Raw genomic sequence first — 54656 nt, 5'->3', positions numbered from 1 at the left:
CTCGCGCACCTGCGCGAGGGCGGGGAGTAAGCCCGATTTCATTCCGGAGTGCCTGGTCTGGCACACTGGAACAGTTGCCGCAGCCGGTGTCACATCGGCGTGCGCACCAAGCCGAACCCCCACCATGTCGTGCACAGCCATGGAACATGCTCTGGGGAGTTCAAGACACGTGAGGAACCACCGATGAACATCCTGGACGCGCTTGACGCCCAGTCGCTGCGCACTGACATCCCGGCCTTCCGCGCCGGTGACACGCTGAAGGTTCACGTCCGCGTCATCGAGGGCTCGCGCGAGCGCGTCCAGGTGTTCCAGGGCGTCGTGATCCGTCGTCAGAACGGCGGCATCCGCGAGACCTTCACCGTCCGCAAGGTCTCGTTCGGCGTCGGCGTCGAGCGCACCTTCCCGGTGCACTCCCCGAACATCGCCGAGATCGAGGTCGCCACCCGCGGTGACGTGCGTCGCGCCAAGCTGTACTACCTGCGCGACCTGCGCGGCAAGGCCGCCAAGATCAAGGAGAAGCGCGAGGCCCGTCCGGTCTCCTGATCGGTGGCTTCGAGCCCAGAAGACTTCGAGGACGCCTCCGCACCGGATGAACCGGAGCGGGGGCGTACTCCTGTCTGGAGAGAAATTCTCTACGTCGTCATGACGGCCGTCGTGCTGACGGTGCTCATCCAGGCGTTCGTGGCGCGGGTCTACGTGATCCCCTCGGCGTCGATGGAGAACACGCTGCACGGCTGCACCGGCTGCGAGAACGACCGCGTGCTGGTCGACAAGATCACCTACCGCTTCGGCGACATCGAGCCGGGCGAGGTGGTCGTGTTCCGCGGCCCCGAGGCGTGGACCTCCAACGACTTCCGTGCTCCCCGGTCGGCGAATCCCGTCGCGGGTTTCGTGCAGAACATCGGTTCGTTGCTGGGCATCTCGCCCGCGAACGAGCGCGACTTCGTCAAGCGCGTGATCGCGTTGCCCGGTCAGACGGTGATGTGTTGCGACGAGCAGCACCGTGTCGTTGTGGACGGAAAATCGCTCGACGAGCCGTATGTGCACTGGCAGCAAGGCACTTCGCCCGCTGACCACGAGCCGTTCGAGCCGATCCGGGTGCCGGATGGACGGTTGTTCGTCATGGGGGACAACCGGATGAACTCCACCGACTCGCGCAAACAGGGCGGCGGGGGCGTAGCGGGCACGGTGCCCGTCGAGAACGTCATCGGGAAAGCCCGGTACGTCGTTTTCCCGAAAGATCGGTGGAGTGTTGTGTCGGATCACAACCCCCAGCCCCTAGGCTGATCTCGTGGTCGACGACGCTCCAGAGCAGAACCCGTCCGGTGACGAGCCCAGTTCGGACGCTTCGGGCAAGCCCGCGAAGAAGAAGAAAAAGGGCAACTTCTGGAAGGAACTGCCGGTCCTCATCCTGGTCGCGTTCGGCCTCGCGATCGGCATCCAGATCTTCCTCGGCCGCGTCTACATGATCCCCTCCGAGTCGATGGAGGCGACGCTGCACGGCTGCACCGAGTGCTACGGCGACCGGGTGCTCGTGGACAAGGTCACCTACCGCTTCACCGATCCGTCGCCGGGTGACGTGATCGTGTTCCGCGGACCGCCGTCGTGGCAGAACGACTTCATCTCCGACGAGCCGGCCAACCCGATCTCGCAGGGGCTGTCGTGGCTCGGGTCGCTGATCGGGCTGCCGTCGGCGAACGAGGAGGACTTCGTCAAACGCGTGATCGCCGTCGGCGGGCAGACCGTGAAGTGCTGCGACGAGCAGAACCGCGTGACGGTCGACGGCAAGGCGCTCGACGAGCCGTACAAGCACTTCGACGAGGGCACGCCGGCCGAACAGGAGTCGTTCGAGGAGCTCAAGATCCCGGACGGCATGCTGTTCGTGCTCGGCGACAACCGCAACCACTCGTGCGACTCGCGTTGCCAGGGCCAGGGCGGCCTCAACGGCCTCGTGCCGGTGGACGACGTGATCGGCAAGGCACGTGTGATCGTGCTGCCTCCGTCGAGGTGGGGCGGGGTGACGGACCACGACCCGCAGGCCGTGTCGATGGGTGCGCCGGGATGGCAGCAGAACGTCCCGCTGGGGCTCGGTATCGTCGCGGCGTGGCCGCTTCTGCTGCTCGGACGTCGAGTGCGAGACCGATTCCGCCGATGACCATGCTGATGCCGCCTCGCGCGGTGGTGCGGGGCTCGTCCGGGAACTGGGCTTTGCAGAGCACGCTGGAGCGCCGGGGCCTGGGGCCCGTCGCCGGCGTCGACGAGGCAGGGCGCGGGCCGTGCGCCGGCCCGTTGGTGATCGCCGCGTGTGTCCTTCGACCGGGTGATGCTTCGCGGTTCGAAGGGCTGAACGACTCGAAGCTGATGACGGCGTCGGCGCGCGATCGGATGTACGACCTGGTGCTCAAGCGTGCGCTGGATCACTCGGTCGTGGTGGTGTCGCCCGCCGACGTCGACTGGCTGGGCATCCACGTCATGAACATCGAGGGCATGAGGCGTGCGGTCGCGCAGATGGCGACGCACCCCGGCTACGTGCTGACGGACGGCTTCAAGGTGCCGGGGATGCCCGCGCCGAACGTGGCGGTGCTCAAGGGCGACCAGGCGGCGGCGTGCGTGGCGGCGGCATCGGTGCTGGCCAAGGTCACGCGGGACCGGATCATGGCCGACCTGCACACCCGTCATCCGCAGTACGGGTTCAACGTGCACAAGGGGTACTGCACGCCGGAACACACGGCGGCGTTGATGGAGCACGGGCCGTGTGCGGAGCATCGCTGGTCGTATGTAAATGTGGCAGCGGCGGCCGCCAAGCACGGCCTCGCCGCGCCGCACAGGGTGGCGCGCGGCACGACCGCGCAGGCCGTGGTCCAGAATGATGCAACCCCGGCTGACGCCGGGGAGCTCGCGACGAGTGAGGGCGCGGAGCAGATGACCCGCGCGGAGGCGTAATGAGTGCAGAGGATCTCGAGAAGTACGAGACCGAGATGGAGCTGTCGCTGTACAAGGAGTACCGCGACATAGTCAGCCAGTTCTCGTTCGTCGTGGAGACCGAACGGCGTTTCTACCTGGCCAACTCGGTGGACGTGCAGGTGCGCAACGCCGATGGCGAGGTGTACTTCGAGGTGCGCATGTCGGACGCGTGGGTGTGGGACATGTACCGCCCCGCGAGGTTCGTCAAGAACGTTCGTGTCATCACGTTCAAGGACGTGAACGTGGAGGAGCTGGACAAGCCGGACCTGCGTTTGCCGGAAAGCGGGCCGTTCCCCACGTAGGCCACTGGTGGCGTGACCCGAAACGTTGGCGGCGAATTCGCGCGGCAACGGTTCAGGCCACGCCACTAGCACACCCCACTGACAAATCCGCCGTTTCAAGATCCACAACGGCCGACTTGTCCACAGGCGCTGAGTTGTCCACAGATTGCTCTCAGCCCCGTCGCTCCTCCCGCCCCGCCCGGCAAGGTCGTACCCAACGACCCGCAGGGAGGCGAGGGCAGTGGTGGCACAGGCATCGGTCGAGACCAGGCAGCAGGAGAAGGGGCGTCAGGGCGAGGACCTGGCGTGCAGGTACCTGGAAGAGCAGGGCCTAGTGGTCCTGTCGCGGAACTGGACGTGCCGCGATGGCGAGCTCGACGTCGTGGCCGTGGAGGGCGACCGGCTGGTCGTCTGCGAGGTCAAGACCAGGTCGGGCCCTGCCTGGGGCCGCCCGGACGAGGCGGTGGACGAGCGCAAGCTCTCGCGCCTGCGCAGGACAGCCCTGCGGTGGCTGGCGGTGCACGGCGTCGGCTGGTGCAACGTCCGCGTCGACCTGATCTCGGTCACCTGGCCTCCCTCCGGCGAAGCGCGCCTGCAGCACCTGCGGGGAGCCTGAGATGGGCTTGGCGCAGGCGTGGTCCGTCGCCCTCTACGGCGTCGACGGCCTGGCTGTCGAGATCGAGGCCGACGTGGGCGTGGGCCAGCCCCGCACCCACCTCCTGGGGCTTCCCGACGCGTCCTTGCACGAGTCGAAGGAGCGGGTGAAGGCCGCCGTCCGCAACAGCGAGGAGGAGTGGCCGAAGCAGCGCATCGTCCTGGGACTGTCCCCGGCGAACCTGCCCAAGGGCGGCAGCAGCTACGACGTCGCCATCGCCTGCGCCACCCTCGCCGCCGCCGGCTCGGTCCCGTGCGAGCGCCTGGCCACCACCGTCCTGCTGGGTGAGCTGGCCCTGGACGGCCGGGTCCGGCCGATCCGCGGCGTCCTGCCCGCCCTGCTGGCCGCACGCCGAGCAGGCCTCAAGGCGGCCATCGTCCCGGTCGACGCCCTGCCGGAGGCCGCCCTGGTGGACGGCATCGAACTCCACGGAGCCCAGACCCTCCGCGAGGTCCTGGCCTGGCTGCGCGGCGAGGACGTGACACTGCAACCCCCACCCGCCTGCGTGGACCCACCACTGCCGGACGTCCCGGACCTGGCCGACGTGGTGGGCCAGCCAGAAGCCCGCTGGGCCCTGGAGGTGGCCGCGGCAGGCGCCCACCACCTCCTCCTGACGGGCCCGCCGGGCACCGGCAAGACGATGCTGGCCGAACGCCTCCCCGGCCTGCTCCCACCGCTGTCGCGCCAGGACTCCCTGGCGGTCACAGCCGTCCACTCGGTGGCAGGCGTCCTGTCCTCGGACTACCCGCTGGTGGCCAGCCCGCCGTTCGTCAACGTCCACCACACGACGTCGATAGCGGCCCTGATCGGCGGCGGCAGCGGAATGGCCAAGCCGGGCGCGGCCTCCCGGGCCCACAAGGGCGTCCTCTTCCTCGACGAGGCCTGCGAGTTCGGCCAGAAGACCATCGACACCCTCCGCACGGCCCTGGAAGAAGGCGAAGTCCGCATCCCCCGCCGGGACGGCATAGCCCGCTACCCGGCCCGCTTCCAGCTGATCCTCGCCACCAACCCCTGCCCGTGCGCCCCGCCGAAGGAAGTCGACTGCATCTGCACGGCCACAGTGCGCCGCCGCTACCAGTCCCGCCTCTCCGGCCCGCTGCTCGACCGCGTGGACCTCAGGGTCCGAATGAGGGCCACCACAGCCATGTCCAACGCGGACGCCGCCCCACCAGAACCGACATCGGTGGTCCGCGAACGAGTGCTCAAAGCCAGATCCCGAGCCGCCACCCGCTGGTCGGCCCACGGCCACACCTGGCAGGCCAACGCCCTGGTCCCAGGCCCAGCTCTACGCCGAGAGTTCGCCCTGCCAAGACCAACCACGGCCCTCCTGGACCGAGCGCTGGCCGTAGGCGCCCTGACGGGCAGGGGCGCAGACCGCTGCCTACGAGTCGCCTGGACCCTCGCCGACCTGGCCGAAGCCGACCGCCCAACCCAGGACCACGTGGCCGCAGCCCTCCAGTTCCGAGAACGCCGAGCCCCCTAACCACACCCCGCACACCACCACCAACCACCCCGACCCAGCCACAGAGCCACCAGCGCTCCACCCCCCAGCTCTGACCGGCTCCGCAACGCCCCCAGCCCTGAGCGGCTCCACACCACAGCCGGAGCCGTGGGCAGCGCAGCTTCACACTCCGCCCAAAACCACCGCCCGCGGAGCTTGGCGCTCCGCCCCAAGCCGCCGGTCGCGGAGCTTCAACGCCCCGACTCCGCGTCCGGCCCCAGCAGAGCGGGCGCTCGTCCCCCTGCGAGCGCCCGCTCACCCTCCAGACACCTCACCCCGCTCACGCCCAGGTCCCGCCGCCTCAGGTCTGCACGGGGCACCCATGTCCGCCAAGTCCCATGCCCGCCTAGGCCCGATGCGCATCTGGGCTACCTGGGTTCCAGATCTGCCGATCAGGCGCGAGCTGCCCGGCGCCGGCGGCCTCCCCAAGCAGCCGGGCGCGGAGCCCCACTCCCACTCCGCGCCCGGCACCGATCCACCGAGACGTTCGGACGCCTGTCCCAACCCAGGCGTCCGAACCACCGGACACGAGCCTCGAGCCTCGGCTCGTGTTCGGCCCCGAGCGGGTCGCCCGCCCTTTCCCAGCGGGCGACCCGCTCACCTACCGATTCACGAACCTCAGCACCTTCGAACAAGGAGCCCGACCATGACCCCTCTCCTGATCCCAGCCGCGACCTCGGCAACTGCCATCACGGCCGCCGTACCCGCTTTCCTGCAACTGCAGTGCACAGTCCGCAAGCGCACATCCGGTGTAAGCCCGCCAAGTCCGTGGCGCCCCGACCCCTGGCGCCGCTGGCTACCCTGGTGGTGGTTCCGGTGACCACAACGCCGACCAACCCACTCACCGCGTCGCCAACTGCTGCGCCCGCCGACCCGGCCACCACCGGAGCCACCGACCCGGCCGCCGTTCCAGCGAGCGCCCCGGCCAGCGAATCCGCCGTCGCGCGCGTCGTGCCACCCAGCGCGCCGCTGGTCCGCGCCCCACTCACCGCATCGCCCACCACCACCACCACCACCACTCGGCCCACCACATCGCGGGCTGTTCCGGCAGCTCGTCAAGCCGCCGTACGAACCGCCGGCCCACTCACCGCATCGCCCACCACCACCACCACATCGCTGGCTGTTCCAGCAGCTCACCAAGCCGCCGCACCAATCGCCCGCTCGGCCCCCACCGGAGCCGTCGACCCGGCCACCACTCGAGCCACCGATCCGGCCGTCGTTCCAGCGAGCATCCCGGCCACCGATGCCGTTCGTCTGGCAAGGGCCTACCTGTCTCGCGTCGCAGAGCCCTACCCGGCGGCACTCGCGGCGCTGGTCGCCGAAGTCGGGCCCGTCGAGGCCGCGGAACGTGTGCGGGCCGGCGAAATTTCGCCGTCCGTGGCCAGTCAGACGGCTGCCCGGCGGGCTGAGGAGCGGGCTCACGCGGACCTTGCCGCCATTGGCAGGGCGGGTGGGCGGTTGGTCATCCCTGAAGACGAGGAGTGGCCGCGGTGGCCGTTGCTCGCGCTGGAGAACGTGGGCGGCCGTCGGTGTGGAGGTGAGCCGCTCGCGTTGTGGGTGCGTGGGCCGCATTTCCTCGCTGACGCGGTGGACAAGGCCGTGGCCGTGGTCGGGTCGCGGGCTTCCAGCGGGTACGGGGAGCAGGTTGCCGGCGAGTTCGCCTACGGGCTGGCGTTGGCGGGCATGACCGTGGTTTCCGGTGCCGCGTATGGGATTGACGGTGCGGCCCACCGTGGTGCGTTCGGCGCCGGTGGGCTGACGATCGCGGTGCTGGCGTGCGGGGCGGACATCGCCTATCCCGCCGGGCATCAGGGACTGCTCGCCAAGATCGCGCGGGAAGGCCTGATCGTCAGCGAGTACCCGCCTGGCGTGATGCCTGCGCGGCATCGGTTTCTCACTCGCAACAGGCTCATCGCGGCGTTGGGCGGCGGCACCGTCGTCGTGGAGGCCGGGCGGCGTAGCGGGGCCAAGAACACGGCCGCGATCACGCTTGCGCTCGGGCTTCCGTTGATGGTGGTGCCGGGGCCTGTGACGTCGGCGAGTTCTGTTGGTTGTCACGAGTTGTTGCGGGACGGGCGGGCGGTGTCGGTCAGTTCGGTCGCCGAGATCGTGGAGTCGGTGGGGCGGTTCGGTGACGACCTCGCCACCCAGCCCGCCGAAAAGGAGAGCGACATCGGTGCGCCGCACGGGGAGGCCATGCGGGTGTACGAGGCCCTCGGGAAGCGGAACGGGGTCAGCGACGAGGTCGTGTCGGTCGAGTCCGGGGTGCCGTTGGAGCGGGTGCGGGCGTTGTTGCCCGAGCTGGAACTCGCCGGGCTGGCACACCAGGTCGACGGAGGCTGGCAGAAGCTGGAGATGAGGTGAGTTTTGTCCACTGTGGATGGACGAGTCAGCGGGTGCGGAGGTAGCGCGGGACGGCGAGGGCTATCACGACGACCGCGGCCGTGAGGATCGACCAGAACGTGATGCCGAAGTCCCTCGCGACCGTCATCGCGACGTCGGACTGCGGCGTCGGGGACTGGCAGATCGGCAGGTTCCTGGCCTCCTCGGCCGGACAGCCGAGGTAGACGCCACGAAGCCTGGCTGACCAGGTCCACAAGACCGCGAACAGCCAGCCACCCGCCACGCAGGCACAAGGCACGGCATACGTGAGGAAGGAGGGCATCCGGGAAGCGCCCGGGTCGGTGCGACGCCATGCCGTGCCGAGTGCGTCGAGCCACCAGCACAGGCCGAAGATTCCCAGAGCGAGCGCGAGGAGCATGGATGGTGCGATCGGGACGCCGATCGGAGCCTGGTCGAAGATCCCGGTGTAGAGCGGCAGGTGGCTGCCGATCACCAGGCCGCCCAGCAGTGCGGCGGCGGTGAACAGGGGGCGCAAGCGGCTGCGGTCTTCCTGCCAGGCGCCGCGCCACAGGGAGAAGCCCGCGAACAGCGTCAGCGGGATGCCGATCGCCACGCCGGTGAAGATCGGGGTGCTCCTGTCCTCCGCGGCGCCGCTGAGGAGCATGTCCTGCAACGTCACGAAGGCCGCGCCCGCCGCGGCGGCACCCAGCGACACCTGGCCCATTGGTGAGGCCAGCAGGCGCAGCGGGTTCGTCAGGGCCTGGGAGCGTTCGTCGGCTCCGGGGTGGTGGCGCAGCCAGGAGCGGACCACCGAGCGGGTCTGGTCGGTCTCGTGCGCCTTGACGGCGGCCAGCAGGCCTTCCACGCCGAACTCGGCCGCGTGCAGGTCGGCGGCGTGTTCGCGGGCGCGCAGGAAGGCGCGGGCGATCAGTTCGGTGACGAGCGTCAGTGCGGCCAGGCGCAGCGTGCTCACGAGGAAGGAGGTGACGTCGCCGCGGTCCAGCAGGACTTCCAGCCACAGCACCAGCAGGGCGAAGAAGCCGGTGGAGAGGTTCGAGAACCGCAGGACGGTGGCCAGTTGGTACCACCAGAGGTCGCCTGCGTGCACGTGGGCGAGTTCGTGGCGCACCACGGCGTCGAACACGGCTTTGCGTTCGCCGGGCATCGAGTGCAGGGCCAGGAGTTCTGGTCCCAGCACGACGATCGGCTTGCGCGGCGCCCCGGTGACGTAGGCGCGGCTGCCCAGGCGTTTGCCGAGGCGCACATCCACGTGGCGCGGCGGGTTCACCTGCCGCACGAGCTCCGCCACCGCCTTGCCGGCCTCGTGGAGGCCGGTGTCGGCGATCGGTGTGGAGCGGCGGACGCGGACCGCGGTGTAGAAGCCGTAGGCCGCGAGGCCCGGCGTCAGGAGCATCTGCAGTTTCTGCAGGTAGGAGGCTGCGCCGCCCTGTTCGAGGCCGGACAGCCAGTTCGCGACGAAGAAGACGTTGAGCAGCACCGTCACGGCGAGGAGGAGAAGCAGGAGGATCATCTCGGACGGTAATGCCCTGGGGTTGACCTGCGGCTTCTCGTCCGTCATCCGGAGGTGTCACCGGCCTCGCGTCTGGCGTCGCCGCCGCTGTCCTGGGCGTTGTCGCGCAGCACGAGGGCGGCGATGACAGCGTCCGCGAGCGCGTCGGCCTTCTGCTGGTCCATGCCGAGCGAGAGAGCGCGCTCGAGGGCGATCTGGCGCACCTCGGCGAGCTGGGTCGTGGTCAGCGGCGTGGAGGGCAGTTCGAGTGGTGTGGTGGGCTTGCCGCGGAACTTTCGCCAGGCTTTGCGCACGGCGTTGGTGGTGCCGTCGCTGACGGCCTTGCCGACGCTGTCGGAGACGGCGGTGATCACGCTGCCGGACACGAGGGCGATCACCGGGGTCGCCATCGCGACGATGTCGCCCAGGCCGAAGCCCAGCGGGTCGTCGTGGGCCTGGCGCAGGCGGCGTTCGGCCTGCTTGGGGCTCTCCAGGTACGGAGCGGCGACGATGTCGAACGAGGACAGCTCCTCGGGAGCGATCTTGCGCACGACTCGGCGAGCGAGCTCATCGGCTGTTCGGACGGTGGTGCTGGCTGCCATCACTACTCCGAAAGGTGATCTGTGCGTGCCGCCAAACCCCTGCTCGTCACAGGGAGTTGAAACGTTATCGTGTTCCCGATCATGAGAGCGCTCTCAAATAGCGCGGGGGTGTGGCGATACTTGACCAAACGCCCCGACTGGCGCAGCGTCTTGGCCTATGTCCCCGCCGCCGCATGGTCGGACACGTCGTGTCGATCTCGTTCGCCTGCGCGAAAAACTGCCGGCGACCGTGGCAGACGTGGTGCGGCAGTACGAACGGCACCTGATGTTGGAGCGTGATCTGTCGCCGCACACGGTGCGCGCCTACATAGGTGACGTCGTGGCATTGCTTGGACACGCCGCGGGGAATATCCCGGAAAACGCTGATGTCGAGCGCATCGACCTGACGAATTTGCGGTCATGGCTTGCCGCGCAACGCACCGCGGGTGCGAGCCGCACGACACTCGCGCGCCGTGCGGCTGCCGCGCGCACGTTCACCGCGTGGGCGCACAGAGCTGGGCGTTTGGCCTCGGATCCGGGGCCTCGGCTCGCCGCTCCGCGACCGCATCGGACGTTGCCGTCGGTGTTGCGCGAGGACCAGGCGAAGGACGCCATGAGGGCCGTATCCTCTGGCGCGTCCCAAGGCGATCCGGTTGCGCTGCGTGATCAGGCCGTGGTGGAGTTGCTGTACGCCACAGGTATCCGCGTGGCCGAACTCTGTGGTCTTGATCTCGACGACGTGGACTACTCCCTAAGGGTGATTCGAGTTCTTGGCAAAGGTGGACGCGAGCGCAGCACGCCGTTCGGCGTGCCGGCCGAGCGAGCGCTGCGGCGGTGGGTGGACGAGGGCAGAAACGCCCTGGTAGCACCGGATTCGCCACCGGCAGTGTTCCTCGGCGCCCGCGGCGGCCGGCTGAACCAGCGAGCCGTTCGCACTCTTGTGCACGAGGTCGTCGCCGTCGTACCGGACGCACCGGACATCGGGCCGCACGGGTTGCGCCACTCCGCTGCGACCCATTTGCTGGAAGGAGGAGCGGACCTGCGCACCGTCCAAGAACTGCTTGGTCACGCTACGCTCGCAACGACTCAGCTTTACACACACGTCACTGTCGAACGGCTGAAGGCGATCCATGACCGAACCCACCCCCGTTCCTGACGCCGCAGGGGGAGGATCGCGTACGGCGACCGTGCCCCCTGAACCCGTCCTGCCCGCACCAGTGTCGAAGCAGGCGAGCAACGGGCACCGTCAGAACGGCGCGCCACGCACCGAGGCGACCCCCGAGCCCGGTGCCAACACGCATGTCAACGGCACGCCCGCTGCCGTTCCGACTGCGGTGACGCGCGCGGACGTGCGGTCCGGTGACGACGTCGAGGCCGGCATCGTCGCGCTGTGGCGCAGCTACGGCGAGTCCCGCGAGCAGAGCCAGCGCGACCGCCTGGTGCTGCACTACGCGCCGCTGGTCAAGTACGTCGCCGGCCGCGTCGGCACTGGCCTGCCCGCCCACGTGGACGTGGCCGACCTGATCCAGTCCGGCATCTTCGGCCTGGTCGACGCGATCGAGAAGTTCGAGCCGGAGCGCGGCCTCAAGTTCGAGACCTACGCCATGCAGCGCATTCGCGGCGCGATCCTCGACGACCTGCGCTCCCAGGACTGGGTGCCGCGCTCGGTCCGCAGCCGCGCCCGCGACGTGGAACGAGCCCTCGAACGCCTCGGCGCCAAGCTGCAGCGCACGCCCACCGACCGCGAGCTCGCCGCAGAGCTCAAGATCGGCCTGGCCGAACTGCGCGAGCTCTACGGCCAGCTCCAGCTCACCAGCGTCGTCGCCCTGGACGAGCTGATCGCCCCGAACAAGGGCGGCTCCTCGCTGGCCGAGTCGCTCCCCGACGACGCCGCGGAAGACCCGGTGGCGAGCCTCGTCGACCAGGACAGCCGCCGTCAGCTGGCCGACGCGATCGCCCAGCTGGCAGAACGCGACCGCGTGGTCGTGACCCTCTACTACTTCGAGAACCTGACCCTCGCCGAGATCGGCAAGGTCCTCGGTGTGACCGAGTCCAGGGTCTGCCAGCTGCACACCCGCGCCGTCCTGCGCCTGCGCACGAAGCTCAACGAGCAGTCCGAGGCCTGACCACACCTCGGCCCACCCCGGCAGCCTGGCGAGTGCCGGGCTGCCGGACACCCGTACCGAGAAGTCGTACGGGCCTCCTCAAGGGGGCTTGAACCTCCTTTCCGTCCGTTGCCAGGGCTAATTCACTCGAACGGGTGGTGCTCAGGTCTGCTCCCAGCACGCCCCGTGCCGACTCGGGCATCCCGGCGAACGCCTGACCCTGGAGTCGGGCAGCGAACTGCCAGGTGCGCCGAGCGTCGCGCGGACACCGGAACAGGAGTGGCCGCGGTCCTGCGAACCGCGACAGCAACAGGTGGGCAGCACGAAGACGGCCGGACCGCAGCCGCGCGGCAGGCGTTCGGGCGCCGTGCGAACCGGGCAATGGGCGAACAGGCAGACCGGGAGACGGGCGAGGTGAGGGGACGGCCGTCTCCCGGCCACCTGACGGGCGCTTGCGGCGTGTGTCGGGGTTGCGCCGCTGCTCAACCGCCGTGGGAACGGCGGGAAGCGCCCGATCGGAGCGCCGCGCGGGGACAGTGCCGCGCGACGGAGGCCGCTAGCCGCCCCGGGAGGGCGTGGTCAGGGGCAGCAGCCGCACCCGGCCCAGGCTGACCAGGCGGAGCGGGTCCAGGTACGCGTGGCCTCGGCGGGCGCCCCAGTGCAGGCAGGGAGACGGGCAGTGGCCCGCTTCCAGGTGACCGATCACCTCGCCCCTGCGCACCGGGCGGCCGGCACTCACAGTGGGGGCGACCGGCTCGTAGGTGGTGCGCAGGCCGTTGCGGTGCTCCAGGGACACCAGGGTCCTGGCGGCCACCGCGCCCGCGAACACCACGGTGGCATCGCCCGCGGCCAGGACCGCTGTGCCGGCGGGCGCGGAGAGATCGACGCCCCGGTGACCGGGACCGAACGGGGAGGCCGGCGCCTCGAACGCGCGCACCACGGAGTGGGGCGGTGGCAGCGGCCAGGCGAACCGGACTGGGGCGGGGGCCAGGAGCGTCGAGACGAGCAGAGCGGCGGGGAGGAGGGGCATGGGTCAACGGTCGCGGGAGGGGGTGCCGGGGACCAGCGGGTATTGGGAATCTGTGGATTACTCGCCGGTTGTGGACAACTACCCCCGGCGAGGTGGGGGCGATTCGAAGTTTGTCGGGGGTGAGGAGTAGACTTTTGGGCGCGTCCCGTCTGTGCGCGGGACGACTTCGCGTGCCAACGCAGATCCGACCGGCTGATCCCAGCAGGGTCGAGTCACGACGTTCGACGGTCCCGACGGCGCAGAGATGCTCCGAGGGTACGAACGGCGGCTTCGGCACCAGGGCTGAAGGCCGAACCGGGCCGGAAGCGAAAACCGAACTGACGCGCAAAGGTGAGACCTCGCGCGTCCCGACAGATGAGGTGCGAACCGGCCATGGCCGTCGTAACCATGAAGCAGCTGCTTGACAGCGGCGTGCACTTCGGGCACCAGACCCGGCGCTGGAACCCGAAGATGAAGCGCTACATCCTCACTGAGCGCAACGGCATCTACATCATCGACCTGCAGCAGACGCTGACCTACATCGACCGGGCTTACGAGTTCGTGAAGGAAACGGTCGCGCACGGCGGGTCGATCCTGTTCATCGGCACGAAGAAGCAGGCGCAGGAGGCCATCGCCAACGAGGCTCTCCGCGTCGGCATGCCCTACGTGAACCAGCGCTGGCTGGGCGGCATGCTCACCAACTTCTCGACGGTCCACAAGAGGCTTCAGCGCCTCAAGGAGCTCGAGTCGATGGAGCAGACCGGCGGTTTCCAGGGTTTCACCAAGAAGGAAATCCTGATGATGAACCGCGAGAAGGACAAGCTGGAGCGCACGCTCGGCGGTATCCGCGACATGTCCAAGGTGCCCAGCGCCGTGTGGATCGTGGACACCAAGAAGGAGCACATCGCGGTCGGTGAGGCTCGCAAGCTGAACATCCCGATCGTCGCGATCCTCGACACCAACTGCGACCCGGACGAGGTCGAGTTCCCGATCCCGGGCAACGACGACGCGATCCGTTCCGCCGCTCTGCTGACCAAGGTCGTGGCCGAGGCCGCCGCCGCCGGTCTCATGCAGCGCTCCGGTGCCCGCCGCGACGCCGCCGAGGGCCAGGACAAGCCCGACGTCGCCGCCGACGAGCCGCTGGCGGAGTGGGAGCAGGAGCTCCTGACCACCAACGCCGCCGTCGCGACCGAGGCCCCGGCCGAAGCCCCGGCTTCGACCGAGCAGCCCGTCCAGTCCTGATTTCCCCCACGAGGTGCCCGCCCACAAGCGGGCACCTCGTGACCTAAGCGCGTACATCGCAGAAGGAAAACGATGGCGAACTACACCACCGCGGACGTCAAGAAGCTCCGCGAGCTGACCGCCGCCGGCATGATGGACTGCAAGAAGGCGCTGGACGAGGCGGACGGCGACTTCGACAAGGCCGTCGAGATCCTGCGCATCAAGGGCGCCAAGGACGTCGGCAAGCGCGCCGAGCGCACCACGTCCAACGGCCTCGTGGCCGTCAAGGACGGCGCGATGGTCGAGCTGCGCTGCGAGACCGACTTCGTGGCCAAGAACGCCGACTTCATCGCCCTGGCCGACGACATCGTCGCGCTCGCCAAGGCCAACAAGGTCGCCGACGTCGAGGCCCTCAAGGCCGTCGAGGTCGACGGCAAGACCGTGGACGCGCTGGTCCAGGAGTTCTCCGCCAAGATCGGCGAGAAGCTCGAGCTGGCCAAGGCCGTCGACTACGACGGCACCGTCTCGGTCTACCTGCACAAGCGCGCTGCCGACCTGCCGCCCGCCGTCGGCGTGCTCGTCGAGTACACCGGTGACAACGCCGAGGTCGCCAAGGGTGCCGCGATGCAGATCGCCGCGATGCGCCCGAAGTACGTGACCCGTGACGAGGTCCCCGAGGAGCTCGTCGCCAACGAGCGTCGCATCGCCGAGGAGACCGCTCGCGAGGAGGGCAAGCCCGAGGGCGCGCTCCCCAAGATCGTCGAGGGTCGCGTCAACGGCTTCTTCAAGGACGTCGTGCTCACCGAGCAGGCTTCCGTGACGGACAGCAAGAAGACGGTCAAGGCTCTTCTGGACGAGGCCGGCGTGACGGTTACCCGTTTCGCTCGGTTCGAGGTCGGCCAGAGCTGATTCGCATGAGGGCGGGGTTGCAGGTACCAGCGACCCCGCCCTTGGCGTGTCCACAGAAGTTTCCAGGCCAAAAGCGCGAGGAGAGGACCTGTGAGCGAAGAAGGTAGCCACGGCTACAACCGGGTGATGCTCAAGCTCGGTGGCGAGATGTTCGGCGGTGGTGGCGTCGGTGTCGATCCCGATGTCGTCCAGACAGTGGCCAAGCAGATCGCGGCCGTCCACAAGTCCGGCGTGCAGGTCGCCGTCGTGATCGGTGGTGGCAACTTCTTCCGCGGGTCCGAGCTCCAGCAGCGCGGGATGGACCGTTCGCGCGCCGACTACATGGGCATGCTCGGCACGGTCATGAACTGCCTGGCACTGCAGGACTTCCTCGAGCGCGAGCACGGCATCGACACCCGCGTGCAGACCTCCATCCAGATGACGCAGGTCGCGGAGTCGTACATTCCCCGCCGCGCGATGCGTCACCTCGAGAAGGAACGCGTCGTGATCTTCGGCGGCGGCGCCGGCCTGCCGTACTTCTCCACGGACACCACGGCCGCCCAGCGCGCGCTGGAGATCGGCTGCGAGATCGTCCTGATGGCCAAGGCCGTCGACGGCGTCTACACGGCCGACCCCAAGATCGACCCGGATGCGCTGATGTTCGACAACATCACCCACCGCGAGGTGCTGGAGCGCGGCCTCAACGTCGCCGACGCGACGGCGTTCAGCCTCTGCATGGACAACAACATGCCGATCCTCGTCTTCAACCTCCTCACCGAGGGGAACATCGCGCGCGCGGTGCGTGGTGAGAAGATCGGCACTCTGGTCAGCACCCCCGGTGGCCGTCCGGCCTTCTAGACCTGGTGGGATCTCTCCAGGACCGGGAATTGGGCACGAACACGCAGAGCAAGGAGCAGTCGTGATCGACGAGACCCTCCTCGACGCCGAGGAGAAGATGGAAAAGGCGGTTTCGGTGGCGAAGGAGAACCTCTCCTCCGTCCGAACCGGTCGTGCGACTCCCTCGATGTTCAACCGAATCCACATTGACTACTACGGCTCGATGACGCCGCTCAACCAGATGGCGAGCATCACCGTTCCCGAGGCGCGCATGGCGGTCGTGAAGCCGTACGACGCGGGCCAGCTGAACGCCATCGAGAAGGCGATCCGGGACTCCGACCTGGGCGTCAACCCGAGCAACGACGGCGCGATCATCCGCATCGTCATCCCGCAGCTCTCCGAGGAGCGCCGCCGGGACATGGTGAAGGTCGCGAAGTCGAAGGGCGAGGACGCGAAGGTCTCCCTGCGCGGCGTGCGTCGCAAGGCGAAGGAAGAGATCGACAAGCTCGTCAAGGACGGCGAGGTCGGCGAGGACGACGGCGCGCGTGGTGAGAAGGAACTCGAGGCTCTGACCCACCGCTACGTGGCGCAGGTCGAAGAGCTCGTGAAGCACAAGGAAGCCGAACTCCTCGAAGTCTGATGTTCCACTGATGGTTCGCCCGGCCGAGTCGCCGCAGGCGTGAATGCCCAGGCCGGGCGGAGGTCTTGATGGGAGCACAGGTGGCAGGCGGTCCCGCGGACGTCCCCACGTCGAAGCCGTCGCGCGCTGGACGTGATCTGCGCGCGGCGATCCTGGTCGGTGTCGGGCTCGGCGCCCTGATCATCGTGTCGCTGCTGACGGTCAAGGAGACCTTCATCGGCATCGTCGCGGCCGCCGCGGCGGTGTCGACGTGGGAGATCGCGAACGCCTTCAAGAAGGCCGGCATCAACGTCGCCCTGTGGCCCGCGCTGATCGGCGGCCAGGCGATCATCTGGCTGTCGTGGCCGCTGGAGCGCTCCGGCATGATGACCGCGTTCGTGGTCACCGTGCTGGTGTGCATGATCTGGCGGTTCCGCGGCGGCTCGGACGGCTACCTGCGCGATCTGAGCGCGTCGGTGTTCACCGTCGCGTACATCCCGTTGTTCGCGGCGTTCGCGGCCATGCTCGTCGTTCCCGAAGACGGTGCGGGCCGCGCGTTCGCGTTCATCATCGGTGTCGTGCTCTCCGACGTCGGCGGCTACGCGGCCGGTGTCTTCCTCGGCAAGCACCCGATGGCGCCGACGATCAGCCCGAAGAAGTCGTGGGAGGGCTTCGCCGGCTCGTTGACCGCCGGTGCGGTCGGCGGTGCGATCACGGTGACGACGCTGCTCGACGGCCAGTGGTGGCAGGGCGCGCTGTTCGGTGCCGTGCTCGTCGTCACGGCCACCGCGGGCGACCTGGTCGAGTCGCTGATCAAGCGCGACCTCGGCATCAAGGACATGGGCACGCTGCTGCCCGGCCACGGCGGCCTGATGGACCGGATGGACTCGCTGCTCCCGTCCGCCGTCGCCTCCTGGCTGCTGCTGCACCTCTTCGTGCAGTAGCAGCCGCTCAGTCGTCGTACGGGTCGTCCACCTCGGTGCGCGGCTCGGCCTCGATTACGCGGGACTGGTCGATCACGGAGAACGCCATTCCCGCGTGGTCCTCGACCACGGTGATGCGTCCGAACGGGGTGTCGTAGGGCTCCACGGTCACCCGGCCGCCCAGTTCCAGCACCCGGTACGCCACCGAGTCGGTCCCGATCTCGGGCGCGGCGTTGAAGTAGACCATCCAGTGGGAGCGCTCTCCATACGGGAACTCGCGCCCCATCTTCTGCCGGCCGATGACCTCGGTGCCCTCGACGGACCACGACGCGTAGTCCAATCGGTGGCCGTCGCCGATCTGCGTGATGTCGTAGTGGCACAACTCGCCGAAGAACTCGTCGGCCGCCGCGCCGTCACGGGTGTTCAGCTCGGCCCACGCGTAGGCGCCGTGCCCGCCCGTGCCGAACCGCCAGTCCGGTGGCACGTGCCGGAACCCGACGACGGCGCCGGTCGGGTCGGCGATCACCGTGCTCTGCGTGTGGTCGGCGGCGTCCTCGGGGTTGCGCAGCACCGATCCGCCGAGGTGGAAAGCCTTCTCCGCGGTAGCACGCGCATGGGGCGTGACCAGGTACAACCGCCACTCGTCCGGTTCGCCCTGCGGCAGTCCGGCGACGGGGACACCGTCGACCATCGCCACGGTGTAGCCGTCGTCGTCGGCGTAGTGCCAGCCGAACAGGCCGGTGTAGAACTCGATCGCGCCCTTGAGGTCGTCGACGGATCTTTCGACCCAGCACGGACTTCCGGACAGCAACGGCGCGAGCTGGGGCGTGTTGGGCGCGATCGACACTGCCGCCTCCTGCAGGGAAAGAAGTGCCATAACGCTACGCCGTAGGTGGACGAATTCGAACGGTCATCGGCAAATGGAGGCCCTACAGTGTCTTCGTGAGGGGATTCGTGCGAGCGGCGCTGAACGCGGTGCGTCCGGCAGAGGTCGTGCCCAGTCCGAACATCTGGCACTGGCCCGACGTCTACGAGGTCGAGAACCGCGCGCAGGACGTCCACGGCGCGATTTGGACGGCGTTGAGCGAAGAATGTCCGTTTGACGGTCAGGACGTGGTGGACGTCGGCTGCGGCGACGGTTTCCACCTGCCGTTGATCGCGCGCACCGCGAAGTCCGTCACGGGCGTCGAACCGCACCCGCCTCTGGTCGTCCGGGCCAGGCACCGGACGGCCGAACTGGCGAACGCGCGGGTCGTTTCCGGTCCCGCGCAACGACTTCCGCTCGACGACGCCTCCGCCGACGTGGTGCACGCCCGCACCGCCTACTTCTTCGGACCGGGCTGCGAACCGGGACTGCGCGAGGCGGACCGCGTGCTGCGGCCGGGCGGCGCGTTCGCGATCGTGGACCTGGACGGCTCGGCCGATCCGTACGGTCCCTGGCTGCGCGCCGACGAACCGCGCTACGACCCGGCCGCGGTCGAGAAGTTCTTCGCGGACAACGGGTTCTCGCTGCGGCGCGTCACGGCGGAGTGGCGGTTCGAGAAGCGGGAGGACCTGGAGGCCGTGCTGCGCATCGAGTTCTCCGCGAAGGTCGCCGAACGGGCGATCGCCTCCGTGAACGGACTGAGTTTTCCGGTCGGCTATCGCCTGCACGTCCGGCGCAAGCCGAAAGGGCTGATCGTGTGATCCGCGACTAGGCTTCGGTTCGTGGAGAAGCGAAACGCAGGCAGGTTGGATCGCCAGGTCGGCGTCGTGGGACTGGGCTGCTGGCAGCTCGGCGCGGACTGGGGCGAGGTGGACGAGAGCGACGCGCTCGCGTTGCTGCACGCCGCGGCCGACACGGGGGTCGACTTCTTCGACACCGCCGACGTGTACGGCGATGGTCGTAGTGAGACGCTCGTCGGGCGGTTCCTCAAGGAGCGCAAGGACGACGGGGTGTTCGTCGCCACGAAGATGGGGCGGCGGCTGCCGGCGCAGGTCGCGGAGGGGTACAGCCGGGAGAACTTCCTCGCGTGGAACGACCGGAGCCGCCGCAATCTGGGTGTCGACACGCTGGATCTCGTGCAGCTGCACTGCCCGCCCACTGCGGTCTACAGCCGTGACGAGGTGTACGACACCTTGGACGAGATGGTTGAGCAGCAGCGGATCGCCGCTTATGGCGTGTCAGTGGAGAAGGTCGAGGAGGCGCTGGAGGCGATCAGGCGTCCGCACGTGGCCAGCGTGCAGATCATCCTGAACGCGTTCCGGCTCAAGCCTCTCGAAGAGGTGCTGCCCCAGGCGGCCGAGGCGGGGGTCGCGATCATCGCGCGGGTGCCGCTCGCGTCCGGGTTGCTGACCGGGAAGTACGACAGGGCAACGACTTTCGGTGCGGACGATCACCGCAGCTACAACCGCAACGGCGAGGCCTTCGACGTCGGCGAGACCTTCTCCGGGGTTCCCTACGAGGTGGGCCTGGAGGCGGTGGAACGCCTGCGGCCGCTGGTGCCGGAAGGTGTCACGATGGCGCAGTTCGCGCTCAGGTGGATCGTGGACCAGCCCGGCGTGACGGTGGTGATTCCCGGTGCTCGCAACGTCGAGCAGGCTCGGGCCAATGCGCAGGCCGCTGAGCTGCAGCCGGTGGACGACAAGGCCGTCACGGCGGTGTACGACGAGCTGATTCGCCCGCACGTGCACGAGCGGTGGTAGGTCACTCCTCGGCGAGGATCGCGTACAGCTTGCGGCGCAGCTCGTTGTAGAGCTCGGCGGCGCGGGTCTTCTGCTCGGGCGTGCCCGCGTGGGAGATCTGCTCCATCGCGGCGCCGAGCAGCCGGACCGCTGTGCGCAGTTCGCCGTCGACCGGGTCGAGCTGGATGTCGATGTCGTGCCAGGGCGGAGCCGTGTGCTCCGTCCTGCCGTGCTCGGTGAGGTTGAACAGCTTCTTGCCGCCGTCCTCCGCCGCGGAGACCAGGCCTTCGTCGGCGAGCATCTGCAGCGTCGGGTAGACCGAGCCGGGGCTCGGGCTCCACACGCCGCCGGTGCGCTTGGCGATCTCCTGAATGATCTCGTAGCCGTGCATCGGCCGTTCTGCCAGCAAGGACAGAACCGCCGCCCGGACGTTGCCGCGCCTCTGACGGCCGCCCCTGCCGCCGCCCCCGAAGGGACCGCGGCGATGCCTGTGGTGGTGCTCTCTGTGGTGTGGTCTCATCATCATGTCGCTAACGATATATCGGAACCTATCGCGATGCAACGGTCTTGTGTTGGTGAAGTTCGTGGGACACTAGATGTGCTATGACCTCGCTTCCCCTTGTCTTCGACGCGCCCAAGCGCGGCCTGCCGCCGCGCCACCTGGTCGACCTCTCACCCGCCCAACGCGCGGAAGCCGTTGCGGCCCTGGGGGAGAAGCCGTTCCGGGCGAAGCAGCTGTCGAACCACTACTTCAGCCGCCTGACCGTCGACCCGGCCGAGATGACCGACATCCCGGCTGACACGCGCGACAAGCTCGTCGCCGACCTGATGCCGCCGTTGTTCACGGTCGTGCGCAAGGTCACGGCAGACGAGGGCACGACGTCGAAGACGCTGCTGCGCGCGCACGACGGCACGCTCATCGAGTCGGTGCTCATGCGCTACCCGGACCGCGCGACGCTGTGCATCTCGTCGCAGGCCGGCTGCGGCATGGCGTGCCCGTTCTGCGCGACCGGCCAGGGCGGCCTGCAGCGCAACCTGTCGACCGCGGAGATCGTGGACCAGGTGCGCCTCGGCGCCGCCGCCATGCGTGACGGCGACCTGCCCGGCGGCCCCGGCCGGCTCTCGAACATCGTCTTCATGGGCATGGGCGAGCCGCTCGCGAACTACAAGCGCATCCTCGAGGCCGTTCACCGCATCTGCGACCCGGCGCCGGACGGCCTGGGCATCTCGCAGCGCCACGTGACGGTGTCGACGGTCGGCCTCGTGCCCGCGATCAAGAAGCTGACCGAGGAGAACCTCCAGGTCCGCCTCGCCGTGTCGCTGCACACGCCGGACGACGAGCTGCGCGACACGCTGGTGCCGGTCAACACGAAGTGGAACGTCGCCGAGGTGCTGGAGGCGGCGCGCGGCTACGCGGACAAGACCGGTCGTCGTGTCTCGATCGAGTACGCGCTGATCCGCGACATCAACGACCAGGGCTGGCGGGCGGATCTGCTCGGCAAGAAGCTGCGCAAGCACCTCGGGCAGCTCGTGCACGTGAACCTGATCCCGCTGAACCCGACGCCGGGCAGCAAGTGGGACGCGTCGCCGAAGCCGGTGGAGCGGGAGTTCGTGCGGCGGGTGCGTGAGCAGGGTGTCGAGTGCACCGTGCGGGACACGCGTGGGCAGGAGATCGCGGCAGCCTGCGGTCAGCTCGCCGCCGAGGGCTGAAATCGGTCGCGGTAGTCGGTGACCTGCCTCTAGCGTTCCCGCGATGAAACTCGAGGGGGAACGCTGGCGCACGCTCGTCAGCACGGTGAGGCTGGGCAAGGACGAGTACCGCGTGGTGCGGCCTGCTCAGCCCGTGAAGCACGCACCGCTGTACGAATCGTGGGTAGGCGCTGAGTCGTGTGTGGACAAAGCCGCGGCACGGACTATCGCCATGGCTTGGGCGTTTGCGATGCGGTCGCCGCGCACGTTGGTGTACTTGCCGTTGAAGCGAACTGACGCCGAAGAGTGCGTCTGGAGCGACGGCCCGTTCCTGGATCTGGTGCTGTTGCACCACAGTCTGGGTTTCCGGCTGTCGAAGTGGAAGGAAGTGCGGGCCAAGCTCGGTCCCGGGCGGCCGCACACCGTCACCTGCCAGGGCTTTGGGGCGGAACCCGACTACGAACGGTTGCACCACAAAGACAACCGGGACGTGCTGCGCGGGGAGATCTCTGGCGACACCGTGTTCATGGTGGGGAGCGCACCTGCGTTCCACTCACAGGGACAGGAGTTCCGGAGGCTGGCCGAGGACGGCCCTCAGTTCATGCACGAGAATCCGGGCGAGCACTGCTGTGCGGAGATCACCGAAGACCAGCGGCACTGGAAGTGGCTGCACGTGATCTACTGCGAAGAGCATCGCGTACATGCCTGAAGGGACCTCGAAATGGGCGTCTTGTACGACTACTTCGCCGCGCCGTCGGACGAGCTCGCGGCCGCCACGATCGACGACGGGCCCGTGAGCAGTCCGTTCAGGACGGTCGAGACCAAGTCTCTCGATCCTGTTGTGGTTATGGGGCAACTGGAAGAGCTGCTCACCGGCCGGCCCTACGACGACGTGTTCGAGGACCCGCGGTGCGGTGACGACCTGGCCATCGAAGATGACGGTGAGAGGCTGGTCCTCACCGTCACCGACGGGCTGAGGGACGCGCTTGCCGGAGCGGACGAGCTGACCGATGTCGCCGTCGCCTGGGCGAAGATCGAGGAGCTGAACGGGTTCGATCCCGTCGTGCTGGCCGAGATCCTGCGTGAGCTCCAGGCGCTGGCCGCGGAGGCGGTCAAGAATGAGGAGCGGCTCTACTGCTGGGTGTGCGTCTAGGGCTTCACCTCGGTCAGCACGCCGGTCGCCACGTCGAACACGAAGCCGCGCACGGAGTCCTTCACCGGCACGAACGGGTTGCCGACGATGCGCGCGAGTGACTGGCGCACGTCCTCCTCCAGGTCGCCGAACGCCTCGGCGGCCCAGGAGGGCTTCACGCCGACCTCGTCCTGGATCGAGCGCTTGAACTCGTCGTCGGTGAACGTCAGCATGCCGCAGTCGGTGTGGTGGATGAGGATGATCTCGCGGGTGCCGAGCAGGCGCTGGCTGATGGCGAGCGAACGGATCTCGTCCTCGGTCACGACGCCTCCGGCGTTGCGGATGACGTGCGCCTCGCCCTCCTGCAGACCCAGCACGCGGTACACGTCGATGCGGGCGTCCATGCATGCCAGCACGGCCACGTGCTTGGCCGGTGGCAGGGGGAGCGGGCCGGAGAACTGGGCTGCGTACGTGGCGTTGTTGGCGAGCAGTTCGTCGGTCACCGACATGATTCATGTCCTCTCACCTGGATGTACAGGTGAGCAAACTGTTGTATGCGCATACCTGCAACCGCGCCCGAAGGATGAGAAAGGCCCCCACTCAGACACAAGCGGGGGCCGACACATCTACAGCTGCCAGTTCTGGTTCGCGCCGCCCGTGCACGTCCAGATGTTCAGCCTCGTGCCGTCAGCGGAGGAGTTGCCGGCGGCGTCGAGGCACTTGCCGGACTGCGGGTTGCGCAACGTGGTGCCGACGCGCGACCACACCTGCGCGCCGGTTCCGTTGCACGTCCACAGTTGCACGACCGTTCCGTCCGCGACGCCGGATCCGTTGACGTCCATGCACTTTCCCAAGGCGCGCAACGTGTCTCCGACGCGTGACCACTGCTGGGCGCCGCTGCCGTTGCATCCCCAGAGCTGGATCGCGGTGCCGTCGGCGGTGCCGGAGTTGCTGATGTCGACGCACTTCCCGCCTATGCCCACGATCGCGCCGGACCCCGACGAGGTCAGGAACTGGCTGCGCGCCACGTTCCAGTGCGTCGCCAGGTAGGAACCAGAAGCAGGGTTGGTGTGGAAGTAGTCGTCGCCGCCGCAGTCGAGCTGGTTCTCCGGGGCGCCGGGGCAGACGTTCACCAGGCCGCCTGGCGGGTTCGGGATGCCGCCGTCGTTGTAACACATGATGTCCTGGTCGTCCCAGCAGTGACCGAACGCCGTGGAGTGCGGCGCCGAACGCTGCACGGCGCCCAGCGTGTGCAGAAGTTCGTGGCCGCTGGCCTGCCACGTCCAGCAGCCCGTTCCCACTGCGGCGTAAGAAGGTCCCGAGTTGTAGCCGTTGTCGGCGCCGGGACGGTCGTCGCCCGGCGCGCCCCACGCCACGCCGCAGCCGCCGGAGTCGTGCCAGAACAGGTACTTGCGATCGGTGCGGTTGTAGCCACGGGCAGCCAGTTGATCCGCAACGGCCGAAGGGGAAGACATCGCCGACTGGGGAACGACAACGTTGTCGACCTTCGCGCGACAGTCGGCCTGCGTCACGAAACGCACGTGCCGGACGCCACCGCCCAGGCGTGAGGCCGCTTCGACGAACGAGTCGTCGATCTGGTCGGCGAACGTCTGGAACTGGGCCACGAGCTGTGGATACCGGTCCGCGGACTGGTCGCCGCGCACGTACACGGCCTGAACGCGCTTGCCGCTCACCCCGTCGCCGTCACAAACGACGGACTGCACGGAGAAGGGGGGTGAAGGCTGCCGGAACTCGTCCGGCAGGTCGTCCACGATGGGACTGAGCAGGGACAACGCCGCGAGCAACACGCCAAAAGACATGAGAAAGACCGCCTTCAACGCGATGACAGGGAAGCGGTCTAGACCATCTCGAACGGTAGCGAACCCCGCACGCACTGTCAGCGGACAGAACCGGACAGGAAACCGGCCGACGCGGCCGTGCGGCTACCATGCGGCGTCGTGGGGGAAGACACGAGGCTGGTCGCGGGCAGATACGCGACGATCCGAGAGCTCGGCCGGGGCGGCATGGGGGTCGTCTGGCTCGCCGAGGACCGGGTCATCGGACGGCAGGTCGCGCTCAAGGAGCTGCGGACCACCGAGACCGAGCGGGTGCTGCGGGAGGCCCGCACGGCAGGCCGCCTGAACAGCCCGAACGTCGTCGGCATCTACGACGTCATCGTCGAGCACGGCGTGACGTACCTGGTCATGGAGCTCGTCGAGGCGCCCACGCTCTCCGAGGTCATGACGCGCAGGGCACTGACCGAGGACGAGGTCGCGGACATCGGTCTGCAGACCCTCAACGCGCTCGAAGCAGCGCACGCGGCGGGCATCGTGCACCGGGACGTCAAACCCAGCAACATCATGGTGCTGCCCGACGGACGCGTGAAGCTCGCCGACTTCGGCATCGCCCGTGCGATGGACGATCCGGGACTGACCGCGACCGGCGGCATCATGGGCTCGCCCGGCTACATGGCTCCGGAACTGTTCGCGGGCAAGCAACCTTCGCCGGCGAGCGACCTGTGGGCGTTGGGCGCCACCATGTTCCACGCGATCGAGGGCCGCTCGCCGTTCCAGCGCGACACGACCGCGGCCACCATGCACGCGATCATGTACGAGGAGCCGGTCCTGCAACGGACCAGGGGCCCGCTCGCCGACACGATCATGGCGCTGTTGACCCAGGACGACACTCATCGGCTCACGGCGGCCCAGCTGCGGGAACGACTCAGCGGCGCCACCAGGACGGTCAAGCCGCTGACGCCGTCCGAGCAGACGGTGGTGATCGAACCGGTCACCGCCTACGTCGCGCCGAACACCCCGACGCACGCCGACTGGGACGAGAAGCCCAAGTCGCGCAAGAAGATCGGGGTGTTCGCCGGTGCCGCGGCCGCGGTCGTGGTGATCGCGCTCACCGCGGTGTTCCTCCTCAAGCCCGAGACCCAGCGGGGCACGGCCGCCGCACAGCAGGGGCCGAGCTCGGAACAGCCGTCGTCGAACGCGAGCAGCACCGCGTCGAGCGCGCCGGCGAGCAGCAGCAGTGCCGCGCCGAGCAGCAGCGCGGCGCCGTCCAGCCAGCCGGTGAAGTCCTCTCAGGCGACGCAGCCGGCCCAGCCGCCGACGACGCAGCCGAAGCCGCCGCGCGAGACGCTGGTGCTGACCCGTCACCTGAAGGCGGGCGGCTTCCACTTCAGCGGCACGTCACGCGTGGCGACGCCGGCCGGGTTCGCGGCGGAGGCGAACACCCTCGGCAAGCTCCTCGCGAAGGAGGAGGCGGGTACGAAGCCGCTCTACGCCTGCCGCATCAACGGGTCCGAGGACCACATGACCTCGGTCTCGCCCACCTGCGAAGGTCAGACGGTCGTCAGCGCCACCCCGCTCGGCCACGTCTTCACCGGCAAGCCCGCCGACGTGCCCGCGCTGCCGCTGTACCGCTGCCTGTTCAAGGGCACGCACTTCGACTCGCTCGACGCGAAGTGCGAGGGCTACCAGCCGGAGTTCCAGTTCGGCTGGGTCGTCGGCTAGCGAGTCGTGGCGGGCTCCAGGCCCAGGGGTTCGGAACCGTCGAACGTCTCGCGCGCCTCGGCCACGGACTCGTAGTTCTTCTGCGCCCACAACCGCAGCGCGGCCAGCGGCTCCGTGACGCTACGCCCGAGTTCGGTCAGCTCGTACTCGACGCGCAACGGCACCGAGGGGTACACCGTGCGCGTGACGAGCCCATCGCGCTCCAACGTGCGCAACGTCTGCGTGAGCATCTTCTGGCTGACGCCCTCCAGTCGGCGCTTGAGTTCGCCGAACCGCTTGGGCCCGTCCTCCAGGTCGCCGATCACCAGCGCCGTCCACTTCGACGCGACCATGTCCAGCAGGTCGCGGCACGGGCACATCTTCAGATAAACGTCCCTGATCACGGATAGTTTCTACCAGGTACCTAGTGCACAAGATAGTGCCTAATTGCGAAGAGTGACCAACTCTCCCATGCTTGACAGCATGCGAGCGATCATCCAGAACGAGTTCGGCGGCCCTCTCACCCTCAGCGACGTGCCCAAGCCCGCGCCGCTCCCGACGGAGGTCCTGGTCAGGGTGCACGCGGCCGGCGTCAACCCGGTCGACTGGAAGACCCGCGCCGGCAGCGGCATGGCCGGGATGCAGACCTTCCCGTTCATCAACGGCTGGGACGTCTCCGGCGTGGTCGAGGAGGTCGGCTTCGGCGTCACGACCCTCAAGCCCGGCGACGAGGTCTACGGCATGCCGTGGTTCCCGCGCGCCGCGAGCGCCTACGCCGAGTACGTCACCGCGCCGTCCCGCCACTTCGCGAAGAAGCCGAAGAGCCTCACCCACGTCGAGGCGGCCGCGTTGCCGCTCGCCGCGCTCACCGCGTGGCAGGTCCTCGTCGACACGGCGGACGTGCAGCCGGGGCAGAAGGTGCTGATCACGGCTGCGGCAGGCGGTGTCGGGCATCTCGCCGTCCAGATCGCGAAGGCGCACGGCGCGTACGTCATCGGCACCGCGCGTGAGCCCAAGCACGCGTTCCTGAAGGAGATCGGCGCCGACGAGGTGATCGACTACACACAGGGCGACTACGCGGGCAACGACGTCGACCTGTTCGTCGACCTGGTCGGCGGCGCGTCACCGGACTCGGTGCGTCCCGGCGGGGTGTTCGTCGGCGTGCCGTCCGGAGTGGACAGGCCGATCCGCGGCGACATCAGGACAAGCCCGATCCTGGTCGAACCCGACCGCGCGGGACTGCGGGCGATCGCGGCGCTGATCGAGTCGGGCGAGCTCAAGGTGCACGTCGACGCGACGTTCCCCCTGGAGGACGCTGGAAAAGCACATGCCCTGGGCGAGACGGGCCGCACCCAGGGCAAGATCGTGCTGGAGGTCTAGCGGCGCCAGGACGTGCGGCGGCGAGCCGTGTCCCACACCAGGAACGCGATGATCGTGACGCCGGTGGCGATGAGGAAGATGTTCTCGGTCTTGCCGTGGTGGTTGCCGATCAGCATCAGGAAGCAGAAGCCGGCCGAGAGCCAGCCCGCGATGCGGGTGCCCTTGGGGAACGTGCCGTGCCAGCCCCACTCGTGCGACGGTTCCTCGTGAGGGTCGACGGCAGGACGCTTGTCCAGTTCCGAGGACGTAGCCACGGTTTCCTCCACTGCTCATCCGGATTACGAGGTCATCGTCGCACATGATGGCGAGCACGGAGGTGTGAGGTCGCGCGCGCACGACTGACGGGCGAGGTCGCACGGGTTTAGGCTCTTCGCGGCCTACCCGTTCGATCTTGCGAAGGCGCCTCGACTTGACCGGCTTCTCTCCCGCCGAGGCCTCCGCCCCGGACACGTTCGCCCCCGTCGAGATCGGTCTCCACGGCGTGCGCAAGCGCTTCTCCGACCAGGTGGCGGTCGACGGCGTCTCGCTGAACGTCCACGAGGGCGAGTTCTTCTCGGTGCTCGGCCCGTCCGGCTGCGGCAAGACCACGGTCCTGCGCATGATCGCCGGTTTCGTCGACCCCGACGAGGGCCGCATCGAGCTCGACGGCAACGACATGGTGGGCGTCCCTCCGTACCGGCGGGACGTCAACACCGTCTTCCAGTCGTACGCCCTGTTCCCGCACATGTCGGTGTGGGACAACGTCGCCTACGGCCTCAAGCGCAAGAAGATCCGCGGCGACGAGCTGAAGAAACGCGTCGGCGAGCACCTCGAACTGGTGCGGTTGTCACAGTTCGCCCAGCGCAGGCCCACGCAGCTCTCCGGTGGTCAGCAGCAGCGCGTCGCCATCGCCCGTGCGCTCGCGGCCGGTCCGCGGCTGCTTCTGCTGGACGAACCGCTCGGCGCGCTCGACGCCAAGCTCCGCAAGGAGTTGCAGATCGAGCTGATGCGCATCCAGCGCGAGGTCGGCACGACGTTCCTCTACGTCACGCATGACCAGGAAGAGGCGCTGGTCCTCTCGCACCGCATCGCCGTCATGAATGCGGGCAGGATCGAGCAGGTCGGCTACCCGGAGGACGTCTACGAACGTCCCGCGACCCGGTTCGTCGCCGGGTTCATCGGCACGTCCAACATCCTGGACGGCGAGGTGTCCGGTGTGGACGGTGAGTTCGCCGCGCTGACGGCTCCCGGCGCCACTAACCTGCGCGCCAAGTTCTCCGGCAGCATCAGCCACGGCCAGAAGGTCGCCGCGACCGTGCGCCCGGAGAAGGTGCGCCTGTTCAACGAGACCGCCGAGCCGCCGACGGGCTGGTGCGTGCTCCAGGGCGTCGTTCAGGACGTCGTCTACACCGGCGTTTCCACGCAGTTCGTGGTCGACACCCCCGGTGGCGTGCTCACGGCGTTCGTGCAGAACGCTCAGCGCATCGACGACGCCGGCGCGCCCGGCCAGACGGTGCGGATGGCCTGGGACCCCGAGTTCACCGTGCTGCTGGAGCAGAAGGATGGCTGAGCACGTCCGGATCGCCCGGCTGTGGGACGTCGACAGCCCTCGGGTGACCCGCCGCACGATGCTGGGCTCGATGGCCTTCTTCGCGCTCGCCGCCTGCGCGGTCGGGCCCGCGCCCACGAACACCGGCGGTCCGAGCGCGGGCAAGGCCGTGAACCTGACCGACGAGCCCAAGCTCAACTTCTACAACTGGACCGACTACATCGGGCCGGAGACGTTGCCGGGCTTCACGGCCGTGAGCGGCATCGAGGTCACGTACGACAACTTCTCCACCAACGACGAGATGGAAGCCAAGATCGCGTCCGGCCAGGCGGGCTACGACCTGGTGGTGCCGAGCGACAACTTCCTGCGGCGCTTCCTGCGGTCCGGCCTGCTGCAGCCGCTGGATCACGACGCGATCGGCAACCTGCGCAACCTGGAACAGCGGTTCGTCGAGGCCGAGTACGACCCCGGGAACAGGTACTCCGTGCCGTGGGCCTGGGGCACAACGGGTCTGGCGTACTCGAAGTCGCAGATCGGCGGCGACGTCACCGGGTTCGACGCCTTCGACCTGCCGAACGCGCAGGGCCGCAGCTCGATCCTCGACGAGGCCCGCGACGGCATGGCGATCGGGCTCTTGAAACTCGGCCACGACCCGAACACCACGGACGCGAGGCAGATCGACGACGCGGCGAACTTCCTGCTGTCGTTGAAGAAGAAGCTCGGCCAGATCACCTCCGACGTGATCGAACCGCTGACCTCGGGCCAGGTGCGGCTCGCGCAGTCGTACTCCGGTGACGCGTTCCAGGCGCGTGCCGCCAACGACGACATCGGGTACGCCATCCCGACGGAGGGCGGACTGTCCTACGTGGACCTGCTCGTCATCCCGAAGGACGCGCCGCACGCCGCGAACGCGCACCGGTTCATCGACTACGTCCTCGGCGCGGAAGCGGGTGCGGCGCTGTCCAACGCAGTCCGGTACGGCAGCCCCAACGCCGCCGCGAAGCCGTTGATCGACAAGGAACTGCTGAACGACCCGGTGGTCTACCCGCCGGAGGACCAGCTGAGGAAGCTCCCGTTCACCAAGGACCTCGGCGGCGACGTCGAAGCGCTCTACGCCGACGCCTGGACGAAGGTCAAGACCGGCTGACCGGCATGCTCTTCATCCCGCGGATCACCACCGAGTCGCGGAACACCACCGGACCCGTCTGCCGCAGGTCCGGCATCCGGCGGGCCAGCGCGCGGAACGCCACCTCGCCCTCCATGCGCGCGAGCGTCGCGCCCAGGCAGTAGTGGATGCCGCTGGAGAACGCCAGGTGCTCGGGCTTGTGCACGCGCATCACGTCGAACTTGTGCGGCTCCGGGTAGACCTCCGGGTCGCGGTTGGCGGCGGCGATCAGCAGCGTCACGACCTCGTCCTTGCCGATCCGGTGGACCCGCTCGTGCGCGATCCGGCTGGTCATGTGCACCGGCGGCGCCCACCGCAACGTCTCCTCGACCACCGCGGACGCGAGTTCCGGGTTGGCCTTGAAGAGCTTCCACTGCGACGGGTGGTCGAGCAGCGCGCGCGTGCCGTTGCCGATCAGGTTCACCGTGGTCTCGAAGCCCGCGACCAGCAACAGCACCAGCGTGCCGAGCATCTCCTGCGCGGTGAGTCTCTGCTCGGCCTCGGCGGCGATCAGGGAGCTGATCACGTCGTCGCCGGGTGTCCTGCGGCGTTGCGCGATGAGCCGGTCGAACAGTTCGAGCACCTTGTCGTTGGCGTCGGTCATCTCCGCGGTGACGCCGGTGTCGATCGACGCGGCGACGAGCGCGCCGTAGTCGGCGAACTCGGCCGTGTCGGCGTCCGGGATGCCCAGCAGGTCGCTGATCACCGAGATCGGCAGCGGCGCCGCGAAGTCCCCGATCAGGTCGAACTCGTCGCGGTCGAGCAGCGCGTCGGCGACCTTCTCGACGCGCGCCCGGTACTCGGCGATCCTCTTCGGGCTGAACGCCGGCGTCGCGATCCTGCGCAACCGGGTGTGGTCCGGCGGGTCGAGCTCCAGGAACGACTCGGCCAGCAGGCCGCCGTTGGCAGGGGAACTCCCGTCGGCGAACCGGACGCCGAACCGCCGGTCGCGCAGGATCGTGCTGGCCACCGGGTGGCTCGTCGTGAACCAGAGGCCACCTTCACCGGTCAGCGGCCCGAGTGCGCGTATGCGTTCGTAGATCGGATGTGGGTCTTCATGTCCGGTCAGTCGCTCCAGCACTGCCTACCCCCTCGAACACCGTGGTCAGCACGAACCGGGGAGCGTCCAGCGGCGCGAGACGGCCGTCGCTGATCGCCTCCCAGGCGTTGAAGAGCCCGGCGTAGAGGGTGTGCAGGATCCACCACGCGGGCAGGTCGCGGCGCAGCCTGGTGCCCTGCAGCCGGGTGATCAGGTCGAGCACGGGCCGGTCCATCTCGCGGATGCGGGCCGCCAGTTCCTCGTCGCGGTCGAGGCCGGGGAAGCGGAGCAGGAACTCCACCCGCGGGCCGAGCGCGATCAGGCGCGTCATGAGGTCTTCCAGCGCGTCATCGCTGTCGAAGTCGACGTGGCACGCCACCGACTCGATCAGGTCCAGCGCGTCGCTCGCGACCGCGCGGACGAGTGCCGTCCGGGTGGGAAAGCGCTTGTGGAGTGTGGTCCTGCCGACACCGGCGGCCCGCGCGACCTCGCCCAGCGCCGCGGTCGGGTCCTTGAGCAGCACGGACGTCGCCGTCTGCAGCAGGTGAACACTCATGTTCACAACGGTACACGGATGTTCACTCGGCTTGGTGGTCGAAATCGGCGAAGCCCATTTCGACCACCAAACGAACTTCGGCTTCTAGGAGTGTCACTGGCAGGATGTGTGCTCGTGCTTCGACGCTGGCTGAAGGCCAACGCCCTCCTCGCCCCGACCGGGCTCTGGCTGGGGTTCTTCCTGATCGCGCCCCTCGTCGTGGTCGTCGAGTTCAGCTTCGCGACGCGCAACACGGGGATCGCCCGCGCGGTGCTGCCGTGGACGACACAGGCGTACCTGACGGCGCTGGACCCGGCGTTCCTGCCGATCTTCGGGCGGACCCTGCTGTACGCCGGCGCCACGACCGTCGCGTGTCTGCTGCTCGGCTTTCCGCTGGCGTGGTTCATCGCGCGGCACGGCGGCAGGTACCGCACGGCGTTGCTCGCGGCGGTGCTGATCCCGTTCTGGTCGAGCTACCTCGCGCGGATCTACGCGTGGAAGGCGCTGCTGGACGGCGAAGGGCTCGTGAACACCGTGCTCGGGTGGGTCGGGCTGGACCGTGACGGCGGTTTCCTGCTCACGCACGGAGCGGTGGTTCTCGGTCTGACGTACGGCTTTCTGCCGTTCATGGTGCTGCCCCTGTACGTGGCGTGCGAGCGGTTCGACGTCCGGTTGATGGAGGCGTCGTACGACCTCGGGCACGGGCGCGTGTCGACGTTCTTCCGCGTGGTGCTGCCGGGGGTGCTGAGCGGTGTGCTGGCCGGGTCGTTGCTGGTGCTGGTGCCCGCGGCCGGTGACTTCGTGACCCCGAAGCTGCTCGGCGGGGTTGAGCAGTCGACGTTCGGGTCGGTGATCGACGACCAGTTCCGCGGCGGCAACAACTGGCCGCTGGGCTCGGCGATGGCCGTGCTGCTGCTCGTGCTGGTGGTGTTCGTGCTCGTGTTGCGCGGACGGCGTGGGGAGGACGTGCTGTGAACCGTCGTCCGTGGGCGCTCGGCGCTGTCGTGGCCCTGGTCTTCCTGTTCTTGTACGCACCGATCGCGTGGCTCGCCATCGCGTCGTTCAACTCATCGCGCTCGTTGTCGCGGATCAGCGGGTTCTCGTTGCAGTGGTACGCGGAACTGCTCGACGACACGCGCGTCTTCGCGTCGTTGCAGCTGACCCTGCAACTGGCGCTGGCGTCGGCGGCGATCTCGACGGTGATCGGGACGCTGGCGGCGTTCGGACTGCGGCGCGCGTTTCCCGGCCGCGGACTCTGGACGGTGTTGCTGTCACTGCCTTTGGTGGTGCCCGAGGTCGTCATGGGCGTGGCGATGCTGGGGTTCTTCGTGCGGCTCGCCGGGATTCCACTCGGGTTCGGCGCGCTGTTGTTCGCGCACGTGGCGTTCTCGCTGAGCTTCGTGGTCGTGGTGGTGCGGTCGCGGGTGTCCGGAATGGACGTTCGGATGGAGGAGGCCGCGGCCGACCTCGGGGCGTCGCCGTTGGAGGCCTTCCGGACCGTGACGCTGCCGCTGGTGGCGCCCGCGGTGGTGGCGGGTGCGGCGTTCGCGTTCCTGCTGTCGTTCGACGACGTGGTGATCTCGTCGTACCTGACCGGGGTCGGGTCGACGACGTTGCCGGTGTTCGTCTACGCGCAGGCGTCCAAGCGGGGGATCTCGCCGGAGATCGTGGCGCTGTCGACGTTGATGGTGACCGCGACGGCGCTCCTTCTGGTCATCGGCGTGGTGATCGCGTCGTGGCGGGCGCGCAAGGCGGGGGCAGCCGCTCGGCTGGTGTGAGCGTCAACTTTCGTCGTGTGAATTCGATACTCCAGCGTGCCGCGCGGACGTGGGACGTCTCGTAGCTTGAGAGCGTGATTACTGCTGTGCGGACCAGGGCCGAGGCGTTCCGCGCCGACACCCTGGCCCGGTTCCGGGCGCTGACGCCGGTGCGGCTCATCGGCGACCTGCTCGTCGTGGTCGGCGCGATCCTGCTGGACGTGTGGCCGGGACCGTGGGCCGAGGCGAAGGCGACGGGCTGGACGATCGTCGCGTACGCCGCCGTCTACGTCGTGCTGCTGCCGTTGCGGCATCTGTTCCCGGCGACGGCCATGATCGCGGGTGCGGCGATCCCGTTCCTCGGACCGGCGATCATGGTGGTGCTGAGTTACACGGCCGGCCGCCGGCTCGAGTCGTGGATCAAGGCGGTCGTGTCGACCGCGCTCACGTTCATCGTCGTCGTGCTGCTGTGGGACTGGGACTCACGGCCGCTCGACATCGAACCCGTCTACGGGATGCTGATCCTGATCACGATCTTCGGCGTGGGAGTGGCGCTGCCGTTCCTCGTCGGGCGGTACCTGGCGCAACGCGAGGCGCTGGTGCAGGCCATGCAGGAGCGCGAGGCGCGCATGCGCGGCGAGCACAAGATGCTGTCGCGGCAGGTCCGCCTGCGGGAACGCAGCCGCATCGCCCAGGACATGCACGACAGCCTCGGTCACCGGCTGTCGCTGATCTCCGTGCACGCCGGCGCGCTGGCGCTCGACCCGTCGCTGGGGGACAAACAGCGCGAGGCGATCGGGGTGCTGCGCTCGGCCGCGTTGACCGGCATGGGGGAGCTGCGGTCGATCATCGGCGTGCTGCGGGCCGAGGACGGTCCCGACGACGACCCCGCCACACGGACCGCGGAGTCCATCGACTCGTTGGTGAGCGACGCGCGCAAGGCCGGTGTTCTGGTCAGTCTGGTGCGTGGTGGACAGGCACACCCGTTGCCGTCACGTGTCTCTCACGCCGCCTATCGCGTGGCGCAGGAAGGCCTGACCAACGCCGCCAAGCACGCGCCGGGCGCCGCGGTGCAGGTGACGGTGAAGTACGAGCCGGACGCCCTGGTCGTGGAGGTGCGGAACAACCCGTCGCGCAACGGGTCGCCGGTCCAGGAGCCGGGCGTCGGCCTGATCGGCCTCACCGAACGCGTCCGTGTGGCAGGCGGAATCCTGCACGTCGGCGCGCTGCCGTCCGGTGGCTTCCGGATCGCCGCCGTGCTGCCGTACGAGGAGACGCCGCTTCCCGACGAGCCGGAGGACGAGCAGGACGAGACCGAATCGCCGCGCGGCATCCGCAAGTGGGCGGGCGTCGGCTCGATCGCGGGCGCGTCCCTGGTGCTGACGACCATCATCGGCGGCTTCTCCTACCTCGGCGCCCAGCCGGTGACCGAGGTCGTGTCGCAGGAGAACCTCGACCGGATCCAGGAGGGCCAGTCCGAGGCGGACGTGCTCGCGCTGCTCCCGGCCGGGGACGAACCACTGGTGGCGGACGGCGAACGCAAGTCCCAGGCCAGCCCGGAACCGCCAGGCGCGCGCTGCGTCTACCACATCACCGACGAGCAGTCGTACCTCGCGAAGGGCACCCGAGTGGTGCGTTTCTGCTTCCGAGACGGCAAGCTGGTCGAGAAGAAGATCCACGTGCAGAGGACAGGTCAATGATCCGGGTGCTCATCGCCGACGACGAGCCGCTGATGCGCGCCGGCATCAAGGCCATCCTCGGCACCGCCGACGACATCGAGCTCGTGGCGGAGGCCGGCGACGGCCGGGAGGCGCTGCAGATCGTCCGCGAGCGCCGAGTCGACGTGGCCGTGCTCGACATTCGCATGCCGCGCATGGACGGCCTCGCGTGCGCCAAGGAACTGCGCGTCGTCGCACCGTCTGTGCGCGTCGTCATGCTGACGACCTTCGGCGAGGACGACAACATCGTGCGCGCGCTGTCCGACGGTGCCGCCGGCTTCCTGCTGAAGGACTCCGCACCCGAGGAACTGCTTCGAGCCGTGCGCGCCGTCAACAACGGCGAGGCGTACCTCTCGCCGATGGTCACCTCACGCGTCGTCGGCATGGTGGCGACGTCCGGCCAGCCGAAGCGGCAGGAGGCGCAGAAGGCCGTCGAGGGACTGACCGACCGCGAGGTCGAGGTGCTGGCGCTGCTCGGGCAGGGCATGTCGAACGCCGACGTCGGCGCGAAGCTGCACATGTCCGAGGCGACGGTGAAGACGTACGTGTCGCGGCTGCTCGCCAAGCTGGGGCTCACGAACCGGGTGCAGGCGGCGTTGCTGGCGCGGGACGCGGGCATCGCCACCTGACCTACCACAAAACGAAAAGGCCGTTCGGGTGTCACCCGAACGGCCTCAAACGTCTGCGCGGCTAAGCGTGACTGCGCCTACCCGTCACCAGGCGGTAGATGCCCAGCAGGATCAACGATCCGACGATGGCCAGCAGCCAGGTCTTGATCTCGAAGAACGAGCCGAGGTCGGTCCCGAAGAGCGCGGATCCGATGAATCCGCCGAGAATCGCACCCACGATGCCGATCAGCATCGTGATGATGAAACCACCGGGGTCGTTACCAGGCATGATTGCCTTGGCAATGGCGCCTGCCAGCAGACCGAGCACGATCCATCCGAGGATGCCCACGGAGAGTCTCCTTCCAACGACTTGACGCCGATGGAATGCCCTCGAACTGGCGACTTCACACCTCCCAGACCACTTCGTTATCAAAGTAACGGGCTGTGCCGGGCTCTCAGGCACTCTCCGGAACAATGAGGAGCGATGAGTACTCCACGCACTGTCCTGATCCTGGGCTCGACCGGCTCTGTCGGCACCCAGGCGCTCGACGTCATCCGGCGCAACCGCGACCGCTTCAAGGTCGTCGGGCTCGGCGCGGGTGGACGTCAGCTCGACCTGCTCAAGGAGCAGGCAGCAGAGTTCGACGTGAAGACAGTCGCCGTGGCCAACGGCACTGAGGTGCCCGGTGTCAGGACGCTGACCAGCATGGTCGACCTGATCGAGGCTTGTCCCGCGGACGTGGTCCTCAACGGCATGGACGGGTCCAGGGGGCTCGAGCCGTCGCTCAAGGCGCTCGAGACCGGGGCCGTGCTCGCGCTCGCGAACAAGGAGTCGCTCATCGCGGGCGGAGCGCTCGTGCTGAAGGCGGCCAAGCCCGACCAGATCGTGCCGGTCGACTCCGAGCACTCGGCGCTCGCGCAGTGCCTTCGCGGTGGCACCCACGACGAGGTGCACAAGCTGGTGCTCACGGCGTCCGGCGGGCCGTTTCGCGGGAAGACGCGCCAGGAACTCGAGGCCATCACCGTGCAGCAGGCGATGGCGCACCCCACCTGGTCGATGGGCCAGGTCGTCACGATCAACTCGGCGAACCTGGTCAACAAGGGCCTGGAGCTGATCGAGGCGCATCTGCTGTTCGGGGTCCCCTACGACCGCGTCGACGTCGTGGTGCACCCTCAGTCCATCATCCACTCCATGGTCACCTTCACGGACGGCTCGACGCTCGCGCAGGCGTCGCCTCCGGACATGCGGCTGCCGATCTCGCTGGGGCTGGGGTGGCCGGAGCGCGTCGCGGGTGCCGCGGCCGCCTGTACCTTTGACACCGCCACCTCGTGGACGTTCGAACCCCTGGACAGCGTGACGTTCCCGGCGGTCGAGCTCGCGCGGCAGGCAGGCACCACCGGTGGTTGCCTGCCTGCGATCTACAACGCCGCGAACGAGGAGGCACTCGCCTCCTTCGTCGCCGGCGACACGTCGTTCCTGTCGATCGTGGACACCATCGGCCAGGTTCTCGGCGAGGCGAATGACTGGCAGAAGGACCCCGCGGACGTCGCGGAGGTCCTGGCCGCCGAGGACTGGGCACGCGCACGTGCCCGCGAGCTGGTTGGAAGGAACTGAACTTTCCGTGAACACATTCATCAACATCCTCGGGGTGCTGCTGTTCGCGACCGGCATCGCGGTGTCCATCGCGCTGCACGAGTTCGGGCACCTGCTGACCGCGAAGGCCTTCGGCATGAAGGTCACCCGCTACTTCATCGGCTTCGGCCCGAAGCTCTTCTCGTTCCGCAAGGGTGAGACCGAGTACGGCCTGAAGGCGATCCCGGCCGGCGGCTTCTGCGAGATCACCGGCATGACGGCGCTCGACGAGGTGCACCCGGACGACCGCAAGCGCGCCTTCTACAACCAGAAGGTGTGGAAGCGCGTCGTCGTGCTGTCCGCCGGCTCGATCACGCACTTCATCCTCGGCTTCGTCATCCTGCTGATCCTCGCGATGTCGCTGGGCCTGCCGAACAACAAGGACCTGCCGGTCCTCGCCGAGATCACGCCGTGCGTGCAGAACCACACCGTGGGCCTCACCGCGCCGTGCCAGGCCGGCGCCCCGGCCCCGGCCAAGGACGCGGGCCTGCAGCCCGGCGACGAGGTCACGTCCATCGCGGGCAAGCCGATCTCGACGTGGTCCGAGATGCTCACGATCACCCGCGAACTGAGCGGGCCGACCGAGTTCAAGGTCCTGCGCGACGGCAAGGAACTGGCGCTCACGGTGAACGTGCCGAAGGTCACCCGCGAGGTGACGGACGGCAAGGGCGGCCGTGAGGTCAAGGAGGTCGGCGCCATCGGCGTCACCTGGCAGCAGAACTTCGAGTACAGCCCGCTCGCGGCGGTCCCGGCGTCCCTGGCGTTCACCGGCGACATGTTCGTGAACACCTGGAAGGGCCTCATGCGCTTCCCGGAGCGCATCCCGGCCGTGGTCAAGGCCATCGGCGGCGGCGAGCGCGACCTCGACACCCCGATCTCCGTCGTGGGCGCGTCGCGCCTCGGCGGTGACGCCGCGGAGCGAGGCCTGTGGGCGTTCTTCATCCTCATGCTGGCGGGCCTGAACTTCTTCGTCGGTGTGTTCAACCTCCTGCCGTTGCTCCCCCTTGACGGTGGTCACATCGCCGTCAACCTCTACGAACGGGTGCGAGACTGGTTGAGGAAGCTGCGCGGGAAGCCCGCCGGCGCCCCGGTCAACTACATGCGCCTGTTGCCGCTCACCTACGTGGTCATCTTCCTCGGCGGCGCCATCACGCTGCTGACCGTGACCGCCGACATCGTCAACCCGATCAGGTTGCAATAAGTGATCCACGGAAAGGTGCACAACCCATGAGTGACGGCGTGATGCTCGGAATGCCGGCACTGCCGCCGCCGGTGCTGTCGGAACGTCGCAAGACCAGGCAGCTGATGGTCGGCAACGTCGGTGTCGGCAGCGAGTTCCCCGTCTCAGTCCAGTCCATGACGACCACGTTGACGTCCGACGTCAACGCGACTCTGCAGCAGATCGCGGAGCTGACGGCGTCTGGCTGCGACATCGTGCGCGTCGCCTGCCCGTCGCAGGACGACGCCGACGCTCTGCCCGCGATCGCCAGGAAGTCCCAGATCCCGGTGATCGCCGACATCCACTTCCAGCCGAAGTACGTCTTCGCCGCCATCGAGGCTGGTTGTGCCGCTGTCCGGGTCAACCCGGGCAACATCCGCAAGTTCGACGACCAGGTGAAGGAGATCGCGGCCGCCGCCAAGGACCACGGCACCCCGATCCGGATCGGCGTCAACGCCGGTTCGCTCGACCCCCGCCTGCTCAAGAAGTACGGCAAGGCCACGCCGGAGGCGCTGGCCGAGTCGGCGATGTGGGAGGCGTCCCTCTTCGCCGAGCACGACTTCCACGACATCAAGATCTCCGTCAAGCACAACGACCCCGTCGTCATGGTGCGCGCGTACGAACTGCTGGCCGAGCAGTGCGACTACCCGCTGCACCTGGGCGTCACGGAGGCCGGTCCGGCCTTCCAGGGGACCATCAAGTCGGCCGTCGCGTTCGGCGCGCTGCTGCGCCAGGGCATCGGCGACACCATCCGGGTGTCGCTGTCCGCCCCGCCGGTCGAGGAGATCAAGGTCGGTCACCAGATCCTGCAGTCGCTCAACCTGCGGCCGCGCAAGCTGGAGATCGTCTCCTGCCCGTCCTGCGGTCGCGCGCAGGTGGACGTGTACACGCTCGCAGAGCAGGTCACGGCCGGTCTGGAGGGCATGGAGGTGCCGCTGCGCGTCGCGGTCATGGGCTGCGTCGTGAACGGCCCCGGTGAGGCCCGCGAGGCCGACCTGGGCGTCGCTTCCGGCAACGGCAAGGGCCAGATCTTCGTCAAGGGCAAGGTCATCAAGACCGTGCCCGAGCACGCGATCGTGGAGACCCTCATCGAGGAGGCCATGCGCCTCGCCGAGGAGATGGAACCGGTCGAGGGCGGGACTCCAGCCGTCACCGTCGGCTGAAAACCGGCACGCGGGGACCTTTCGTTCGGTACGACCGAACGAAAGGTCCCCGCGTGCGTTCAGCGGCGAGGCGGGCCTTCACCGTGTGTGGGGTACTGGCGCACTGTTGGCTGATGCCACACACGCCGTTCATCTGGCACGCTAGATGACGTGCTGAGGCTGGCCGGAGCGCGCGTGCTCGACGAACGCGACCTGATCGATGTGCGCGGGGTCTTCGACAACGACCCCGTAGCCGCCTGCATGGTCGCGGCCAGGGTGGAAGTGGCCGGCCTCGACCCGTGGCGTCTGGGCGGCGAGATGTGGGGCTCGGACTCGCGGCCACTGCGCGGCCGGGTCGACGGCCTGTGCTTCTCCGGGCCGAACCTGATCCCGCTCAAGGGCAGCGCGTCGGCGATGCGCATGTTCGCGGACCGCGCCCGCCGCCGGGGCCGCATGTGCTCCAGCCTGGTGGGTCCGGCCGAGCAGGTCCTGACGCTCTGGGACGAGCTGCAGCCCGACTGGGGCCCCGCCCGCGAGGTGCGCGGCGACCAGCCGTTGATGGCCATCTCGTCGAGCCCGAAGATCACCCCGGACCCGCTGGTGCGCCAGGTCCGTCCCAGCGAGATCGGCCGCTACCTGCCGGCCGCGATCTCCATGTTCATCGAAGAGGTCGGCATCGACCCGTGCGCAGAGGACGGCGGAGCCGGCTATCGGGCCCGTGTGTCGGAACTCATCGCCGCGGGCCGGGCGTTCGCGCGGTTCGAGCACGGCGAGGTCGTGTTCAAGGCCGAGATCGGCGCCATGTCGTCCCGCGTCGGCCAGATCCAGGGAGTCTGGGTGCGTCCGGACCGCCGGGGCGAGGGCATCGGCACGGCCGGAACGGCGGCGGTGGCCGACCGGCTCACCAGGGTCCTCAACCGCACGGCCAGCCTCTACGTCAACGGCTACAACCACGTGGCCCAGGCCGCCTACCGCCGAATCGGTTTCGAACAAGTCGGGCAATACGCCACTGTCCTCTTCTGAACGGGCATACTCGCGCGAGTGCGACTTCTCGCGACGATCACGGTGGTGCTGGTGACGGTGAGCGGCTGTGGGCTGTTCAAGTCGGAACCGGGGGCCCCGGAGATCACCAACGACTTCCTGGCGAAGCTCGCGTCCGGTGACGTGCAGGGTGCCGCAGGGATGACCGACAACCCGAACGACGCCAAGGAGACCCTGGACAAGTTCCGGGGAGCGCTCAAACCGGAAGGCCTGAGCAGCAAGGTCGACCAGATCCGCAAGAACGGCGAGCTGGCGTCGGAGGCGTCCGTCACGCTCGACTGGAACCTCGGCAAGAACCGCCACTGGACGTACTCGACCAAGTTCGACGTGCGCCAGGAAGGCGACACGTGGAAGGTGCACTGGGCGTCATCGGTGGCGCACCCGAAGCTCGCCCCGCAGCAGTCCGTCAAGCTCGCCGAGCTCACTCCGGACCCGGCGCCGGTGCTCGACCGCGACGGCACGCCGTTGCTCGCACCGGAACGCGTCGTCTCGGTGATGCTCGTCGCGAAGGAGGCCGGTGACGTCGCCGCCGTCTCCAAGTCCCTCGCCGACGCGCTGAACCCGCTCGACAAGGCCATCACCCAGCAGACGATCACCGACGGCGTGGCGAAGACCCCCGAGGGCCAGGCCTACCAGGTGGCGGCGCTGCGCGACCCGGACTACCAGTCCGTGAAGCCGCTGATCTACGAACTGCCCGGCGTGCGGTTCAGCTCGCAGACGTCGTTGCTGGCACCGAGCCGCAACTTCGGCACCCAGGTGCTGCCCGCCGTGCGCAAGCTCGTCGAGAACGACATCGCCGGCAACGCGGGCTTCCGGATCAGCACTGTCGACGCGCAGGGCACCGAGGTCGAGGAACTGCACTCCAAGGCCCCCGAGCCCGCCAAGGCCGTGACCATCGCGCTGTCACGGGCGATCCAGGCCGCCGCCGAGGACGCCGTCGAGCCGGTCACGCAGCCCGCGATCCTGGTGGCCATCCAGCCGTCGACCGGCGACATCCTGGCCGTCGCGCAGAACGACCCGGCCGACGCCCAGGGCGCCCTCGCGCTGACGGGCCGCTTCCCGCCGGGCTCCACGATGAAGGCGGTCTCCGCGCTGGCAGTGCTCCAGTCCGGCAAGGTCAACGCCGACACCCCGGTGCCGTGCCCCGGCAAGACGACCATCGACGGCCGGCGGATCGTGCCGAACTCCAGCGAGTTCGACAAGGGCACGATCCCGCTGCACTCGGCGTTCGCGTTCTCCTGCAACACCACGTTCGCGACGCTCGCCGTCGACATGACGCCGGAGCTGCTGCCGAACGCCGCCCTGTCGCTCGGCCTCGGCGTCGACTTCGACATCGCGGGCCTCACCACGATCACCGGTTCCGTCCCGCCCGCGACCGACGTCGTGGAGCGGGCCGAGGACGCGTTCGGCCAGGGCAAGGTGCTCTCGTCGCCGTTCGGCATGGCGCTGGTCGGGGCGTCCATCGCGAAGGGCTCGATGCCGGTGCCGCAACTGGTGCGCGGCAAGGAGACCAAAGCGGACAAACAGCCCGCCGCGCCGCCCATCGCCGCGCTCGACCCGGTGCGCGCGATGATGCGGGAGGTCATCGAGTCGGGCACTGCGCCGCAACTCAAGCCGTACGGGGACGTGCGCGGCAAGACTGGTACCGCGCAGTTCGGTGACGGCGTGCACTCACACGGGTGGTTCATGGGCTACCGAGGAGATCTCGCGTTCGCGACCTTGGTGCTCAGCGGAGAGACTTCGACTCCAGCCGTGGACGTGGCGGCGAGGTTCCTCAAGGCGGTGCCGTGATGAGCAAGACCAGAGATCTGACCATGCGTGAACGCCTGCTCCGGGCGGGCATCCTGCTGCCAGCGCCGCGGGTGCCGGAGCCGCGGGCGGAGGACCAGGTTCGGGGCAGTACGCGACTGGGCGGCTAATCTGGAACGCATGCCTGTTCGTGCCCCTCTGCAGCCTGGTGTGCAATCTCCGCGGCGTCAGGTGCCTTCGCGCATCGTGCGTCCCGAGTACGTCGACAAGCCCGCGCCGCAGCGCGGCACCGACCCGTGGGTCCAGACGCCGGAGATCATCGAGGCCATGCGGATCGCCGGGCGCCTCGCCGCCCAGGCGCTGCAGGAGGCCGGCAAGGTCGTGGTGCCGGGCGTGACGACGGACGAGATCGACGCCGTGGCGCACGAGTTCCTGTGCGACAACGGCGCGTATCCGTCGACGCTGGGCTACCGCGGCTTCCCGAAGTCGTGCTGCACCTCGCTCAACGAGGTCATTTGCCACGGCATCCCGGACACGACGGTCGTCGAGGACGGCGACATCGTGAACATCGACGTCACCGCGTTCATCGGTGGCGTGCACGGCGACACGAACGCCACGTTCCTCGCGGGCAACGTCTCCGAGGAGGCCAAGCTCCTCGTCGAACGCACGCACGAGGCGACGATGCGCGCCATCAAGGCCGTGAAGCCCGGCCGTGAGCTCAACGTCGTCGGCCGCGTCATCGAGGCGTACGCGAACCGGTTCAACTACGGCGTCGTGCGCGACTTCACCGGACACGGCATCGGCCGCACGTTCCACAGCGGGCTCGTGGTCCTGCACTACGACGAGCCGTCGGTGAAGACCGTGCTGGAGCCCGGCATGACGTTCACGATCGAGCCGATGATCACCCTCGGCGACTACGAGGGCGAGATGTGGGACGACGGCTGGACCGTCACCACGAAGGACAAGAGCTGGACCGCTCAGTTCGAGCACACGATCGTCGTGACCGAGACCGGCTCGGAGATCCTCACAGTGTGCTGATCACTGCCTTCAGCGCGGCCGCGACAGCCGACGGCGACGTCGCGGCCGCCAGGTGGTGCGACTCCAGACGCTCCACGGGCCAGCCGAGTTCGGTGGCCTCGGCCGCCGCGGCGTCGTAGGCCGAAGACAGCTGCACGTACCCGCACGCCCCGGACCACTCGACGCTCGGGCGCGTCTCCTTCAGGAACTCCCACGGCACCTCGGGCGCCTCGTCGCGCATCTCCTCGCGCAGGCCGGCGGGCACGAGCTTCAGCGGGTCCGAGTCGAACCAGCGGTCCCAGCGCGGCAGCTTGCCGTCCCGCACGGACGCCTTGACCTTGTTCACGAGGGCGGGATCGACGGTCTCGCGCCACGACCTGCCCGGCGTCGGCAGGTCGGAGTCGAGGAACACGAGGCCCGCCACCTCCACTTCGAGGGCGTCGGCGAAGCACGGCAGCAACGGGCCCGCGCCGCTGTGGCCCACGAGCACCAGCGGGCCGCCGACGCCGGAGTCCTCCAGGGCGTCGGAGAAGGCGCCGATCAGCCGCTGGTGCACCGGTGCCTCGTTGATCGTCATCTGCAGGTCGGTCAGCAGGACGGCCACCCCGTCGGAGGCCAGTTCGTCGGCGAGCGGGCGCATGCTCGACGGGCCGAGGAACGGGCTGTGCATGAGCACGACGGTGAGCATGGGGGTGATGATGGCAGCATTGGCGTCCATGCGGGGCGCGATGTTGATCTGTGGGACGACCTCGGACGCGGGCAAGAGCGTCCTGGTGGCCGGTCTGTGCCGCTTTCTGGCACGCCAGGGCGTTGACGTCGTGCCGTTCAAGGCCCAGAACATGTCGAACAACTCGTTCGTCACACTCGACGGTGGCGAGATCGGGCGGGCTCAGGCGGTGCAGGCGCGGGCGGCGTTCAAGGAGCCGAGCGTCAGGTTCAACCCGGTGCTGCTGAAGCCGGGCAGCGACCGCACGTCCCAGGTCGTCGTGCTCGGTCAGGCGGTCGGTGAGGTCTCCGCGCTGAGCTACCGCGAACGCAAACAGCAGCTGCTCGGCACCGTCCTGTCCACATTGGACGGGCTGCGGCGGGACCACGAGGTCGTCATCTGCGAGGGTGCGGGCTCGCCGGCCGAGATCAACCTGCGCCCCAACGACATCGCGAACATGGGACTGGCCGTCAACGCGAACCTGCCGGTGCTCGTCGTCGGCGACATCGACCGCGGCGGTGTGTTCGCGCACCTCTTCGGCACGGTCGCGGTGCTGGACGCGGCGGACCAGGCGTTGATCTCCGGCTTCGTCGTCAACAAGTTCCGGGGCGACGCGCGACTGCTCGAACCGGGTCTGCACCAGCTCAAAGCGCTGACCGGACGGCCGGTGCTCGGCGTGCTGCCGTGGCGCGAGGAACTGTGGCTCGACGCCGAGGATTCGTTGTCCTACAACGCGGACGGCGTGATCGGCAGGCCGCAGCCTCCGGTGAAGGACTGGCTGCGGGTCGCCGTGATCCGGTTGCCGCGCATCTCGAACGCCACCGACGTCGAGGCACTGGCCTGCGAGCCCGGCGTGTCCGTGCGGTTCGTGACGGAGCCGTCGAGGCTGGCCGACGCGGACCTGGTCGTGCTGCCGGGTTCCAAGGCCACGGTCTCCGACCTCGCGTGGCTGCGGGAAACCGGCCTGGCGCAAGCGATCCAGCGGTTCGACGGTCCGGTTCTCGGCATCTGCGGCGGCTTCCAGATGCTGTCGAAGCACATCGAGGACGACGTGGAGTCCAAGAACGGCACGGTCGACGGACTCGGCCTGCTCGACGTCGACATCCGCTTCCAGCCGCGCAAGACCCTCGCCACGCCGTCGGGCACCGCGTGGGACGAACCCGTCACCGGCTACGAGATCCACCACGGGCAGGTCGTCCGCAGCACCGAGGAGCCGTTGATCGGAACGGAAGGCGCCCAGACCGAAAGGATCATCGGCACCCACTGGCACGGCCTGCTGGAGAACGACGCGTTCCGCCGGAGGTTCCTGCGCTGGGCGGCCGAGCGCGCGGGCCGCGACTTCGAACCGGGTGACGTGAGCTTCCAGGCCGCCCGCGAGGCCCAGCTGGACCTGCTGGGCGACCTGGTCGCCGATCACCTCGACACGTTGGCCGTCATCGACCTGCTGGAACGAGGGGCCCCGGCAGGACTTCCGTTCGTGCCGCCCGGCGCCCCAGCAGCAGCGGAATAGCCAGTCCGGCCAGCACCAGGCCACCGGCCGCCGCCTGCAGTCCGCTCAGGTCCTCGCCGAGGAACGCCCACGCCGAGAGCATCCCGAACACCGGCACCAGCAACGAGAACGGCGCCACGACGGACGACTCGTACTGGCGCAGCAGGAATCCCCAGATGCCGAAGCCGAGCAACGTCGAGATCCACGCGACGTACCCGACGGCGGCCGCCCCGCTCCAGTCCAGGCGGCCGAGCGCGCTCATGTCCTCGGTCAGTGCCGACAGCGCGAACAACGGCAGCACCGCCACCGCGCTCACCCACACCATGAACCGCAACGTGTCCGCGGGCCGCGCGTATCGCATCAGCACGTTCGACACGCCCCAGCAGGCTGCCGCCGCGATGATCAGCGCGAACCCGAGCAGCGGTGACGAGAGGCCGTAGTCCCAGGCGATCACCCCGATGCCCGCGACGGCCAGGGCGATGCCGGTGATCTGCACGGGCTTCGGCCGTTCGCGCAGCACGATCGCCGCGAACACGGTCGTGAAGATCACCTGGCTCTGCAGCACCAGGCTCGACAACCCGGACGGCATGCCGGCTTTGAGACCGATGAACAGGAAGCTGAACTTCGCGACGCCCAGCACCAGCCCGACCGCGATGATCCAGCGCCACGGCACCGACGGCCTGCCGACGAAGAAGAGCGCGGGCACCGCCGCCGCGAGGAACCTCAGCGCGGAGAACAGGATCGGCGGGAACTCGTCCAGGCCGACCTTGAGCACGACGAAGTTGAAGCCCCAGATGGCGGCGACCAGCACGGCGAGCAGGAGGTGACGGGGACTCATGGATCCAAGCTTGCGCCCGCTAACTATTTAGCACCAGTTCCGCTTTCTAAGCTGATGGGTTTAGCATTGCTACATGCTCGATCTGGGAAGGTTGAAGGCGCTGCACGCCATCGCCGTGCACGGCACGGTCGGCGCCGCCGCGGACGTGCTCGGCTACACGCCGTCCGCCGTCTCGCAGCAGATCGCGAAACTCGAACGCGAAACCCGCACCACGCTGCTGGAACGCAACGGCCGTGGCGTCCGCCTGACCGACGCCGCCCGCCTGCTCGCCGACACCGCCGCCCAGGTCCTCAAGCTGGTCGAGGAGGCGGAGGTGGCGCTGGAGGAACAGCGCGGCGCCGCGATCGGCCGCCTGTGCATCGGCGCCTTCGCCACGGCCTCGCGCGGCCTGCTGCCCGACGTGCTGGTGAGCCTGGCCGAGCAGCACCCCGCCCTGGACGTGCGGCTCACGGAGATCGACCCGCCCTACGCCACCGAGGCCGTCGCCCGCGGCGAGCTCGACCTGGCGATCGTGCACGACTGGGCGAACACGCCACTTCCGGTGCCGGAGTCGCTGTCCCGCGTCTTCATCGGGGACGACGTCGCCGAGGTGCTGATCCCGGACGCGAACCCGTTGTCGCGCAAGGAGTTCCTCGAACCCGTCGACCTCGCCGGCGAGCGGTGGATCTGCCAGACCGAGGGGTCGATCTGCTTCGACTGGCTGGAGCGGACGTTCCACGGCGCGGGCATCGAACCCGTGGTGGCGTACCGGATCAGCGAGTACCGGACGCAGATGGCCCTGCTGGCCAAGGGGATCGGTGTCGCGCTGATCCCGCGGCTCGGCAGGGAGGAGGTGCCGGACGGCGTCACGGCCGTGCCGTTGCGGCCCACGCCCACGAGGCGGCTGCACGCGGTGTGGCGGACCCAGGCCTCGCGCAGGCCCGCCATCACCGCGACTCTCGACGTGATCAGGCAGGTGGTCTAGGGAGTCAGGATCACGTGCGGTTTCTTGGGGGACATCACCTTCAACACCGCCTTGGCCTCGCGGATGACGCCGGCCATGTCCTTCTTCGTGGTCTTGAAGTACGGCTCGATCGTCAACGTCGCCGCGTCCTTGTTCTCCACCACGTTCCAGGTGCCGCGCAGGAACCCGTCCACGAGGAACGTCGGCGGGAACACGCCGTTGCGCACCGCGCCCCACCGCGACCGCGCGTCCTCGCTCATGATCCGTTTCCGGTCGGCGTGACCCAGCAACACGTTGTCGAACGCGGGCAGCAGCCGTGCGGGTGCCGGCACGTCCTCGGACACGATCACGCCGTCCGGCACGTCGAGCAGCACCTTGCCGTCCTCGTTCTTGTACTCCACCAGGTCGAGGTCCGCCGCGTGCGCCTTGAGCCCGATCAACCGCGACCAGGCCTGCATGTCCGCGAGCGTCGCCGGTCCGAACGCCCGCAGGTACCGTTTGATCAGCTCCGGCACGGCGGCCTCGGACGGCAGCTCCCGCCCGAGCCATGAGGCCATCGCGACGTTCTGCGGAACGCCGCCCACGCCCCAGATCCCGCGTGGCGGTACCTGGATCATCGGCACCAGCATCTGCGCCTGCGTGGACATCTCGCGCGCCTTGGCCCCGGGGAAGTGCTCCTCCAGGTGCGCGCCGATCTCCGCGACCGTGCGCGGTTCGGCGTCGATGTACTCGCGCGTGATGCGGGCCAGCTTGTCGAGGTCGATCTCGACGCGGGTGGCGGGCGGCATCACGATCTTCGCCCACTTGTTGAGCTCCGGCTGCAACGCCGTGCGCATCAGGTACACGTCGTTGGCCGAGATCAGGTGCAACGTGCCGCGCCACAACGTCATCCGCACCAGCGAGCGGTCGATGATGAGCTTGCTCAGTGCGTCGACCTTGTACGGCTTGAGCCGCGTCCAGAGCGCGAGGTACGGCGGAATCGGCGCCTGGGCCTGGAGTCCGCCGAGATGTTCGACGGCCTCGACGATCGGCATGGACGTCCGCTCCAGCAGCATCTGCCGCGCGAGCAGCGTGCGGTTGAGGGTGCGGTTCGAGAGTGTTGTGCTCACAGCGAATCGAAGAACTTCCTGATGTCTTGGACCAGCAGGTCCGGCTCCTCCATCGCGGCGAAGTGGCCGCCGCGGTCGAACTCCGTCCAGTGCACGATCGACGGGATCATCTTCTCCGCCAGCGACCGCACCGGCAGGCTCAGGTCGTGCGGGAAGACCGCGACACCGGTAGGCACGGTCGAAGGCTGCTGCTGACCCCAGGTCGCCGACTGCTCCTTGTACAGCGCCGCCGACGAGCCCGCCGTGCCGGTGAACCAGTAGATCGACACGTTGGTCAGCATCTGGTCGCGGTCCACCGCGTCCTCGGGTGCGCCGTCGTTGTCCGTCCAGTCGTGGAACTTCTCCGCGATCCACGCGAGCTGCCCGACAGCCGAGTCCGTCAGCGCGTAGGAGAGCGTGCGCGGCCGGCTGCGTTGCAGGTGCATGTAGCCGGAGAGCTCCTTCTGGTAGTGGTCGAGCGACTCCAGTGACCGCAGCTCCTCGTCCGACAGGTCGTTCACGCCCTGCGGCCGGAACGTCTGCAGCATGTTCACGTGCACGCCGATGACCTGCTCGGGGAACACCCGGCCGATCTCCTGCGCGATGCCGGAACCCCAGTCGCCTCCCTGAGTGCCGTAGCGGTCGTACCCCAGGCCCTCCATCAGCTTCGCGAACGCCCACGCGACGCGCAGGACGTTCCAGCCGGGCTTGCGGACCGTGCCCGAGAAGCCGAAGCCGGGGATCGACGGGATGACGAGGTGGAAGTCCTCGGACAGCGGCCCGATCACGTTCAGGAACTCGACGAACGAGCCAGGCCAGCCGTGGATCAGCAGCAACGGCGTCGCGTCCGGGTTCTTCGAGCGGACGTGCAGGAAGTGGATGCGCTGCCCGCTGATCTCGGTCGTGAACTGCGGGAAGGAGTTGAGCCGCTCTTCCTGCGCGCGCCAGTCGAACCCGTCACGCCAGTACTCGGCCAGCGGGCGCAGGTAGCTCAGCGGGATGCCGTAGGACCAGCCGACACCGGGCAGGTCCTCCTCGGGCCACCGCACGGTGTTCAGGCGCGAGCGGAGGTCGTCGACGTCGGTCTGCGGGATCTCGATGCGGAACGGCGTGATCTCCATGGCCCCCACGCTATGAGCTCATGCGGACAGCCTTTGTCCGCGTTTCAGCAGAACTTCTCGATCAGCTCCTCGAAGAAACCGCCTGCCTCGATCGCCGCCTTCTCCTGGTCACCGTCCCGGACCGCGTGCAGCAGCCCGGTGTGCGACACCTGGTCGGTACCAGGCTGGCTGGTGTCGACAGAGGCCGCCACCGAAGCTTTGACGGCCTCGGTCAAGCCCTGGTAGAGCTCGGCTAGAAGCGCGTTGTGCGAGCACTGCACGAGCAGCACGTGGAACGCGGTGTCGTGCTCGATCACCTCGGCCCACTGCTCGGCCTCCATCGCCGTGTCGCGCTTCTGCAGCAACTCGGTGAGGCGCGCCAGCTCGGCGTCCGTGCGGTGCTTCGCGGCCAAGCGCGCGCCCTCCATCTCGAGGGTGCGGCGGACCTGGAGCACCTCCTTCAGCTCCGTCCCGCACATGCGGCGGACCGCACCGGAGAGCTCGCTGGTCGCGCGGACGAACGTGCCGTCGCCCTGCCGCACCTCCAGCAGTCCGGCGTGGGAAAGCGCGCGCACGGCCTCTCTGACCGTGTTCCGGCCCACCCCGAGCGCGGTGACCAGCTCGGGTTCGGGCGGGATGCGCTGCCCGACGGGCCATTCACCAGTCGTGATCGCGCTGCGCATCTGCTCGATCACCTGGTCGACGAGGCCCGCCCGTCGGGTAGTGGCCAACGGCACAGCGTCATCCTTTCATCCGAACATCCTACGTCTGCGATAGTGGTGCCCGTGACGATGAAGCAGACGACTCTTGCCGCACAGACTGCCACCGATCCAGGTCGCAGGGTGACGGTCGTCATGAATCGTCACGTTCCGCTGGTCGGGTCCGCGTTGCTCGCGATCGGGGTCGCCCTCGCTGCCGCGAATCTCCGCCCTGCGGTGACCAGTCTGGCCTCGGTGCTCGGTGATGTCCGCGCCGCCCTTGGGGTTTCGGCCGCTTGGACCAGTGCGCTGACGGCCGTTCCGGCGCTTTGTTTCGGCTTCGCGGCCTTCGCGGCCCCCTGGCTGGGTCGCCGCCTCGGCATGGCTCGTGCGATCGGACTGTCATTGGGGGTGCTCACGCTCGGCCTGGTGCTGCGCGTGATCGACGGTCCGTGGGTCGTGCTGGGCGGCACCTTCATCGCGTGCGCGGGCATCGCGGTGTCCAACGTGCTGATCCCGGTGGTGGTGAAGGCGTCCTTCCCGGACAAGGTCGGCCTGATCACCGGCGTGTACACGGGAGCGCTCGCCGCTGGTGCGGCTGTGGCCGCGGCGCTGACTCCCCGGCTGGAGGACTGGCTCGGCTCCTGGCGGCCGGCCGTCGGCGCGTGGGCGTTGTTGTCGGCCGGTGCGGTGGTCGTGTGGTTCGCCGCGGCACGGCACGGTGAGGCGGCTTCGGTGGTGCGGTCGGTTGCCCCGGTCGAGAAGCGGTCGTTGCTGCGCAGCCCGCTGGCGTGGGTGATCACGGTGTTCTTCGGCCTGCAGTCGTTGTTCGCCTACACCGTCATGGGCTGGCTGCCCGCGATGCTGGTCGACTCCGGCGTCGACCGGAACACCGCCGGCATGCTGCTCGCCGGCTCGATGCTGCTGAGCGTTCCTGTGAGCCTGTTCGTGCCGCCGATCGCCGCCCGGTTCTCCAGCCAGGCGCCGGTGGTGCTGGCGCTGGGAGTGCTGTCGTCCGCCGGGATTCTGGGCATGCTGGTGGCGCCCGCCGCCGCGCCCGGACTCTGGGTGGTGCTGATCGGGTTCGGCATGGGCATGTTCCCGCTGGCGCTGCTGATCATGTCGCTGCGCACGAAGTCCACTTCGGACACAGCCAGGCTGTCGGCCATGGCGCAGAGCATCGGCTACCTGATCGCGGCCTCCGGGCCGTTCGCGTTCGGTGTGCTGCGTGAGGCCACCGGCACCTGGACCGTGTCGTTGACGCTGCAGCTGGTGCTGCTGGCCGCACTGACCGTGCTGGGCATGATCGCCGGGCGTCCCAGGTACGTCTAGCCAGCCAGTCGGTCAGGAATCGAGAAGCGGCGCGTTCTCGCTGGTCCTAGCGTTACGGCCATGGACATCAGCATTCACACCACGTTCCTCCCGCACACCGATCCCGACGCCTCGCTCGCGTTCTACCGCGACCTGCTCGGCTGGGAGGTCCGCGCCGACGTCGGCCAGGGCACGATGCGGTGGATCACGGTCGCGCCCGTCGGCTCCGGCTCTGCCGTGGTGCTGGAACCGCCGGCCATGGCCGACGGGTTGACGGACGTTCAGCGCACCGCGATCAACGAGATGATCGAGAACGGCTCGTACGGGTTCATCAACCTGTCCACGCCCGATCTCGAAGGCGCGTTCGACAAGCTTCAGGCCGGTGGCGCGGACGTCGTGCAGGAGCCCGCCGACCAGCCGTGGGGCGTGCGCAACTGCGTCTTCCGCGACCCGGCGGGCAACACCGTCCGGATCCAGCAGGCCTAGTTGGAGACGAACCCGCGGTGCAGCACCGTGAGCTGGTCGGCGAGGTAACGAGCCCATGCCTTCGCCCGGTCCCAGTCCGGTGCGTCGCCGCCGAAGCTGATCGGCCCGTGGGCGTTGAGCTTCCGGGCCATGCGCATGACGTCGTTCGGTGCCGGGGCAGTGCCGCGGTGGAACAGCCACACGGGCGTGTGTTTGAGGGAAACCTTGTGCCGCCGCACGAACCGATGCGCATCGCGGGTGGCGGCGTCACCCAGAATCACGGCACCGAACCCGTACAGCGTTTCGGCCGCGGTGACCGGGAGCACGATGACTCTCAGCCCGCAGCCCGCGAGTTCGGTGCCGATGATCTGGGCGATCTCGTCGGTGGCGGCGACTTCAGAGGTGTAGGCGACGAGGACTTTGTCTGTCATCGCTGCATCCTGGTCGGAGATCGCCGTTCGCGGCAGCGGCAGAAGTCCTGTCGTTCAAGGACTTCAGTCCAGCGGCAGGTTCAGCAACGCGTTCTCGACCAGTTCCGGCATCGCCGGATGGATCCAGTACTGGCCCTGTGCCATGGACTTGGCGTCCAGACCGAAGCTCATCGCCTGGATCAGCGGCTGGATCACCGTCGACGCCTGCGGGCCGATGATGTGTGCGCCGAGGAGTTGCCCGGTGGCCGGGTCCGCGATCAGCTTCGCGAATCCGGTCGTGTCCTCCATCGCCCAGCCGTACGCGATGGACGCGTAGGCCTGGCTCGCGGTGACGTACCGGATGCCCTTTTCCTTGGCCTGTTCCTCGGTGAGGCCGACGCTCGCGATCTGCGGGCTGGAGAACACGGCGGCCGGCACGAAGCGGTGGTCGCTCCTGATCTGGTCGTCCGGGTGCTGCAGGTTGTGCCGGACCACCTTGGCCTCGTGGTTCGCGACGTGCTTGAGCTGGTAGTCCGAGCTGATGTCGCCCAGGGCGTAGATGTGCGGCTGGGACGTCTTCTGGTACTCGTCCACCTTCACGCGTCCGTCCGCGTGCGTGTCGAGGCCGGCGTTCTGGACCTGGAGCAGGTCGCTGTTGGGCTGCCTGCCCGTGGCGATGAGGAGCTGTTGTGCCTCAACGGTTTCCTCGCCGTTGGGGCCTTCCAGGTGGAGCTTCACACCGGTGGGCGTCTTCTCGGCGCGGGTGGTCTTGCGGTTGAGCAGGACGTTCCACTTCTGCTTCGCGATGTCCGTGAAGCGGGTGGCGATCTCCAGGTCCTCGTGGCGGAGGAGCAGGTTCGAGCGGGCGATCAGCGTGACCTCGACGCCGAAGCTGCTGAACACGTGCGCGAACTCCGACGCGATGAAGCCGCTGCCCACGATGACCAGGCTCTCGGGGAGCTCGTCGAGGCGCATGATCGTGTCGCTGGTGTGGAAGCCCGTGGTGTCCAGGTCCGCGATGTCCGGGATCGTGGGGCGGCTGCCCGCTGCCACGACGACCCGGTCGGCGGTGATGGTCTCGCCGGTACCCGTGTCGATCGTGTTCGCGTCGATGAAGTGTGCGGTGCCTTCGTAGACCGTGACGTTCGCGTTCTCGTTGGCGCGCCAGTTCCGGCCGCCTTCGGCGATCGGGTCGATCCTGTTGAAGATGCGGTCGCGGATTTCTGGCCAGTGGACCGCGTCCAGCGTGGCGTCGACGCCCAGCTTTTTGGCGTTGGCCGGGGCTGCGGCCTGGTCTGCGGTGTGGACGAACATTTTTGTGGGGATGCAGCCCACGTTCAGGCAGGTGCCACCGAAGGTCCCCTTTTCCAGGATGGCGATCTGCCAGCCTGCCATGGCTTCCGTCGGGATGCTGTTGCCGGAGCCGGTGCCGATGATGACCAGGTCGAAGTGCCTCACGTGTGGATCCAACCATTTCCGGGTGAGGGGTGTTCCCCGGTCGGGGGTTACGTGGGGCTTACGGGTCGGGGGGGGGGGGGGGGGGGGGGCCCCCCCCCCCCCCCCCCCCGGGGGGGGGGGGGGGGGGGGGGGGTGGTGTGGGCCCGCCCCCGGGGGGGGGGGGGGGGGGGGGGCGTGCCCCCCCCCCCCGCGGGGGCCGG

General features: G+C 68.7%; 59 protein-coding genes (1 of these 59 only partly in view). 40 read left to right on the top strand and 19 right to left on the bottom strand.

Annotated features, from left to right (window positions below; genetic code table 11):
- The 9 genes from trmD to dprA form a co-directional block, all read left to right on the top strand.
- A protein-coding gene (gene trmD, locus ACIRG5_RS18000) for a tRNA (guanosine(37)-N1)-methyltransferase TrmD (RefSeq protein WP_402905861.1) crosses the window boundary here: on the top strand, positions 1 to 30 show its 3' portion. 717 nt of this gene lie to the left of the window's left edge; the window shows 30 of its 747 coding nt (coding positions 718–747); its start codon lies off the left edge, out of view; it ends in the stop codon at positions 28 to 30.
- Between the two features lie 153 nt (positions 31 to 183).
- Positions 184 to 543, top strand: a complete 360-nt coding sequence (gene rplS, locus ACIRG5_RS17995; RefSeq protein ID WP_319977558.1) for a 50S ribosomal protein L19 — start codon at positions 184 to 186, stop codon at positions 541 to 543.
- A gap of 3 nt (positions 544 to 546) precedes the next feature.
- A complete protein-coding gene (lepB, locus tag ACIRG5_RS17990; protein ID WP_402905859.1) occupies positions 547 to 1287 on the top strand; it encodes a signal peptidase I in 741 nt (246 codons plus the stop codon).
- A gap of 4 nt (positions 1288 to 1291) precedes the next feature.
- Positions 1292 to 2155, top strand: a complete 864-nt coding sequence (lepB, locus tag ACIRG5_RS17985) for a signal peptidase I (protein WP_402905857.1) — start codon at positions 1292 to 1294, stop codon at positions 2153 to 2155.
- Positions 2152 to 2943 carry a ribonuclease HII gene (locus tag ACIRG5_RS17980; protein WP_402905855.1) on the top strand — a complete coding sequence of 264 codons (792 nt, stop codon included), beginning with the start codon at positions 2152 to 2154 and terminating at the stop codon, positions 2941 to 2943. The genes lepB (ACIRG5_RS17985) and ACIRG5_RS17980 overlap by 4 nt, the downstream gene beginning before the upstream one ends.
- Complete coding sequence (locus ACIRG5_RS17975; protein WP_030468024.1) at positions 2943 to 3266, top strand: DUF2469 domain-containing protein; 324 nt, start codon at positions 2943 to 2945, stop codon at positions 3264 to 3266. The genes ACIRG5_RS17980 and ACIRG5_RS17975 overlap by 1 nt, the downstream gene beginning before the upstream one ends.
- A 223-nt stretch (positions 3267 to 3489) precedes the next feature.
- A complete protein-coding gene (locus ACIRG5_RS17970; RefSeq protein ID WP_402905854.1) occupies positions 3490 to 3861 on the top strand; it encodes a YraN family protein in 372 nt (123 codons plus the stop codon).
- Between the two features lies 1 nt (position 3862).
- Entirely contained in the window at positions 3863 to 5383 is a 1521-nt protein-coding gene (locus tag ACIRG5_RS17965) for a YifB family Mg chelatase-like AAA ATPase (RefSeq protein WP_402905853.1), read from the top strand.
- A 1248-nt stretch (positions 5384 to 6631) separates the two neighbouring features.
- The gene (gene dprA, locus ACIRG5_RS17960; protein ID WP_402906205.1) at positions 6632 to 7765 is read left to right on the top strand and encodes a DNA-processing protein DprA; all 1134 of its coding nucleotides are present in this window, start codon (positions 6632 to 6634) and stop codon (positions 7763 to 7765) included.
- A gap of 25 nt (positions 7766 to 7790) precedes the next feature.
- On the opposite strand, the gene ACIRG5_RS17955 is transcribed toward dprA, so the two are convergent.
- On the bottom strand, positions 7791 to 9275 hold the full coding sequence (locus ACIRG5_RS17955) for a M48 family metalloprotease (RefSeq protein WP_402905851.1): 1485 nt from the start codon (positions 9273 to 9275) through the stop codon (positions 7791 to 7793).
- 44 nt (positions 9276 to 9319) lie between these two features.
- Complete coding sequence (locus ACIRG5_RS17950; RefSeq protein ID WP_402905849.1) at positions 9320 to 9856, bottom strand: hypothetical protein; 537 nt, start codon at positions 9854 to 9856, stop codon at positions 9320 to 9322.
- Between the two features lie 157 nt (positions 9857 to 10013).
- Here ACIRG5_RS17950 and ACIRG5_RS17945 point away from each other — a divergent pair, with 157 nt between their 5' ends.
- Entirely contained in the window at positions 10014 to 10991 is a 978-nt protein-coding gene (locus tag ACIRG5_RS17945; protein WP_402905847.1) for a tyrosine recombinase XerC, read from the top strand.
- On the top strand, positions 10966 to 11961 hold the full coding sequence (locus ACIRG5_RS17940; RefSeq protein WP_396426188.1) for a FliA/WhiG family RNA polymerase sigma factor: 996 nt from the start codon (positions 10966 to 10968) through the stop codon (positions 11959 to 11961). The genes ACIRG5_RS17945 and ACIRG5_RS17940 overlap by 26 nt, the downstream gene beginning before the upstream one ends.
- 535 nt (positions 11962 to 12496) lie before the next feature.
- Here the strand turns inward: ACIRG5_RS17940 and ACIRG5_RS17935 are convergent.
- Positions 12497 to 12970, bottom strand: a complete 474-nt coding sequence (locus ACIRG5_RS17935; RefSeq protein ID WP_402905845.1) for a M23 family metallopeptidase — start codon at positions 12968 to 12970, stop codon at positions 12497 to 12499.
- Positions 12971 to 13342: 372 nt separating this feature from the next.
- Between ACIRG5_RS17935 and rpsB the strand changes: the two genes are divergently transcribed.
- The 5 genes from rpsB to ACIRG5_RS17910 all read left to right on the top strand — a co-directional run bounded on the left by rpsB (position 13343) and on the right by ACIRG5_RS17910 (position 17458).
- A complete protein-coding gene (rpsB, locus tag ACIRG5_RS17930; RefSeq protein ID WP_319977547.1) occupies positions 13343 to 14191 on the top strand; it encodes a 30S ribosomal protein S2 in 849 nt (282 codons plus the stop codon).
- 72 nt (positions 14192 to 14263) lie between these two features.
- Positions 14264 to 15079, top strand: a complete 816-nt coding sequence (gene tsf, locus ACIRG5_RS17925) for a translation elongation factor Ts (protein WP_093593403.1) — start codon at positions 14264 to 14266, stop codon at positions 15077 to 15079.
- A 126-nt stretch (positions 15080 to 15205) separates the two neighbouring features.
- Positions 15206 to 15916, top strand: coding sequence for a UMP kinase (gene pyrH / locus ACIRG5_RS17920; protein ID WP_396426237.1), 711 nt, complete (start codon positions 15206 to 15208; stop codon positions 15914 to 15916).
- Between the two features lie 61 nt (positions 15917 to 15977).
- On the top strand, positions 15978 to 16535 hold the full coding sequence (gene frr / locus ACIRG5_RS17915) for a ribosome recycling factor (RefSeq protein ID WP_090066386.1): 558 nt from the start codon (positions 15978 to 15980) through the stop codon (positions 16533 to 16535).
- Positions 16536 to 16603: 68 nt separating this feature from the next.
- The gene (locus ACIRG5_RS17910; protein WP_402905842.1) at positions 16604 to 17458 is read left to right on the top strand and encodes a phosphatidate cytidylyltransferase; all 855 of its coding nucleotides are present in this window, start codon (positions 16604 to 16606) and stop codon (positions 17456 to 17458) included.
- Between the two features lie 7 nt (positions 17459 to 17465).
- Here the strand turns inward: ACIRG5_RS17910 and ACIRG5_RS17905 are convergent, their stop codons facing one another.
- Positions 17466 to 18284: a VOC family protein gene (locus ACIRG5_RS17905; protein ID WP_402905840.1), complete on the bottom strand. Its 819-nt coding sequence runs from the start codon at positions 18282 to 18284 to the stop codon at positions 17466 to 17468.
- A gap of 95 nt (positions 18285 to 18379) precedes the next feature.
- Here ACIRG5_RS17905 and ACIRG5_RS17900 point away from each other — a divergent pair, with 95 nt between their 5' ends.
- Entirely contained in the window at positions 18380 to 19123 is a 744-nt protein-coding gene (locus ACIRG5_RS17900; protein ID WP_402905838.1) for a class I SAM-dependent methyltransferase, read from the top strand.
- A gap of 21 nt (positions 19124 to 19144) precedes the next feature.
- On the top strand, positions 19145 to 20122 hold the full coding sequence (locus ACIRG5_RS17895) for an aldo/keto reductase (protein WP_402905836.1): 978 nt from the start codon (positions 19145 to 19147) through the stop codon (positions 20120 to 20122).
- A 1-nt stretch (position 20123) separates the two neighbouring features.
- On the opposite strand, the gene ACIRG5_RS17890 is transcribed toward ACIRG5_RS17895, so the two are convergent.
- Complete coding sequence (locus ACIRG5_RS17890) at positions 20124 to 20627, bottom strand: PadR family transcriptional regulator (protein ID WP_402905834.1); 504 nt, start codon at positions 20625 to 20627, stop codon at positions 20124 to 20126.
- A gap of 77 nt (positions 20628 to 20704) precedes the next feature.
- Here ACIRG5_RS17890 and rlmN point away from each other — a divergent pair, with 77 nt between their 5' ends.
- Genes rlmN through ACIRG5_RS17875 form a run of 3 tightly spaced genes read left to right on the top strand, consistent with a single transcriptional unit; the run spans position 20705 to position 22943 of the window.
- Entirely contained in the window at positions 20705 to 21811 is a 1107-nt protein-coding gene (rlmN, locus tag ACIRG5_RS17885) for a 23S rRNA (adenine(2503)-C(2))-methyltransferase RlmN (protein WP_402905832.1), read from the top strand.
- Between the two features lie 43 nt (positions 21812 to 21854).
- Positions 21855 to 22499, top strand: a complete 645-nt coding sequence (locus ACIRG5_RS17880) for a hypothetical protein (RefSeq protein WP_402905830.1) — start codon at positions 21855 to 21857, stop codon at positions 22497 to 22499.
- Positions 22500 to 22511: 12 nt separating this feature from the next.
- A complete protein-coding gene (locus tag ACIRG5_RS17875; protein ID WP_402905828.1) occupies positions 22512 to 22943 on the top strand; it encodes a hypothetical protein in 432 nt (143 codons plus the stop codon).
- Here the strand turns inward: ACIRG5_RS17875 and ACIRG5_RS17870 are convergent.
- Together ACIRG5_RS17870 and ACIRG5_RS17865 are read right to left on the bottom strand one after the other, a co-directional pair.
- Entirely contained in the window at positions 22940 to 23431 is a 492-nt protein-coding gene (locus tag ACIRG5_RS17870; RefSeq protein ID WP_319977537.1) for a carbonic anhydrase, read from the bottom strand. The two genes, ACIRG5_RS17875 and ACIRG5_RS17870, sit on opposite strands and share 4 nt — an antisense overlap.
- Positions 23432 to 23548: 117 nt before the next feature.
- On the bottom strand, positions 23549 to 24742 hold the full coding sequence (locus ACIRG5_RS17865; RefSeq protein WP_402905826.1) for a ricin-type beta-trefoil lectin domain protein: 1194 nt from the start codon (positions 24740 to 24742) through the stop codon (positions 23549 to 23551).
- A gap of 138 nt (positions 24743 to 24880) precedes the next feature.
- Here ACIRG5_RS17865 and ACIRG5_RS17860 point away from each other — a divergent pair, with 138 nt between their 5' ends.
- Positions 24881 to 26440, top strand: a complete 1560-nt coding sequence (locus ACIRG5_RS17860; RefSeq protein WP_402905824.1) for a serine/threonine-protein kinase — start codon at positions 24881 to 24883, stop codon at positions 26438 to 26440.
- On the opposite strand, the gene ACIRG5_RS17855 is transcribed toward ACIRG5_RS17860, so the two are convergent.
- Positions 26437 to 26799: a helix-turn-helix domain-containing protein gene (locus ACIRG5_RS17855; RefSeq protein WP_093593830.1), complete on the bottom strand. Its 363-nt coding sequence runs from the start codon at positions 26797 to 26799 to the stop codon at positions 26437 to 26439. The two genes, ACIRG5_RS17860 and ACIRG5_RS17855, sit on opposite strands and share 4 nt — an antisense overlap.
- Positions 26800 to 26902: 103 nt before the next feature.
- Here ACIRG5_RS17855 and ACIRG5_RS17850 point away from each other — a divergent pair, with 103 nt between their 5' ends.
- Complete coding sequence (locus tag ACIRG5_RS17850) at positions 26903 to 27799, top strand: NADP-dependent oxidoreductase (protein WP_402905822.1); 897 nt, start codon at positions 26903 to 26905, stop codon at positions 27797 to 27799.
- On the opposite strand, the gene ACIRG5_RS17845 is transcribed toward ACIRG5_RS17850, so the two are convergent.
- On the bottom strand, positions 27796 to 28053 hold the full coding sequence (locus ACIRG5_RS17845; RefSeq protein WP_360047324.1) for a DUF2631 domain-containing protein: 258 nt from the start codon (positions 28051 to 28053) through the stop codon (positions 27796 to 27798). The genes ACIRG5_RS17850 and ACIRG5_RS17845 overlap by 4 nt on opposite strands.
- A gap of 155 nt (positions 28054 to 28208) precedes the next feature.
- On the opposite strand from ACIRG5_RS17845, the gene ACIRG5_RS17840 reads away from it, so the two are divergent.
- A complete protein-coding gene (locus ACIRG5_RS17840) occupies positions 28209 to 29348 on the top strand; it encodes an ABC transporter ATP-binding protein (RefSeq protein ID WP_402905820.1) in 1140 nt (379 codons plus the stop codon).
- Positions 29341 to 30474, top strand: coding sequence for a spermidine/putrescine ABC transporter substrate-binding protein (locus ACIRG5_RS17835; RefSeq protein WP_402905818.1), 1134 nt, complete (start codon positions 29341 to 29343; stop codon positions 30472 to 30474). Before ACIRG5_RS17840 ends, ACIRG5_RS17835 begins: the two co-directional genes overlap by 8 nt.
- On the opposite strand, the gene ACIRG5_RS17830 is transcribed toward ACIRG5_RS17835, so the two are convergent.
- Both ACIRG5_RS17830 and ACIRG5_RS17825 read right to left on the bottom strand, forming a co-directional pair.
- The gene (locus ACIRG5_RS17830; RefSeq protein ID WP_402905816.1) at positions 30461 to 31573 is read right to left on the bottom strand and encodes a cytochrome P450; all 1113 of its coding nucleotides are present in this window, start codon (positions 31571 to 31573) and stop codon (positions 30461 to 30463) included. The two genes, ACIRG5_RS17835 and ACIRG5_RS17830, sit on opposite strands and share 14 nt — an antisense overlap.
- Complete coding sequence (locus ACIRG5_RS17825) at positions 31548 to 32087, bottom strand: TetR/AcrR family transcriptional regulator (RefSeq protein ID WP_402905814.1); 540 nt, start codon at positions 32085 to 32087, stop codon at positions 31548 to 31550. Before ACIRG5_RS17825 ends, ACIRG5_RS17830 begins: the two co-directional genes overlap by 26 nt.
- Positions 32088 to 32201: 114 nt before the next feature.
- On the opposite strand from ACIRG5_RS17825, the gene ACIRG5_RS17820 reads away from it, so the two are divergent.
- The 4 genes from ACIRG5_RS17820 to ACIRG5_RS17805 all read left to right on the top strand — a co-directional run bounded on the left by ACIRG5_RS17820 (position 32202) and on the right by ACIRG5_RS17805 (position 36170).
- Positions 32202 to 33041 carry an ABC transporter permease gene (locus tag ACIRG5_RS17820; protein WP_402905812.1) on the top strand — a complete coding sequence of 280 codons (840 nt, stop codon included), beginning with the start codon at positions 32202 to 32204 and terminating at the stop codon, positions 33039 to 33041.
- Positions 33038 to 33844, top strand: coding sequence for an ABC transporter permease (locus tag ACIRG5_RS17815; protein ID WP_402905810.1), 807 nt, complete (start codon positions 33038 to 33040; stop codon positions 33842 to 33844). The genes ACIRG5_RS17820 and ACIRG5_RS17815 overlap by 4 nt, the downstream gene beginning before the upstream one ends.
- Positions 33845 to 33918: 74 nt before the next feature.
- Positions 33919 to 35523 carry a sensor histidine kinase gene (locus ACIRG5_RS17810; RefSeq protein ID WP_402905808.1) on the top strand — a complete coding sequence of 535 codons (1605 nt, stop codon included), beginning with the start codon at positions 33919 to 33921 and terminating at the stop codon, positions 35521 to 35523.
- A complete protein-coding gene (locus tag ACIRG5_RS17805) occupies positions 35520 to 36170 on the top strand; it encodes a response regulator transcription factor (protein ID WP_030479625.1) in 651 nt (216 codons plus the stop codon). Before ACIRG5_RS17810 ends, ACIRG5_RS17805 begins: the two co-directional genes overlap by 4 nt.
- A gap of 61 nt (positions 36171 to 36231) precedes the next feature.
- On the opposite strand, the gene ACIRG5_RS17800 is transcribed toward ACIRG5_RS17805, so the two are convergent.
- A complete protein-coding gene (locus ACIRG5_RS17800; RefSeq protein ID WP_402905806.1) occupies positions 36232 to 36498 on the bottom strand; it encodes a GlsB/YeaQ/YmgE family stress response membrane protein in 267 nt (88 codons plus the stop codon).
- 135 nt (positions 36499 to 36633) lie between these two features.
- Between ACIRG5_RS17800 and dxr the strand changes: the two genes are divergently transcribed.
- From dxr to map, 7 genes are all read left to right on the top strand, one after another.
- Positions 36634 to 37764: a 1-deoxy-D-xylulose-5-phosphate reductoisomerase gene (dxr, locus tag ACIRG5_RS17795; protein WP_402905805.1), complete on the top strand. Its 1131-nt coding sequence runs from the start codon at positions 36634 to 36636 to the stop codon at positions 37762 to 37764.
- A 7-nt stretch (positions 37765 to 37771) separates the two neighbouring features.
- Positions 37772 to 38983, top strand: a complete 1212-nt coding sequence (locus tag ACIRG5_RS17790) for a M50 family metallopeptidase (protein WP_402905803.1) — start codon at positions 37772 to 37774, stop codon at positions 38981 to 38983.
- Positions 38984 to 39033: 50 nt separating this feature from the next.
- Positions 39034 to 40164 carry a flavodoxin-dependent (E)-4-hydroxy-3-methylbut-2-enyl-diphosphate synthase gene (gene ispG, locus ACIRG5_RS17785; RefSeq protein ID WP_036016096.1) on the top strand — a complete coding sequence of 377 codons (1131 nt, stop codon included), beginning with the start codon at positions 39034 to 39036 and terminating at the stop codon, positions 40162 to 40164.
- Positions 40165 to 40314: 150 nt separating this feature from the next.
- Positions 40315 to 41166 (top strand): GNAT family N-acetyltransferase, encoded by an 852-nt coding sequence (locus tag ACIRG5_RS17780; protein ID WP_330273144.1) that lies wholly within the window; start codon positions 40315 to 40317, stop codon positions 41164 to 41166.
- Between the two features lie 18 nt (positions 41167 to 41184).
- Positions 41185 to 42975, top strand: a complete 1791-nt coding sequence (locus ACIRG5_RS17775) for a penicillin-binding transpeptidase domain-containing protein (RefSeq protein WP_402905801.1) — start codon at positions 41185 to 41187, stop codon at positions 42973 to 42975.
- Positions 42975 to 43103 (top strand): hypothetical protein, encoded by a 129-nt coding sequence (locus ACIRG5_RS17770; RefSeq protein WP_402905799.1) that lies wholly within the window; start codon positions 42975 to 42977, stop codon positions 43101 to 43103. The genes ACIRG5_RS17775 and ACIRG5_RS17770 overlap by 1 nt, the downstream gene beginning before the upstream one ends.
- 10 nt (positions 43104 to 43113) lie before the next feature.
- On the top strand, positions 43114 to 43971 hold the full coding sequence (map, locus tag ACIRG5_RS17765) for a type I methionyl aminopeptidase (protein WP_402905797.1): 858 nt from the start codon (positions 43114 to 43116) through the stop codon (positions 43969 to 43971).
- Here the strand turns inward: map and ACIRG5_RS17760 are convergent.
- Entirely contained in the window at positions 43958 to 44638 is a 681-nt protein-coding gene (locus ACIRG5_RS17760) for a hypothetical protein (RefSeq protein ID WP_402905795.1), read from the bottom strand. The genes map and ACIRG5_RS17760 overlap by 14 nt on opposite strands.
- 28 nt (positions 44639 to 44666) lie before the next feature.
- Here ACIRG5_RS17760 and ACIRG5_RS17755 point away from each other — a divergent pair, with 28 nt between their 5' ends.
- Positions 44667 to 46166, top strand: coding sequence for a cobyric acid synthase (locus tag ACIRG5_RS17755; RefSeq protein WP_402906202.1), 1500 nt, complete (start codon positions 44667 to 44669; stop codon positions 46164 to 46166).
- On the opposite strand, the gene ACIRG5_RS17750 is transcribed toward ACIRG5_RS17755, so the two are convergent.
- Complete coding sequence (locus ACIRG5_RS17750; RefSeq protein WP_402905793.1) at positions 46090 to 46983, bottom strand: EamA family transporter; 894 nt, start codon at positions 46981 to 46983, stop codon at positions 46090 to 46092. The genes ACIRG5_RS17755 and ACIRG5_RS17750 overlap by 77 nt on opposite strands.
- Positions 46984 to 47056: 73 nt before the next feature.
- Here ACIRG5_RS17750 and ACIRG5_RS17745 point away from each other — a divergent pair, with 73 nt between their 5' ends.
- Positions 47057 to 47947 carry a LysR family transcriptional regulator gene (locus ACIRG5_RS17745; protein ID WP_402905791.1) on the top strand — a complete coding sequence of 297 codons (891 nt, stop codon included), beginning with the start codon at positions 47057 to 47059 and terminating at the stop codon, positions 47945 to 47947.
- Here the strand turns inward: ACIRG5_RS17745 and ACIRG5_RS17740 are convergent.
- Genes ACIRG5_RS17740 through ACIRG5_RS17730 form a run of 3 tightly spaced genes read right to left on the bottom strand, consistent with a single transcriptional unit; the run spans position 47944 to position 50851 of the window.
- Complete coding sequence (locus tag ACIRG5_RS17740) at positions 47944 to 49035, bottom strand: winged helix DNA-binding domain-containing protein (RefSeq protein ID WP_402905789.1); 1092 nt, start codon at positions 49033 to 49035, stop codon at positions 47944 to 47946. The two genes, ACIRG5_RS17745 and ACIRG5_RS17740, sit on opposite strands and share 4 nt — an antisense overlap.
- Positions 49032 to 50135, bottom strand: coding sequence for an epoxide hydrolase family protein (locus ACIRG5_RS17735; RefSeq protein WP_402905787.1), 1104 nt, complete (start codon positions 50133 to 50135; stop codon positions 49032 to 49034). Before ACIRG5_RS17735 ends, ACIRG5_RS17740 begins: the two co-directional genes overlap by 4 nt.
- A gap of 44 nt (positions 50136 to 50179) precedes the next feature.
- Positions 50180 to 50851, bottom strand: coding sequence for a FadR/GntR family transcriptional regulator (locus tag ACIRG5_RS17730; RefSeq protein WP_319977510.1), 672 nt, complete (start codon positions 50849 to 50851; stop codon positions 50180 to 50182).
- Between the two features lie 117 nt (positions 50852 to 50968).
- On the opposite strand from ACIRG5_RS17730, the gene ACIRG5_RS17725 reads away from it, so the two are divergent.
- Both ACIRG5_RS17725 and ACIRG5_RS17720 read left to right on the top strand, forming a co-directional pair.
- On the top strand, positions 50969 to 52144 hold the full coding sequence (locus ACIRG5_RS17725) for an MFS transporter (RefSeq protein ID WP_402905785.1): 1176 nt from the start codon (positions 50969 to 50971) through the stop codon (positions 52142 to 52144).
- Positions 52145 to 52204: 60 nt separating this feature from the next.
- Positions 52205 to 52609, top strand: a complete 405-nt coding sequence (locus ACIRG5_RS17720) for a VOC family protein (RefSeq protein WP_402905783.1) — start codon at positions 52205 to 52207, stop codon at positions 52607 to 52609.
- Here ACIRG5_RS17720 and ACIRG5_RS17715 read toward each other — a convergent pair.
- Both ACIRG5_RS17715 and ACIRG5_RS17710 read right to left on the bottom strand, forming a co-directional pair.
- Positions 52606 to 53019 (bottom strand): hypothetical protein, encoded by a 414-nt coding sequence (locus tag ACIRG5_RS17715; protein ID WP_402905781.1) that lies wholly within the window; start codon positions 53017 to 53019, stop codon positions 52606 to 52608. The two genes, ACIRG5_RS17720 and ACIRG5_RS17715, sit on opposite strands and share 4 nt — an antisense overlap.
- Positions 53020 to 53082: 63 nt before the next feature.
- Positions 53083 to 54456: a mycothione reductase gene (locus ACIRG5_RS17710; RefSeq protein ID WP_402905779.1), complete on the bottom strand. Its 1374-nt coding sequence runs from the start codon at positions 54454 to 54456 to the stop codon at positions 53083 to 53085.
- Between the last annotated feature and the right edge of the window lie 200 nt (positions 54457 to 54656).

The sequence above is a fragment of the Lentzea sp. NPDC102401 genome (assembly GCF_044765805.1).
GTDB lineage: Bacteria > Actinomycetota > Actinomycetes > Mycobacteriales > Pseudonocardiaceae > Lentzea > Lentzea sokolovensis.
This window is presented reverse-complemented; position numbering and strand designations above follow the sequence as displayed.

What these genes read in the sequence shown, in the direction of transcription:
- rplS (WP_319977558.1), top strand. Translation starts at nt 184, where the DNA reads ATGAACATCCTGGACGCGCTTGACGCCCAGTCGCTGCGCACTGACATC.
- ACIRG5_RS17980 (WP_402905855.1), top strand. Translation starts at nt 2,152, where the DNA reads ATGACCATGCTGATGCCGCCTCGCGCGGTGGTGCGGGGCTCGTCCGGG.
- ACIRG5_RS17975 (WP_030468024.1), top strand. Translation starts at nt 2,943, where the DNA reads ATGAGTGCAGAGGATCTCGAGAAGTACGAGACCGAGATGGAGCTGTCG.
- ACIRG5_RS17965 (WP_402905853.1), top strand. Translation starts at nt 3,863, where the DNA reads ATGGGCTTGGCGCAGGCGTGGTCCGTCGCCCTCTACGGCGTCGACGGC.
- ACIRG5_RS17955 (WP_402905851.1), bottom strand. Translation starts at nt 9,275, where the DNA reads ATGATCCTCCTGCTTCTCCTCCTCGCCGTGACGGTGCTGCTCAACGTC.
- ACIRG5_RS17950 (WP_402905849.1), bottom strand. Translation starts at nt 9,856, where the DNA reads ATGGCAGCCAGCACCACCGTCCGAACAGCCGATGAGCTCGCTCGCCGA.
- ACIRG5_RS17945 (WP_402905847.1), top strand. Translation starts at nt 10,014, where the DNA reads ATGTCCCCGCCGCCGCATGGTCGGACACGTCGTGTCGATCTCGTTCGC.
- ACIRG5_RS17940 (WP_396426188.1), top strand. Translation starts at nt 10,966, where the DNA reads ATGACCGAACCCACCCCCGTTCCTGACGCCGCAGGGGGAGGATCGCGT.
- ACIRG5_RS17935 (WP_402905845.1), bottom strand. Translation starts at nt 12,970, where the DNA reads ATGCCCCTCCTCCCCGCCGCTCTGCTCGTCTCGACGCTCCTGGCCCCC.
- rpsB (WP_319977547.1), top strand. Translation starts at nt 13,343, where the DNA reads ATGGCCGTCGTAACCATGAAGCAGCTGCTTGACAGCGGCGTGCACTTC.
- tsf (WP_093593403.1), top strand. Translation starts at nt 14,264, where the DNA reads ATGGCGAACTACACCACCGCGGACGTCAAGAAGCTCCGCGAGCTGACC.
- pyrH (WP_396426237.1), top strand. Translation starts at nt 15,206, where the DNA reads ATGCTCAAGCTCGGTGGCGAGATGTTCGGCGGTGGTGGCGTCGGTGTC.
- ACIRG5_RS17910 (WP_402905842.1), top strand. Translation starts at nt 16,604, where the DNA reads ATGGGAGCACAGGTGGCAGGCGGTCCCGCGGACGTCCCCACGTCGAAG.
- ACIRG5_RS17890 (WP_402905834.1), bottom strand. Translation starts at nt 20,627, where the DNA reads ATGATGATGAGACCACACCACAGAGAGCACCACCACAGGCATCGCCGC.
- rlmN (WP_402905832.1), top strand. Translation starts at nt 20,705, where the DNA reads ATGACCTCGCTTCCCCTTGTCTTCGACGCGCCCAAGCGCGGCCTGCCG.
- ACIRG5_RS17880 (WP_402905830.1), top strand. Translation starts at nt 21,855, where the DNA reads ATGAAACTCGAGGGGGAACGCTGGCGCACGCTCGTCAGCACGGTGAGG.
- ACIRG5_RS17875 (WP_402905828.1), top strand. Translation starts at nt 22,512, where the DNA reads ATGGGCGTCTTGTACGACTACTTCGCCGCGCCGTCGGACGAGCTCGCG.
- ACIRG5_RS17870 (WP_319977537.1), bottom strand. Translation starts at nt 23,431, where the DNA reads ATGTCGGTGACCGACGAACTGCTCGCCAACAACGCCACGTACGCAGCC.
- ACIRG5_RS17865 (WP_402905826.1), bottom strand. Translation starts at nt 24,742, where the DNA reads ATGTCTTTTGGCGTGTTGCTCGCGGCGTTGTCCCTGCTCAGTCCCATC.
- ACIRG5_RS17855 (WP_093593830.1), bottom strand. Translation starts at nt 26,799, where the DNA reads ATGTGCCCGTGCCGCGACCTGCTGGACATGGTCGCGTCGAAGTGGACG.
- ACIRG5_RS17850 (WP_402905822.1), top strand. Translation starts at nt 26,903, where the DNA reads ATGCGAGCGATCATCCAGAACGAGTTCGGCGGCCCTCTCACCCTCAGC.
- ACIRG5_RS17835 (WP_402905818.1), top strand. Translation starts at nt 29,341, where the DNA reads ATGGCTGAGCACGTCCGGATCGCCCGGCTGTGGGACGTCGACAGCCCT.
- ACIRG5_RS17825 (WP_402905814.1), bottom strand. Translation starts at nt 32,087, where the DNA reads ATGAGTGTTCACCTGCTGCAGACGGCGACGTCCGTGCTGCTCAAGGAC.
- ACIRG5_RS17805 (WP_030479625.1), top strand. Translation starts at nt 35,520, where the DNA reads ATGATCCGGGTGCTCATCGCCGACGACGAGCCGCTGATGCGCGCCGGC.
- dxr (WP_402905805.1), top strand. Translation starts at nt 36,634, where the DNA reads ATGAGTACTCCACGCACTGTCCTGATCCTGGGCTCGACCGGCTCTGTC.
- ispG (WP_036016096.1), top strand. Translation starts at nt 39,034, where the DNA reads ATGCCGGCACTGCCGCCGCCGGTGCTGTCGGAACGTCGCAAGACCAGG.
- ACIRG5_RS17770 (WP_402905799.1), top strand. Translation starts at nt 42,975, where the DNA reads ATGAGCAAGACCAGAGATCTGACCATGCGTGAACGCCTGCTCCGGGCG.
- map (WP_402905797.1), top strand. Translation starts at nt 43,114, where the DNA reads ATGCCTGTTCGTGCCCCTCTGCAGCCTGGTGTGCAATCTCCGCGGCGT.
- ACIRG5_RS17760 (WP_402905795.1), bottom strand. Translation starts at nt 44,638, where the DNA reads ATGCTCACCGTCGTGCTCATGCACAGCCCGTTCCTCGGCCCGTCGAGC.
- ACIRG5_RS17755 (WP_402906202.1), top strand. Translation starts at nt 44,667, where the DNA reads ATGCGGGGCGCGATGTTGATCTGTGGGACGACCTCGGACGCGGGCAAG.
- ACIRG5_RS17750 (WP_402905793.1), bottom strand. Translation starts at nt 46,983, where the DNA reads ATGAGTCCCCGTCACCTCCTGCTCGCCGTGCTGGTCGCCGCCATCTGG.
- ACIRG5_RS17745 (WP_402905791.1), top strand. Translation starts at nt 47,057, where the DNA reads ATGCTCGATCTGGGAAGGTTGAAGGCGCTGCACGCCATCGCCGTGCAC.
- ACIRG5_RS17735 (WP_402905787.1), bottom strand. Translation starts at nt 50,135, where the DNA reads ATGGAGATCACGCCGTTCCGCATCGAGATCCCGCAGACCGACGTCGAC.
- ACIRG5_RS17725 (WP_402905785.1), top strand. Translation starts at nt 50,969, where the DNA reads ATGAATCGTCACGTTCCGCTGGTCGGGTCCGCGTTGCTCGCGATCGGG.
- ACIRG5_RS17720 (WP_402905783.1), top strand. Translation starts at nt 52,205, where the DNA reads ATGGACATCAGCATTCACACCACGTTCCTCCCGCACACCGATCCCGAC.
- ACIRG5_RS17715 (WP_402905781.1), bottom strand. Translation starts at nt 53,019, where the DNA reads ATGACAGACAAAGTCCTCGTCGCCTACACCTCTGAAGTCGCCGCCACC.